The sequence below is a fragment of the Staphylococcus sp. FW104-15G4D genome, assembly GCF_058790135.1.
On record NZ_JBYTCH010000002.1, the window covers coordinates 547,384 to 605,054 of the forward strand.

At 33.5% G+C, this 57,671-nt stretch carries 47 protein-coding genes and 1 tRNA gene; 22 read left to right on the top strand and 26 right to left on the bottom strand.

Features of this window, described 5'->3' with window-relative positions:
* From AC3WQX_RS08995 to AC3WQX_RS09025, 7 genes are all read right to left on the bottom strand, one after another.
* A partial coding sequence (locus AC3WQX_RS08995) for a lectin-like domain-containing protein (RefSeq protein WP_492740070.1) occupies positions 1-5,465 on the bottom strand: 5,465 nt, incomplete at its 3' end.
* A 494-nt stretch (positions 5,466-5,959) separates the two neighbouring features.
* Complete coding sequence (locus tag AC3WQX_RS09000) at positions 5,960-7,141, bottom strand: hypothetical protein (RefSeq protein ID WP_230373824.1); 1,182 nt, start codon at positions 7,139-7,141, stop codon at positions 5,960-5,962.
* A gap of 487 nt (positions 7,142-7,628) precedes the next feature.
* On the bottom strand, positions 7,629-8,279 hold the full coding sequence (locus AC3WQX_RS09005) for an SDR family oxidoreductase (protein WP_030058899.1): 651 nt from the start codon (positions 8,277-8,279) through the stop codon (positions 7,629-7,631).
* Between the two features lie 192 nt (positions 8,280-8,471).
* Positions 8,472-9,281, bottom strand: coding sequence for a phosphonate ABC transporter, permease protein PhnE (gene phnE / locus AC3WQX_RS09010; RefSeq protein ID WP_002434989.1), 810 nt, complete (start codon positions 9,279-9,281; stop codon positions 8,472-8,474).
* Positions 9,278-10,084: a phosphonate ABC transporter, permease protein PhnE gene (gene phnE / locus AC3WQX_RS09015; RefSeq protein WP_002435050.1), complete on the bottom strand. Its 807-nt coding sequence runs from the start codon at positions 10,082-10,084 to the stop codon at positions 9,278-9,280. The genes phnE (AC3WQX_RS09010) and phnE (AC3WQX_RS09015) overlap by 4 nt, the downstream gene beginning before the upstream one ends.
* Position 10,085: 1 nt before the next feature.
* Positions 10,086-10,859, bottom strand: coding sequence for a phosphonate ABC transporter ATP-binding protein (gene phnC / locus AC3WQX_RS09020; protein ID WP_049326417.1), 774 nt, complete (start codon positions 10,857-10,859; stop codon positions 10,086-10,088).
* A 119-nt stretch (positions 10,860-10,978) separates the two neighbouring features.
* Positions 10,979-11,944, bottom strand: a complete 966-nt coding sequence (locus AC3WQX_RS09025) for a phosphate/phosphite/phosphonate ABC transporter substrate-binding protein (RefSeq protein ID WP_030058895.1) — start codon at positions 11,942-11,944, stop codon at positions 10,979-10,981.
* A 234-nt stretch (positions 11,945-12,178) separates the two neighbouring features.
* Here AC3WQX_RS09025 and AC3WQX_RS09030 point away from each other — a divergent pair, with 234 nt between their 5' ends.
* The 3 genes from AC3WQX_RS09030 to AC3WQX_RS09040 all read left to right on the top strand — a co-directional run bounded on the left by AC3WQX_RS09030 (position 12,179) and on the right by AC3WQX_RS09040 (position 15,832).
* Entirely contained in the window at positions 12,179-13,738 is a 1,560-nt protein-coding gene (locus AC3WQX_RS09030; RefSeq protein WP_049326418.1) for a motility-associated ABC transporter substrate-binding family protein, read from the top strand.
* Positions 13,739-13,906: 168 nt separating this feature from the next.
* Positions 13,907-15,442 (top strand): bifunctional metallophosphatase/5'-nucleotidase, encoded by a 1,536-nt coding sequence (locus tag AC3WQX_RS09035; protein ID WP_030058891.1) that lies wholly within the window; start codon positions 13,907-13,909, stop codon positions 15,440-15,442.
* A gap of 12 nt (positions 15,443-15,454) precedes the next feature.
* Entirely contained in the window at positions 15,455-15,832 is a 378-nt protein-coding gene (locus tag AC3WQX_RS09040; RefSeq protein ID WP_037550702.1) for an iron chaperone, read from the top strand.
* An 80-nt stretch (positions 15,833-15,912) separates the two neighbouring features.
* Here the strand turns inward: AC3WQX_RS09040 and AC3WQX_RS09045 are convergent, their stop codons facing one another.
* A complete protein-coding gene (locus AC3WQX_RS09045) occupies positions 15,913-17,082 on the bottom strand; it encodes an MFS transporter (RefSeq protein ID WP_002434998.1) in 1,170 nt (389 codons plus the stop codon).
* A gap of 382 nt (positions 17,083-17,464) precedes the next feature.
* Here AC3WQX_RS09045 and AC3WQX_RS09050 point away from each other — a divergent pair, with 382 nt between their 5' ends.
* Together AC3WQX_RS09050 and AC3WQX_RS09055 are read left to right on the top strand one after the other, a co-directional pair.
* Positions 17,465-17,596: a hypothetical protein gene (locus tag AC3WQX_RS09050; RefSeq protein ID WP_002435053.1), complete on the top strand. Its 132-nt coding sequence runs from the start codon at positions 17,465-17,467 to the stop codon at positions 17,594-17,596.
* A 100-nt stretch (positions 17,597-17,696) separates the two neighbouring features.
* Positions 17,697-17,786: transfer RNA gene (locus AC3WQX_RS09055), tRNA-Thr, on the top strand.
* A gap of 262 nt (positions 17,787-18,048) precedes the next feature.
* Here AC3WQX_RS09055 and AC3WQX_RS09060 read toward each other — a convergent pair.
* Positions 18,049-18,693 carry a hypothetical protein gene (locus AC3WQX_RS09060; RefSeq protein WP_030058887.1) on the bottom strand — a complete coding sequence of 215 codons (645 nt, stop codon included), beginning with the start codon at positions 18,691-18,693 and terminating at the stop codon, positions 18,049-18,051.
* A 537-nt stretch (positions 18,694-19,230) separates the two neighbouring features.
* On the bottom strand, positions 19,231-19,791 hold the full coding sequence (locus AC3WQX_RS09065; protein ID WP_030058885.1) for a TetR/AcrR family transcriptional regulator: 561 nt from the start codon (positions 19,789-19,791) through the stop codon (positions 19,231-19,233).
* Positions 19,792-19,956: 165 nt separating this feature from the next.
* Here AC3WQX_RS09065 and icaA point away from each other — a divergent pair, with 165 nt between their 5' ends.
* Genes icaA through icaC form a run of 4 tightly spaced genes read left to right on the top strand, consistent with a single transcriptional unit; the run spans position 19,957 to position 23,390 of the window.
* On the top strand, positions 19,957-21,195 hold the full coding sequence (gene icaA, locus AC3WQX_RS09070) for a poly-beta-1,6 N-acetyl-D-glucosamine synthase IcaA (RefSeq protein ID WP_030058883.1): 1,239 nt from the start codon (positions 19,957-19,959) through the stop codon (positions 21,193-21,195).
* Positions 21,159-21,464: an intracellular adhesion protein IcaD gene (gene icaD, locus AC3WQX_RS09075; protein ID WP_023350944.1), complete on the top strand. Its 306-nt coding sequence runs from the start codon at positions 21,159-21,161 to the stop codon at positions 21,462-21,464. Before icaA ends, icaD begins: the two co-directional genes overlap by 37 nt.
* Positions 21,461-22,324 (top strand): intercellular adhesin biosynthesis polysaccharide N-deacetylase, encoded by an 864-nt coding sequence (gene icaB / locus AC3WQX_RS09080; protein ID WP_030058879.1) that lies wholly within the window; start codon positions 21,461-21,463, stop codon positions 22,322-22,324. The genes icaD and icaB overlap by 4 nt, the downstream gene beginning before the upstream one ends.
* On the top strand, positions 22,317-23,390 hold the full coding sequence (gene icaC / locus AC3WQX_RS09085; RefSeq protein WP_002454230.1) for a polysaccharide intercellular adhesin biosynthesis/export protein IcaC: 1,074 nt from the start codon (positions 22,317-22,319) through the stop codon (positions 23,388-23,390). The genes icaB and icaC overlap by 8 nt, the downstream gene beginning before the upstream one ends.
* Positions 23,391-23,575: 185 nt before the next feature.
* Here the strand turns inward: icaC and lip are convergent, their stop codons facing one another.
* A complete protein-coding gene (lip, locus tag AC3WQX_RS09090; protein WP_037550705.1) occupies positions 23,576-25,945 on the bottom strand; it encodes a YSIRK-targeted triacylglycerol lipase in 2,370 nt (789 codons plus the stop codon).
* A gap of 408 nt (positions 25,946-26,353) precedes the next feature.
* Here lip and AC3WQX_RS09095 point away from each other — a divergent pair, with 408 nt between their 5' ends.
* The 4 genes from AC3WQX_RS09095 to AC3WQX_RS09110 all read left to right on the top strand — a co-directional run bounded on the left by AC3WQX_RS09095 (position 26,354) and on the right by AC3WQX_RS09110 (position 31,635).
* A complete protein-coding gene (locus AC3WQX_RS09095; protein ID WP_030058874.1) occupies positions 26,354-27,139 on the top strand; it encodes an arylamine N-acetyltransferase in 786 nt (261 codons plus the stop codon).
* A 49-nt stretch (positions 27,140-27,188) separates the two neighbouring features.
* Entirely contained in the window at positions 27,189-29,444 is a 2,256-nt protein-coding gene (locus tag AC3WQX_RS09100) for an ATP-binding cassette domain-containing protein (protein WP_030058872.1), read from the top strand.
* A gap of 670 nt (positions 29,445-30,114) precedes the next feature.
* Positions 30,115-30,705, top strand: coding sequence for a TetR/AcrR family transcriptional regulator (locus tag AC3WQX_RS09105; protein WP_016898499.1), 591 nt, complete (start codon positions 30,115-30,117; stop codon positions 30,703-30,705).
* A gap of 342 nt (positions 30,706-31,047) precedes the next feature.
* Positions 31,048-31,635: a TetR/AcrR family transcriptional regulator gene (locus AC3WQX_RS09110; protein ID WP_002435036.1), complete on the top strand. Its 588-nt coding sequence runs from the start codon at positions 31,048-31,050 to the stop codon at positions 31,633-31,635.
* A gap of 431 nt (positions 31,636-32,066) precedes the next feature.
* On the opposite strand, the gene pbp4 is transcribed toward AC3WQX_RS09110, so the two are convergent.
* The 3 genes from pbp4 to AC3WQX_RS09125 form a co-directional block, all read right to left on the bottom strand.
* Positions 32,067-33,233, bottom strand: coding sequence for a penicillin-binding protein PBP4 (gene pbp4 / locus AC3WQX_RS09115; RefSeq protein ID WP_030058870.1), 1,167 nt, complete (start codon positions 33,231-33,233; stop codon positions 32,067-32,069).
* 226 nt (positions 33,234-33,459) lie between these two features.
* Positions 33,460-34,593 carry a polysaccharide deacetylase family protein gene (locus AC3WQX_RS09120; RefSeq protein ID WP_030058868.1) on the bottom strand — a complete coding sequence of 378 codons (1,134 nt, stop codon included), beginning with the start codon at positions 34,591-34,593 and terminating at the stop codon, positions 33,460-33,462.
* A 253-nt stretch (positions 34,594-34,846) separates the two neighbouring features.
* Complete coding sequence (locus AC3WQX_RS09125; RefSeq protein ID WP_023350937.1) at positions 34,847-35,365, bottom strand: GNAT family N-acetyltransferase; 519 nt, start codon at positions 35,363-35,365, stop codon at positions 34,847-34,849.
* A gap of 362 nt (positions 35,366-35,727) precedes the next feature.
* On the opposite strand from AC3WQX_RS09125, the gene AC3WQX_RS09130 reads away from it, so the two are divergent.
* Entirely contained in the window at positions 35,728-36,222 is a 495-nt protein-coding gene (locus AC3WQX_RS09130; protein WP_023350936.1) for a tubby C-terminal domain-like protein, read from the top strand.
* A 320-nt stretch (positions 36,223-36,542) separates the two neighbouring features.
* Positions 36,543-38,075 (top strand): L-lactate dehydrogenase (quinone), encoded by a 1,533-nt coding sequence (gene lqo / locus AC3WQX_RS09135; protein WP_227489934.1) that lies wholly within the window; start codon positions 36,543-36,545, stop codon positions 38,073-38,075.
* A gap of 303 nt (positions 38,076-38,378) precedes the next feature.
* On the opposite strand, the gene AC3WQX_RS09140 is transcribed toward lqo, so the two are convergent.
* Positions 38,379-38,903: a VOC family protein gene (locus tag AC3WQX_RS09140; protein WP_002434905.1), complete on the bottom strand. Its 525-nt coding sequence runs from the start codon at positions 38,901-38,903 to the stop codon at positions 38,379-38,381.
* A 249-nt stretch (positions 38,904-39,152) separates the two neighbouring features.
* Here AC3WQX_RS09140 and AC3WQX_RS09145 point away from each other — a divergent pair, with 249 nt between their 5' ends.
* Complete coding sequence (locus AC3WQX_RS09145) at positions 39,153-39,668, top strand: YceI family protein (protein WP_002434930.1); 516 nt, start codon at positions 39,153-39,155, stop codon at positions 39,666-39,668.
* Positions 39,669-39,835: 167 nt separating this feature from the next.
* Here the strand turns inward: AC3WQX_RS09145 and AC3WQX_RS09150 are convergent, their stop codons facing one another.
* Entirely contained in the window at positions 39,836-40,813 is a 978-nt protein-coding gene (locus AC3WQX_RS09150) for an SMP-30/gluconolactonase/LRE family protein (protein ID WP_030058858.1), read from the bottom strand.
* A gap of 414 nt (positions 40,814-41,227) precedes the next feature.
* On the opposite strand from AC3WQX_RS09150, the gene trhO reads away from it, so the two are divergent.
* Both trhO and pcp read left to right on the top strand, forming a co-directional pair.
* Entirely contained in the window at positions 41,228-42,190 is a 963-nt protein-coding gene (gene trhO, locus AC3WQX_RS09155) for an oxygen-dependent tRNA uridine(34) hydroxylase TrhO (RefSeq protein WP_030058856.1), read from the top strand.
* Between the two features lie 125 nt (positions 42,191-42,315).
* A complete protein-coding gene (gene pcp, locus AC3WQX_RS09160; RefSeq protein WP_030058854.1) occupies positions 42,316-42,954 on the top strand; it encodes a pyroglutamyl-peptidase I in 639 nt (212 codons plus the stop codon).
* Positions 42,955-43,128: 174 nt separating this feature from the next.
* Here pcp and AC3WQX_RS09165 read toward each other — a convergent pair whose 3' ends face one another.
* Positions 43,129-43,698, bottom strand: a complete 570-nt coding sequence (locus AC3WQX_RS09165) for a tubby C-terminal domain-like protein (protein ID WP_030058852.1) — start codon at positions 43,696-43,698, stop codon at positions 43,129-43,131.
* A 155-nt stretch (positions 43,699-43,853) separates the two neighbouring features.
* Here AC3WQX_RS09165 and AC3WQX_RS09170 point away from each other — a divergent pair, with 155 nt between their 5' ends.
* A complete protein-coding gene (locus tag AC3WQX_RS09170; RefSeq protein WP_030058850.1) occupies positions 43,854-44,318 on the top strand; it encodes a bacillithiol transferase BstA in 465 nt (154 codons plus the stop codon).
* Between the two features lie 178 nt (positions 44,319-44,496).
* Positions 44,497-45,915: an anion permease gene (locus AC3WQX_RS09175; RefSeq protein ID WP_037550712.1), complete on the top strand. Its 1,419-nt coding sequence runs from the start codon at positions 44,497-44,499 to the stop codon at positions 45,913-45,915.
* Between the two features lie 75 nt (positions 45,916-45,990).
* Here AC3WQX_RS09175 and rarD read toward each other — a convergent pair whose 3' ends face one another.
* From rarD to AC3WQX_RS09200, 5 genes are all read right to left on the bottom strand, one after another.
* A complete protein-coding gene (gene rarD / locus AC3WQX_RS09180) occupies positions 45,991-46,893 on the bottom strand; it encodes an EamA family transporter RarD (RefSeq protein WP_030058846.1) in 903 nt (300 codons plus the stop codon).
* 175 nt (positions 46,894-47,068) lie between these two features.
* Positions 47,069-47,278: a zinc ribbon domain-containing protein gene (locus AC3WQX_RS09185; RefSeq protein WP_002434976.1), complete on the bottom strand. Its 210-nt coding sequence runs from the start codon at positions 47,276-47,278 to the stop codon at positions 47,069-47,071.
* 96 nt (positions 47,279-47,374) lie between these two features.
* Entirely contained in the window at positions 47,375-48,364 is a 990-nt protein-coding gene (locus AC3WQX_RS09190; protein ID WP_030058843.1) for a DUF418 domain-containing protein, read from the bottom strand.
* Positions 48,365-48,573: 209 nt separating this feature from the next.
* Complete coding sequence (locus tag AC3WQX_RS09195; protein ID WP_030058842.1) at positions 48,574-49,083, bottom strand: YfiT family bacillithiol transferase; 510 nt, start codon at positions 49,081-49,083, stop codon at positions 48,574-48,576.
* A gap of 155 nt (positions 49,084-49,238) precedes the next feature.
* The gene (locus AC3WQX_RS09200) at positions 49,239-50,054 is read right to left on the bottom strand and encodes a LysR family transcriptional regulator (RefSeq protein WP_492740071.1); all 816 of its coding nucleotides are present in this window, start codon (positions 50,052-50,054) and stop codon (positions 49,239-49,241) included.
* Positions 50,055-50,179: 125 nt separating this feature from the next.
* On the opposite strand from AC3WQX_RS09200, the gene AC3WQX_RS09205 reads away from it, so the two are divergent.
* Complete coding sequence (locus AC3WQX_RS09205; protein ID WP_037550714.1) at positions 50,180-51,328, top strand: MFS transporter; 1,149 nt, start codon at positions 50,180-50,182, stop codon at positions 51,326-51,328.
* Positions 51,329-51,330: 2 nt separating this feature from the next.
* Here the strand turns inward: AC3WQX_RS09205 and AC3WQX_RS09210 are convergent, their stop codons facing one another.
* Together AC3WQX_RS09210 and AC3WQX_RS09215 are read right to left on the bottom strand one after the other, a co-directional pair.
* Positions 51,331-51,825, bottom strand: coding sequence for a MepB family protein (locus tag AC3WQX_RS09210; RefSeq protein WP_492740072.1), 495 nt, complete (start codon positions 51,823-51,825; stop codon positions 51,331-51,333).
* A 42-nt stretch (positions 51,826-51,867) separates the two neighbouring features.
* Positions 51,868-52,290, bottom strand: a complete 423-nt coding sequence (locus AC3WQX_RS09215) for a MarR family winged helix-turn-helix transcriptional regulator (RefSeq protein WP_030058836.1) — start codon at positions 52,288-52,290, stop codon at positions 51,868-51,870.
* A 224-nt stretch (positions 52,291-52,514) separates the two neighbouring features.
* On the opposite strand from AC3WQX_RS09215, the gene AC3WQX_RS09220 reads away from it, so the two are divergent.
* A complete protein-coding gene (locus tag AC3WQX_RS09220; RefSeq protein ID WP_049326423.1) occupies positions 52,515-54,173 on the top strand; it encodes an FAD-binding dehydrogenase in 1,659 nt (552 codons plus the stop codon).
* A gap of 220 nt (positions 54,174-54,393) precedes the next feature.
* On the opposite strand, the gene AC3WQX_RS09225 is transcribed toward AC3WQX_RS09220, so the two are convergent.
* Together AC3WQX_RS09225 and glcP are read right to left on the bottom strand one after the other, a co-directional pair.
* Positions 54,394-56,103, bottom strand: a complete 1,710-nt coding sequence (locus AC3WQX_RS09225) for an ABC-ATPase domain-containing protein (protein WP_037550720.1) — start codon at positions 56,101-56,103, stop codon at positions 54,394-54,396.
* 171 nt (positions 56,104-56,274) lie between these two features.
* Positions 56,275-57,615 carry a glucose transporter GlcP gene (gene glcP, locus AC3WQX_RS09230; RefSeq protein ID WP_002434924.1) on the bottom strand — a complete coding sequence of 447 codons (1,341 nt, stop codon included), beginning with the start codon at positions 57,613-57,615 and terminating at the stop codon, positions 56,275-56,277.
* Positions 57,616-57,671 lie beyond the last annotated feature (56 nt).

The following is a 57,671-nucleotide window of genomic DNA, read 5'->3' on the forward strand; positions in this document are numbered from 1 at the left end:
AGTGATTCCGACGTACTTGCGCTAACTGAAGTACTACCTGATGTACTTGTTGAGCCACTTAGTGACTCGCTTGCACTATTTGTAGCACTCGTCGAAGTACTTGTACTGTCTGAGGTACTTAGACTTGTTGATGTTGATGTGCTTTCACTTGATGAGTCGCTTTGTGACGTACTTAAACTTTCTGATGTTGATGTACTTAGTGATTTCGACGTACTTGCACTAACTGAAGTACTACCTGATGTACTTGTTGAGCCACTTAGTGACTTGCTTTCGCTATCTGAATCACTCATCGAAATACTTGTACTATCTGAGTTACTTAAACTTGTTGATGTACTGTCGCTTGTTGACTCTGATGTACTTTCTGATAATGATGTACTCGCACTGCTTGAGTCACTTAATGATTCACTTGTACTGGCTGAATCGCTTATGCTCGTAGAAGCTGACGTACTTGCGCTTGTTGACTCTGATGCACTAGCGCTAGCAATGGATTCACTTATTGACGTGCTTGTGATATCTGAGTCACTCGTGCTCACTGATGTTGACGTGCTTGCACTTGTTGATCCACTTAGCGATTCACTTATACTACTTGAGCCACTCTCGCTTGCTGAAGTTGATGTGCTAAGGCTAGTTGAATCGCTATTGGATTCACTTGTTGAGTCTGACGTACTATCTGATAATGATGTGCTTGTACTACTTGAGTCACTTTCTGATGAACTTGTACTGCTTGAATCTCTCATGCTCGTAGATTCTGACGTACTTGCACTTGCTGATTTGCTCTCACTCGCTGAAGCCGAAGTGCTTACGCTATCTGCTTCACTCGCACTTGTTGATGTACTTTCTGACATGGATTCATTTTCCGAATCCGATGAGCTCATTGACTCTGACCTACTATTTGATAATGACGTACTCGTTGATGTGCTTAAGCTGTCTGATGTAGAAATACTTAATGAATCCGACGTGCTTGTACTTTCTGATGCACTCACTGATTCTGATGAACTTGTTGACTCTGAGGTACTGTTAGATGTTGACGTACTCTCACTCGTTGAGCCTGATGTACTCTCACTGCTAGAGCTACTTAATGATTCACTTGTACTGCTTGAATCGCTTGTGCTCACAGAGGCTGACGTACTTGTGCTATTTGAAGTACTAATACTCGTTGAAGTTGATGTGCTTGCACTAGCTGAGTCGCTCTCTTTAGTTGAGTTACTCTCACTCGTTGATACTGACTCGCTTTCTAAAATAGAATCGCTTGTTGATTCTGATATGCTCGTTGATTCTGACGTACTGCTAGATAATGATGTACTTGCACTTCTTGAGTCACTTTCTGATTCACTTGTACTACTTGAATCACTTGTGCTCGTAGAAACTGATGTACTTGCGCTTGTTGACTCTGATGCACTAGCGCTAGCAGTGGATTCACTTATTGACGTGCTTGCACTTGCTAAGTCGCTTGCACTTGTTGATACACTTAGCGATTCACTTGTACTGCTTGAGCCACTCTCACTTGCTGAAGTTGATGTGCTAAGGCTAGTTGAATCACTTTCTGATTCACTTGTACTGTTTGAATCTCTCATGCTCGTAGATTCTGACGTACTTATGCTATTTGAAATACTAGTACTCGTTGAAGTTGATGTGCTTTCACTTGATGAGTCGCTCTCTCTAGTTGAGTTACTCTCACTCGTTGATACTGACTCGCTTTCTAAAATAGAATCGCTTGTTGATTCTGATATGCTCGTTGATTCTGACGTACTGCTAGATAATGATGTACTTGCACTTCTTGAGTCACTTTCTGATTCACTTGTACTACTTGAATCACTTGTGCTCGTAGAAACTGATGTGCTTGCGTTTGTTGACTCTGATGCACTTACACTAGCAGTGGATTCACTTAATGACGTGCTTGCACTTGCTGATGTACTCTCAGAGAAAGATTTGCTTTCTGAATCTGATGTGCTTGTTGATTCTGAAGTACTATCTGATAATGATATACTCGCACTTTCTGATTCACTCGTACTTGTTGAAATTGACCTACTCTCCCTAATCGAGTCACTTAGTGATTCGCTTGCTTTACTTGAATTACTTGTACTTATTGAGACAGATTCACTGCCTGATTCTGATGTACTTAGTGAATCAGACACGCTTACGCTTGTTGAATCACTCTCACTTGTTGATAATGACGTACTAGCAGATTCTGAATCACTTATTGATGTGCTTTCACTGTCTGATGTACTAGCACTGCTTGAGCCACTTAGTGATTCACTTGTACTACTTGATTCACTTCTGCTTGTTGACTCTGATGTACTGTCAGATGTTGACGTACTGAGTGATTCAGACGTACTTGCGCTTGTTGAATCACTCTCACTTGTTGATAATGACGTACTAGCAGATTCTGATGCACTTATTGATCCTGAAGTACTGTCAGATAATGAAGTACTCGCACTTCTTGAGTTACTTAGGGAAGTACTCTCACTTAGTGAGCCTGAATCAGATATTGAGTCACTTGTTGATGTACTTGTACTGTTTGAATCACTTATACTTGTACTGTCTGAATCACTTATAAATGTAGAATAACTTTCACTTGTTGATGTACTTGTATTAGCCGATTCACTATCTGATACGCTAGTGCTTGCTGACTTACTTGTACTCTCTGATGCTTTTTGTGAATTACTCTCACTGATTGAATTTGACTCACTTTCCGACGTTGATTTGCTTTGAGAATCTGATGTGCTTGTTGATGCACTCTCTGAATCCGACTTACTCGTTGATGCACTTTCTGAATCCGACTTACTCGTTGACGCACTTTCTGAATCCGACTTACTCGTTGATGCGCTCTCTGAATTTACCTTACTTGTTGATGCACTCTCTGAATCTGCTGTACTTGTTGATGCACTCTCTGAATTCGCCTTACTTGTTGAAGCGCTTTCTGAATTAGCTATACTATTGCTTTTTGATGTTGAAAGGCTTTTACTTGAAGAAGTAGATATGGAATCACTAGTACTATTTCTAGTAACATCATACTTAAATGTAGACGTTGATGTATTTCCAGTCTCATCCTTTGAAGTAATAGTTATGGTAAAACTACCCATTTTACTTGGCGTGCCACTAATCGTATTCGTATTCGAATCAAATGTAAGACCATCAGGCAAGCCTGATACTTCGCTAACCACTTTAGTCCCACTATTATCTGTTGTACTAATCGTAATTGGATTGATTGGATTATAAACTTCTGATGATTGATTACTAATCTGTGTAATCGTTGGTCCAGTAGAATCTTTAACTGTAATGACAAAGCTGCTATCTGAAGCATTACCAGTTGAATCTTCAGAATGCACTTGTACAGTCGTTGTACCTATATGAGTAGGTGTACCTGTAATGGTATTAGTAGTACTATCAAATGATAATCCATCTGGCAATCCTGTTACAGTTGTTTTAACCGGATCTGAACTATTATCTGTAACTGTAACGCTAATTGGTGACGTAGGTTTCCCTACTTCTATAGTTGGATTACTGACACTAATCGTCGGTTTTTGTGCATCATTAAATTTGTAAATGATAGTTTGACCGGCATTAGTCAATTTAACTGTACCTGTACTGTCTGTATAATTAGGTGCGCCAGTACTATCCACACCAGAATAGTTATATCCTTTACTCTTCATTGCATCGATTTGTTTATCAATAGTCGCACTGCCATCAACTTCACCAGCATATGTTTTAGGAGGGATAATGTCTTTACCTGTTTTAGCATCCACGTATCTTACTTGTGCCGTAGCAGATTGTGTATATTCAAATTTACCGAATTGAACTTGTTGAAGATTTCTAGCCCCACCTGTAGACGCAGTCATTGATAAAGAAAACGTCGTAGAACCACTTCTTTTAATCCAGTCGGACATGTTTTTAGTCCACGTTTGACCTGCATATGTAATGGTCATAACTTTTGTGTCACCATTATAATCAATCACAAAATCTTGGAGAGAGTTATCCGTTGGTTGCACTTTTAAAGGAGATGCACTATTTTCATCAGTTGTCGCAACTCCATTTGGATCTGTTGAGACAAACGCACCGAAGGCACCTTTCCCAATCATACTACCTGGATCTTTATTAGCTTTGGCATCCCCTTTAGGTTGTGAAGTATTATGGTAAGTATCCAATTTGAAACCAAATGCATTTTTTAATCCACCTATTCCTACAGCTGCACCTTCTTTACCAATCTCACCTAGGTTACCAGGAGAAAAGGCAAAACCTATACCGTCTCCCCCAACGATAGCAGTATCACCTGTTCCTTCATTATGTCCTTCATATCTACTACCAAGGTTGACCTTACCAGTAAAACGAAAACTACGATTTGAATCTAACCGTGTATTTAAACTAATGGCACCTTTCACACTATTCACATCTGGCGTTAATGTGACAATACCTGTATTTTTATCAAAAGTCGCTGAACCTGAAACATTCATATGATCGTTAAAGTTATCTTTAGTTACTACTACTGAATTTGAAGATACGCTTGACGCAGTAGTTGTTGTAGAAGCAGCTGGTGTAGCTGCCAATGTTTTAAAGACACTCATTCGACTGAATGTTCGCAAGTTACTTACTTTAGAGGCCGTTGATTCACTTGCTGATTGAGAGTTCTTATTAATAGTCGGCTTTTCTGAAGTATGAGTGCTTGCTTGGTTATTACTAGTATCTTTTTGAGTTGCTGTTTGGCTATGTTGAGTGAGTGTAGATTGACCCTCTTTTTTATTATTTGAACTTTCTGATGTTGATTTTAATTGTTGAGATTCCTGAGAAGTTTTTTCTGATGTGGATGTATTCTTAAGTTGTTGGGAATTTTTGTCATTATTCGTGGATGATGTATTTGAAACAGTTGATTTACTTATAGAAGATTTTTCTGAAGATGATTTAGATTGTTCGCTATTTTGTGCTTTATTCGTACTTTCACTAGCTTCTTTTTTTATGCTTTCACTATTTTGATTGTTTTCTACAGCTTTTTCGCTACTAGATTCGTTTTTATTTATCACTTCTGATGATGATGTTTTAGTAGTAGAATTTTTGATTTCACTACTTTGCTGCGTGGAATTTGACGTTGTGTTATTCGTTACCTTTGCTTGCGAATTTCTTATAGTAGTAGAGTTTTGATTGGCAACTGTTCCGCTATTAGATGAAATTTCTGAAGTCATTGGCGTCTCAGAAGCAGCTAACGCATGATGATCTTGAAGCATGTTGAATGTGAACGCTCCGCCGACTAGGGCCGTTGTCTTAGCAGCATTCTTCTTGAATCTACTACCTTTATTATCTTTAGTTTGGCTTTCTTTTTTAATATTTTTACTTAAAAAAGGCACTCCCATTGTTCTTAATAATTCAAATTCACTAATACTCGCTTTAACCCAGTTTTTACCGGACTTATAGAGTTTGACCCGGGCTTTTTCTTGGCCAAGACTCTTGTTAAAATCTCTTTCTTTTTTTGACATAATCGACCTCTCACTTATCCCTAAAAATTTGTAAAAAATAGTTATTTATACCATAAATATTCATTTTCTTAAGTATATAACCCGCTATATGTAAAAAGCAACCAATTTAACACAATATTTATATAACTAAATTTTAAAAATATCGTTACGGTATCTTTATACACTTTAGCTGTAATGAGACGCTTAGATAAGCATGTTTTTTCGAAAAATAAACAAAAATTTTACCTCATAACTATTGAAATTAAATTCTTTTTATGAAAGCGTTATATTAATTTTATAGGTAAATCAATTAGGATTTAAATCGTTTTCAGCTATAAAATAAGTTTAGCTTGATGTATTAATATACATAAAAATGTATATAATAAGCCGACTTGATACATAGGGATTCAAGCCGACTTTATTGTTTTTCATTAGATTATTGGCAATTTATCTAAAGACATATACATTTATTTAAATTTCAAATTAATAAATAAATGTATATAGGACAACCTTGATTATATATTTCTTTTATCAACCTCTAAAGATTTTTTAACCATTTTATTCTTACTATCCTTATGTAAACCATCCTTGAGATAAATCCCCCAAAGAATGTAACAAAGAGCACCGATATTTATTGCGTTAAACATTACGATTTCTATGGTATTAGTCAGTAAGGTTGCTATAAAGAGCACAAACGTGAGTTTAAACATATATGTGGCTAAAAGCATAACTTTTAATACATATATCACATAACAAGTTAAACCAATTACCCCAGTAAACATCATAAGTTCAAAAACCATATTCCCTGCGACTATATCACTATTTTTAGTCAAACCGTGCAATGACATACCAAATCCATTCCCCATAAGCATATGTGTTTCTAGCACATTCTCGATATTTTTAATTTGATTATCCTTTGGCATTAAAACACTCTTAACTGAGTTACCATTTAACACAAAGCTTTTAATTAAATAATGAATTGACGGTTGAAAGATACTTAATATGATTATTGAAATTATTAAGGGAATCGTTAAATATTTATAACGCTTTTTCAAAATTAAAAGCAATAAAGAGAGAAATAAACATACTATAAATACAAACCATGCCAACTTAGAATGAGTTACATAAAGTTCAAAAATTCCCGACATCATAACAAACATGACGAAGAAGTTAAATTTATGATATTTCATAGATGAAATAATGAGAGTTAATAAACCTAATATAAGAAAGACTGCAAACGTATTTGAGTCATTGAAGAACCCTTTAAATGATTGTTCTTGAGAAAGAACTTTTATTAATGACATCACTAAAGGTATTAATGTAAAAAGAATGAATGTTACAACTTGATTCGCTAGCCATTTAATAAGTTCATCTACTTCTTTGATAAGATAAACTAAAGTAACAATAATGATTAATGGAATAAAGTAATTAATGAGTTTAGTTATTGAATAAAGAGGATCATTAGATGTAATCAAAGACATTATGATATAAATTAGCATCAAAGTGATTGAAGCTAGAGCAAAGGTAAATATCAGATAGCTTCTCACCCAACGTTTGATATGTCTAATTAAGAAAAATATTCCTATAACATAAATGAGAATGTAAATCGCATATGTAAGATCATACGCGCTATCACTCGTATCGAAAAATGAAATCATTAAATTTCTTGTAGTATAGAGGTAAATAAGTTGGATCACTCCAAGTATTCCTCTTTTTAACAAGAGAACCGATAAAATAATCGCTAAAAGTAGCAACCATTTATTATATAAACTCATTATAAAAATAAGACTTATCAATGTATTTTCTCTTAGAGTATGTTTATGTATTTTTAAAAAACGTTTCATTTAAATGTACTCCAAACCTTCTAGTTGTAAATTCTATTATGATGCTCTTGGAAAATGTAAATTGGGAACTTAAGTCTATAACTTATACGCTATAAATATTACAATCTTTTATCTATCGTTGATCTCAAACCTACTTTCACATTTAAAGATAGGTTAAACTTTATATATTCAATAATTTTATAATTATATTTTTATTAAATAGCTTTCTATAATTATATCATGAGTTGTTAGGACACGAATACTTAATAACCACTACCATGATTCAACATAAGTCTAATAACCTTAAATTAAAAACCCGTTCAAAATGTTTTATGAACTTTGAACGGGTAGTATATATCACTTATTTTATATTGTTGATTGCATCCTTAATATCAGTTTGACCTGTTTGAATGAAGATATCTTTACCTTCAACTGCTGACGCATCAAGAGCTTCGATTAATACAGTTGCTACGTCTTCGCGAGGAATTGTATAGCTATTAGGATCTCTTGCGATATCTAATTCAGCATCAATTTTACCTGTACCTTCTTCATTTTGAAGTGGACCAGGGTGGACAATGGTATAATTTAAATTTGAATTTTCAATATATAGATCTGAGAAATGTTTAGCTACAGCATATGGTTTCATTACATCAGTTTCTTTATCAGGTTCAACACTATCAGTAGCACTTAAATGAACAAATTTCTTCACTTGATGTTTAGTAGCGTAGTCCACAGCTTTTTTAGCTCCCCACAAATCTACTAATAAAGTTTTATCTGCACCAGTACTACCACCTGAACCTGCTGTAAATATGACACTATCTACGCCTTCAAAAGCACTTGAAAAATCTTCCTCTAAATCTTGGACAACGACTTTATCTGCACCTAGTTCTTTTAAATCACTTACTTGTTCCTCTTTACGTACAAGTGCTACAGAGGAATGTTCAGTGTCTTTTAATTGCGAAATAACTTTTCTGCCCACTGCACCATTTGAACCAATTACTAGTACACTCATCATTAAAAGCTCCTTCCTCGAATTTTATATGCACATGCATATTAACATGCGTGTCATTCTCACTCAACTCATGTGCTTACGCTCGTAAAACTCTTTTTCTTTAAAAAAATAAGTATACCTGACGTCTTATTATAAATCTTTATGATTCATAACTTTTTATACGGTAGGCATACTTATTTTCAGATAAAATGACTAAACAATACGCTTACGGATAGCACCGGAAATTAGGTCGACAATCGCAACCATAATCACCAATCCTATTAAGATGATCCCCACACGATCCCATGAACGTGTTTGGAGTGCAAAGATTAACGGCGTACCAATACCTCCTGCACCTATTAGACCTAGAATAGAGGCAGAACGTAGATTTAGTTCAAATCGATAAAGAATTAATGATATAAATGAAGGTAATATTTGTGGTATCACTGCAAATATTAATGTTTTAGTTTTATTAGCACCACTAGCTTTTAATGATTCAACAGCACTAAAATCTAAACTTTCAATATCTTCAACAAAAAGTTTTCCTAACATTCCAACGGAGTGAATACCTAATGCAAGTACTCCAGAGAATGAACCTGGTCCTACGGCTTTGATAAAGATAAGTGCCATTACAATTTCTGGAAATACACGAATAATACTTAAGATAAATTTACTTATGCCAGTTACTGGTCTTAACTTCACCATATTTCTTGCACCTAAGAAAGCAAATGGAATACATATAATAGAGGCAATGAATGTCCCTATTACTGCAATTGCAAATGTTTCTAATAGTCCTCTAAGTAAGTCTTCACCGGCAGGAATATATATGTAGCCTAGATCTGGATGAAATAAGCCTTTGAATATGGACTTCAATATTTCAATCGATTTACTTTTTAATTCTAAAGCTGGCATACCTGCAAATGCCCAAATAATAATCGCTGCTACAATAACTGCAATAATCCAATTTTTTATAATTCTCTCACGATATCTCTTTGAATTGAGTTTGTATTTTTGTTCATTCATGCTAATTTTTCCCTCACTTTCGAACTTACAAAATCAATAATGACAACGATGAGGAGAGTAAATAAAATAATCATTGCCGTTTTCTTGTATTGGAATAAACCTAGAGTTTGATCGTAAAATAATCCAATACCCCCTGCACCTACAAGTCCTAAAACTGCCGATGCACGAATATTAATTTCAAAAGCGAATAAAACATATGACATGAATGAAGAAATTGCTTGAGGAACAACACCAAAGACAATCCATTTAACTTTATTTGCTCCTACAGCCGTCATAGCTTCCATAGGTCCTGGTTCAATTGTTTCTAATGATTCATATAGTAACTTTCCGATGATACAGATAGTTAATATGAATAATGCTAAAACACCAGGAATTTGACCAATACCAAATACCGCAACAAACACTGCTGCTAAAAGTAAGTCTGGAATTGTACGTACAATATTGAGAATAAATCGTGCTGGAATAGCAATCCATTTAGTTTGAACGATGTTGCTTGCACATAAAAGAGCTACAGGTATTGATACAATACTCCCTAAGAATGTGCCTACAATTGCCATACGAATTGTATCTAACATTGGTTTCGTAATTTGATCTAAGTAACTCCAATCTGGTGGTACCATCTGTCCAAAGAATGCACCAATTTGTGGAATACCTATCATTAAATCTCCAATACTAAAACCTGTATAAATAAAGCTCCATATGATGAGAGCCGCTATAAGAATAATTGTAAAGCTTGTTTTAATTGACATCTTTTTATTTAAATATTGATCATATTTACTCGTTGATGATGTAGGTGTTGCCATTTTACTCCACCCCTAACTTTTCATCTTCATTAATTGATCGACCATAAATATGATTGAAAACATCATCATCCGCTTCACTTGCTGGTCCATCATAGACAAGTTCTCCAGCTCTAAGACCTATGATTCTAGATCCATATTCCTTTGCTAAATCTACAAAGTGTAAATTGATTAAGATTGTAATTCCTAATTCTTCATTAATTTTCTTTAAATCATCCATAACTTGTTTTGTTGTTAAGGGGTCTAACGATGCAACAGGCTCATCCGCAAGAATGATTGCTGATTCTTGGCACAATGCTCGCGCGATTGATATACGTTGTTGCTGTCCACCTGAGAGTTGATCTGAGCGTTGATCGTACTTATCTAAAATGTTCACTCGCTCTAAGGCGTTAATTGCTTTGATTTTATCTTCTTTAGGGAATAAACCGAGTACCATCTTCCAAGTTGGATGATATCCCACTCTGCCACTTAGTACGTTTCTTAGTACGGTTGAACGTTTTACGAGATTGAAATGTTGGAAAATCATTCCAATGTTACGTCTCATTTTTAATAACTGTTTGCCACGCGCTTTCGTAATGGATTGTCCATCAATTGTAATATCACCTGAAGAAATATCATGTAGGCGATTGACAGATCGTAGCAAAGTCGATTTCCCTGCACCTGATAAACCAACAATAACTGCAAAATCACCCTTTTCAATGTTTAAATTAATATTTTTTAACCCCACGTGCCCGTTAGGATATACTTTATTAACATCCTTGAATTCAATTTGACTCATAACAAACACCCTTCTTTTATAAAGAAAAGCTAAGAAGCTGAATAGTTGATATCATCATCTTTCATTCAGTCTCCTAGCTTTTCTATTTTTTGACTCTATTCAATTTATCGTATGGTTGATTACTTCATGTCTTGAACTTCTTTTTCATATTTTCTTACGATATCGAAGTTAGAATCCTTTGTATCTGTGTATCCTTCGTGTGAATATACTTCACTAATGATTTTGTGACCTTTTTTAGATTTAGCGATGTCTTTAAATGCTTTTTTAAGTTTCTCTTGGAATTTTTTATCCATATCCGGACGTACTGAAATTGTATCGTTAGGAATAGATTCAGTTAGTTTTAAAATCTTAGTATCTTTAAAGACATTTGGTTGGTCTTTTTTAACTATAGTACGTGCATCTTGGAATACTGCAGCTGCATCAACGTCACCATTTAATAAAGAAATAACAGCTTGATCGTGACCTTTAACATTTACAATCTTCATATCTTTTGTAGCATTGATACCTGTTTCTTTTTTAAGTGTAGCTAATGGGAATGTGTACCCAGCTGTAGAAGTTACATCTTGTAGTGCGATTTTCTTGCCTTTTAAATCTTTTAAGCTTTTAATTCCTGAGTTTTTCTTAACTAAGATTTCAGATTTGTAATCATCCACTAATTTTTTATTAGATGAACCGTCTTTATTAACACCGTAACGTTGTGCTTGAAGTAATAAGTCTGCTGCTTTTTGATCATGAGCTAAAGTATAAGCAGTTGGTGGTAAGAAACCAACGTCTACTTTTTTAGACTTCATTGCCTCAACAATTGTGTTGTAATTCGTTGATACTGATACTTTTACAGGAATACCTAATTTATCAGATAATAACTTTTCTAAAGGCTTGGCTTTCGCTTCGAGTTTATCTGCATTTTGAGATGGTACGAACTGTACAGTTAATTCTTTAGGTTTATAATCTCCCGAACTTGAACCAGAATCTGATCCACTATCTGAACTTTTCTTATTGTTATCTAATGAACTAGAGTTCCCACACGCTGCCGCAAAGATAACTACCGATAATACAAGTACAACTAAAAACTTCAAATTCTTCATTCTCATAACTGTCCCCTTCACAATATAAGTTAGTGTAATATGTATATTTTAGAAACCATATTTATAGATTAGCACATCTAATAAGTAATGAGTATTTAATTTTAATTAAATTTATAAAAACTTTATATTAATTACTAAGGCTTTGTAAAAATATCGTTAAGTCTCTACTTACCCTCCAATTTTTATACTATAATTTTGAAAGGTATACATTTTTAATGAGGAGTAAATAAAGAGATGAAATTATTTAAAGTGTTAAGTTCAACTGTTTTAGCTACTGCCATTTCTGTAACTACGATTCAATCAGCTCATGCAACGACACAATCTACATCTTCAAGTTCGGGACAATCTGACCAAACCGTGCTTTTCGATAACTCTCATGCACAAACAGCTGGTGCCGCTGACTGGGTAACTGACGGTGCATTTTCAGATTATGCAGATTCTATGAAGAACAAAGGATATAACGTTAAAGAATTAGATGGAGAAGCAAATATTAGTAATGAAACACTTAAAAATGCTCATATTTTAGTAATTCCGGAAGCTAATAATCCATTTAAAGAGAAAGAACAACAAGCTATTGTTAACTTTGTAAAACGTGGGGGTAGTGTCATATTTATTTCAGACCACTACAATGCAGATAGAAATTTAAATAGAATCGATTCATCCGAATCTATGAATGGATATCGTCGTGGTGCTTACCAAGATATGACAAAAGATATGAATAGTGGAGAGAAAAACTCTAAAGCAATGCAAGGTGTGAAAAGCTCAGATTGGCTTTCTAATCAATTCGGCGTTCGCTTTAGATACAATGCATTAGGCGATTTAAATACTCAGAATATTGTATCTAGTAAAGAGAGCTTTGGAATTACTAAAGATGTGAAATCAGTATCTATGCATTCTGGTTCAACTCTAGCTATTACTGATCCTGATAAAGCTAAAGGTATCGTATATATGCCTGAAAACTTATCTAATAAACAAAAATGGTCTCACGCCGTAGACCAAGGTATTTATAGTGGTGGCGGTACTAAAGAAGGACCTTACATAGCTATTTCAAAAGTTGGTAAAGGTAAAGCTGCATTTATTGGAGATACTTCACTTGTAGAAGACAGTTCTCCTAAATATCAACGTGAAGATAATGGCAAATCGAAAAAAACATATGATGGCTTTAAAGAACAGGATAATGGAACACTTTTAAAAAATCTCACAACTTGGTTAGGAAAATCAGATAGCCATGAATCAATGAAGGATACAGGTGTCAAAATTGATAATAAAACCCCATTATTAAACTTTGAAAAACCTGAAAATTCCACTGAACCTCAACATGAACCTTGGTCACAGCCAGAAAAAGGCTATAAATGGTATGACCGTTCAACTTTTAAACCTGGTAGTTACGGTAGTTCGCAAAGTGGTTCTGATAATAATGATGAAAGTAGCTCTAATGACAATAGCAACTCACATCATGGCCAAACTGGTAACGCTGAATTCAACCTACCTCAAAGTATTCAGCCCAACCATCCATTTAAAGTAACAGTAAAACTTAAAGGTTATGATGCAAATAGTACAATTAATAATTTAACAGTTGGTATTTATAAAGATGGAGGTAAACAAATCGGTAGCTTCTCATCAGATGGGTCCCAATTTAGTCAACCAGGCTATAGTAAAGATCAAACTGTTAAAACGGATAGTAATGGAGAAGCAACATTAACACTTACTGCTAAAGTTTCTGAAGATATTAATGGTGCTCATATTCGACTCAAACAAGGTAAAAAAGTAGTTACAACTACAGACATTCATTAACACTATAGATATAATATTTAAAAAGAGGTCGGGACGAAAGTTTTAGGATTGAAGCAGAACCATAAGTTTTACTGCTAAAATCCCGCTTTGGGACATCATAAATTAGTTTCCCAAAGCTTAAACTTTTAAAGTCCCAACCTTTTCTTTATCAAAGGAGGTTCTAGGTGGATGACTCAATTAGCATTTTATGTTGTAAGTGATGTGCATGGATTTATCTTTCCAACTGACTTCTCACATCGTGATGTTGAATTACCCATGGGATTATTAAAAGCTAATCATATCATTGAACAAGACTGCTCTCACTATGACGGCAGTATAAAAATAGATAACGGCGATTTTTTACAAGGTTCCCCTTTGTGTAACTATTTAGTTTCTGAATTAGCTACTAGTCGTCCATTAACCGATATTTATAATCGTTTAAATTTTAATTTCGGTACAATTGGAAATCATGAGTTTAATTACGGTCTAAAGTATCTTAAACAAACCATACATCAGCTTGATTATCCTATGCTATGTGCGAATATTTTAGAAAATGGAGAACCGTTTACAGGGCAAGGTATCACTTACATAAAAAGTCAGGGGTTAACTATAGGTGTAATTGGCTTAACAACGCAGTTTATTCCACATTGGGAACAGCCTGAATACATTGAAACTTTGACATTTCAAAGTGCTGTTGAAACTCTTTCTTCCCAATTACCTGAATTGCGAAAACAAAGTGATGTAGTAGTCGTAAGTTATCATGGTGGGTTTGAACGTGATTTAGAAACTGGTGAGCCTACGGAAGCTCTGACTGGAGAAAATGAAGCTTCTGAAATTTTGCGTTTATTCAGTGATGACATTGATGTATTAATTACTGGTCATCAACATCGTGATATTGCTACCATTTACAATCAAACTGCCGTCATACAGCCTGGTACAAGAGGGACTAAAGTTGGAAAAATCGTCTTAAATATTGAACATGACAATGACGTTCAAATAGAGAATTGTCACTTATTAGATGTCGAGGATTGTTCAAGTTTTGAAATAAATCAACAAGATCAAAATTTAAGAGTTCATTTAGAAGATTGGCTAGATAAGAAAGTTGCAACTTTACCTACTTCAATGCGAGTTGAGAATGCTTTTGATGCTAGAGTTAAGCCTCATCCGTTTATTAATTTACTAAACTACATTTTACTTGAAAGTAGTGGCGCTGATATTACCTGTACTGCCCTTTTCGATTCTGCTAAAGGCTTCGATAAAGATGTGACTATGCGTGATATCATCAACAACTATCCATTTCCTAACACATTTAAAGTAATCGAACTTACAGGTCGTGATATTAAATTAGCTATTGAACGGTCAGCTGCTTATTTCGATTTACATGATGAGGAAATAAGTGTGAGCGCAGACTTCCTTGAGCCAAAACCTCAACATTTTAATTATGATATCTTTGCGGGAATAGATTATACGATTCATGTAGGTCGTGCTCTAGGAGAACGAGTGAGTGATTTATTTGTGAATGGGAAGCCTTTAGATGAACATAAAAGCTACACTATTTGCGTCAATAATTATCGTGCTGTTGGTGGTGGTAATTATAATATGTATGAAAATAAACCAATCATTAAAGACATCCAAATTGAAGGCGCACAACTATTAATCAATTACTTATCAACTAACGACTTAAGTCATATACCTAAAGTTGTAAATTTCAAAGTCGTAAAATGAGAGGTGCAAGTTATGTCAGAATTTAACCTTTTTATAAATGACATCGAGAATGAAGCGCATCGTGAAAAATTGAGACACTTATTTGAATGGATTGAAACACAATATTCAGATTTAACACCAGTAGTGAAATGGAATCAACCAATGTACACGTACAACGAAACGTTTATAATTGCCTTCAGCAAAGCCAAACAACATTTCTCAATTATGCCTGAAGCAGCTTGTTTGAAACAATTTAAGCAACGTGTAACTAACGCTGGTTACACACAAACTGAAAATTTATTTAGAATCAAATGGAACCAAGAGATTGATTATGATTTAATCGGTGACATGATTAAACTAAATATGGAAGAGAAAAAAGATTATACGAAATTTTGGAGAGATCATAAGTAAAGAGTGATTTATGATGTGAGTTTATTTATATTAAATCAATTATGCCTGCTCGCTAAGGATAGCGAACAGGCATTTTTTAATTAATCATTGAATGTAATGTGTTTCTTTTCATAAATATTATTAAGAAAGTTAAGAATGATACCTAGAATAATGATACCACCTGAAATAAATGTAATTTGAATATATGGTAAACCTATAGATAATAGAATCGAACCAATGATTGCGCCTAAGAAATTCGCTACATTGAATACTGATGCAGCCAATGTACTTGCAAGTAGTGGCGCTTCATGAGCACTTAATATAATTTTACTATTGAGTAATGGTGTCGTACCAAAAGTTCCAAAACCAAACATGAAACATACAATTAACGCTAAAACTGCGTTATGCACAACAGTAACAAATAAAATAATTGTGATGAATAATAATAAAAACGTAAGATAGAGATTTTTAGTTAATTTATGTTCTGGAATACTTCCAGTAACTAAATTACCGATAACGCCACCAAGACCAAACATAAATAGACACACTGTAAGGCCTACCACTTTATAAGGTGAGAAATCTCTAATCATTGGTTCCATAAAAGTATAAGTTGTAAATACGCCACTATATCCAAATACAATGATAGAAATAACTATAAGGATATGTGGATTTTTAAATACTTTTAATTCTTTAGCAATATTGGCTTCTGCACTTAATGATACTTTTGGAACAAATTTAATCATACCTAACATTGTAATGATAGCTAATAGGATCATTACACCAAATACTGTTCTCCAATTTGCGAATCCACCAAGAAATGAACCAAACGGCACACCAATCATTACCGCGATAGTTAACCCAGCTTGAACTAAGGCAATTGCTTGTGGTTTCTTAGCGGGAGGAGCAACCGCAGCCGCTACACTCATACATACACCAAAGAATGGCGCGTGCATTGCTGCTGACATCAATCTAGATAATAGCAGTATATTAAAATTAGGAGCTAACATACCCACTAAATTACTGACAATGAATATAGCCACTAGAATAGGCAATAATCGATGTCCATGCACTTTTAAAGTGAATATTCTCATGAATGGACCAATCACAGCTACACTAATTGCATAGACACTTATTAGTAAGCCAGCGCTTGAAATAGAGACTTTCATGTCGTCAGCAATTTGTGTTAACAAACCGGTCACTACATATTCTGCCATACCTACTGTGAAAGTTCCTAACATGAATATGAAGAACATCATTTTGTTTTCTCTCATTTTTGCTTCCTCCCTTATTATTTTTTCTCAAAAAATCAACATGAGTGATATACTATAAAAAATTATGGTACTTGTGAAGAGGTATTTAGAAATTAATTTTTGAGTTTAAACTCAAGTATCATAAGCTTTCATTTTGTTTTCATTATAATAAAATTAAGACAATTTTAGATAACGTGGTATTAAGCCAATTGTAAAATGATTAATTAAAATACTTTTTAATATAGATAAATTGAAATGCATATTCATAATTTTTGTCGATTTTGTGACAGCACATTCCAATTATATATTTATCTTCCCTATTGAAATAAATATTAACGACGACTTTTGAAAAATCACACTGTAACTGTTATGTTTATTTCAGTATTAAAATAGGAGGAGAATAATGAGTTCAACACCCACAGAGAAAAAGAAAAAACGAAAATTTGAATGGTTTTGGTGGTTCGTGGATATTATTATAGATCTTATTTACTATTTAATTATTGGTCTAGTTAAGGTATTTAAACAATGGAATTAATGAGTGTATGAAATTGGTATTTACATAAATTTAAAGAAAATAACATTTTTCTCTTTACAAAAGAATATGAGCGTTTTATAATAGTTAATGTTCTGATTTTGGAGGGATACTCAAGTCTGGCTTAAGAGGCCAATCATTCGTGATTGGTAGGAGCTTTTAGCTCGCGTTGGTTCAAATCCTTCTCCCTCCGCTACTTTATTAAAGGGCAAGTTCTTATTACAAGAACCTGCCCTTTTTTGTTTGCAATTTGATTTTGCAAAACCAAATTGAACGTGTTTCTTCTATTATATGGTATATATTTTAAGATTAGTTTTCTATTATATAAAAAGCCATAGCATGTTTTTAGAATTGGGTCAGAAACATAATTTTGAAAATTATCTTCATGGTCCTTATCTAAATGTTACACACTATGGCTTACTTAATTAAATCACATTGTTTACTTTTGTGATTATTTATTTATGTGGTTTGAACGTCTTTTGAGGTGCATAAATCGTTGTTTTGTATTTATCTGCAATTTTTTGTGTTTCTTGGTCTACTTTTTTCGCAAATGCTTTTTTAGACATTTGTGATGCATTTCCTACTTTTTTCTCTAATTCTGCATATTGAGCGCTTGTCATTCCTTTAGGTGCTACACCACCGTATGGACGGTCCCCTTGTTTAGTTTGTTGAGTATGAGGTTTGAACGTCTTTTGAGGTGCATAAATCGTTGTTTTGTATTTATCTGCAATTTTTTGTGTTTCACGATCGATTCTCTTGTTAAATACTGAGTTAGGCATCTCATTAGCATTACCAACATTATATTCTAATTCACTGTATTGCTCACTAGTCATACCTTTAGGAGGCATACCACCATATGGTCTAGATCCCATATTCGTACGTCCTTGTTTATCAAACTCTTTTAAAGCTTCCATTTTACCTTTATATTCTTTATTACTAATAGCTCCATCTTTTTTTAATTTTTTTAGTGATTCAACTTTTTCCTTATAAGTAGCGAAGTTGCCATGATGATAGTCGCTCGCATTTGCTACTCCTGTTACGCCTGATAAAGCAATCGTACCTGCTAATACTGCACTACTTAATAAAGTGACTTTCTTCATTAAACTGTAACCCCTTTCAGAAATTTTGAATTTTACATATTCTACGTTATCACAGATTTTTAATTATTTCATTTATGTTACATAATTTTTACCATATTTTTACATCATTGACTTGTAATTAAATTGCTTAATTAACTTTTATTTTTAAAAATTAAAAAAAAAGAGCACCCACAATGACGATTGTAGATGCTCAAATATATTATAAATTTTATTAACTAAATGTCTATGACTCATGTTTATAGGCTGTTTTCGATTATATATGAATTTAACAATCTTAATTAAGCCTCTATAATTTTAACTTAACTATAACTAGGTTCACGATCAAATTTTGAAATACTAAAATCACACTTATGAACAACTCTTATTAAATTTGAATTATTCAAATCTCCAAGTAATTGTATAAAATTCGAATTTTATTAGCTATAACTTTAGAGTCTCAATTTTTATATATATTGTCAACTATTTTTTGGTTTCAAAAAAATATGCAATGCAATTCCTTATAAAAATAAGAGATTTATTACATACTAGTTACCAAAATTATTTTTTTATAAACACATTTAATAAAGAATATACTTGGTCTTTATAGCAATTCTTATTTTCTTCAGTAACCCCGAATCTTTGTGAAAAGGACGCTCTCAGATACCAACTCTCTAAAAAAAGGAGTATCAAATTTTGAAAATCTTCTTTACCCATAGATATATTGGAGGAATCATAATATTTTATAATTTCACTATCTAGCACTTCATTAACTCCTAAGAGATGATTATGGATCTCTGAAGATAACTCTTCTGGTGCACTGGATAATTGGACGTATAACCTGATATACCTTTCATCAATATCAAATATAAATTCAAATAAAAACTGGTAAAGCCCATCTATAGAGTAGTTAGAATCGTTGTTGCTCTCAAGAATGAAAGTTTTAAAGTAATTAAAACAGTTTTCTACGCTTTTACGGTAAATTTCTTCTTTGTTGTCATAATGATAGTATAAACTCGCTTTCTTGATGTTTACACTTTTAGCGATATCATCAAGTGTAGTACCGTAATACCCCTTTTCAGAAAATAAGGTTATTGCATTATCAATAATCTTATTCTTCAATTCTAAAATCTCCCCCTTATTTAATTTAAATTCGTTATATTACAGGAAAATTAAGTTAAAATTACAAATATTACTGTTCAAGTATAACAACATTCTATTGCAAATTGAAACACTTTCGATTAGTATATGCGATACAGCCTAACTAACGAAAGGTAGGTAGATAAGTTGCAATTTTTTAACTTTTTACTTTTTTACCCCATTTTTATGTCCATTTACTGGATTGTTGGGGCGTTTTATTACTTTTTCACTAAAGAATTTCCTTTTAGTAAGAAGAAAGTAATCTCTAAAAACAAGGACCAGATTGAAGGTATCTCTTTCTTGCTGGCCTGTTACAACGAGAGCGAAACTGTTAGAGATACACTCTCAAATGTGTTGGCTCTCAACTATCCAAAAAAAGAAATCATCATCATAAATGATGGTAGTTCAGATAATACCGCTGAAATTATTTATGAGATGAAGCAACATCACGACTTTAAATTTGTTGATTTACAGGTAAATAGAGGAAAAGCTAACGCTTTAAACGAAGGCGTCAAACATTCTTCATATGATTACGTCATGTGTTTGGATGCAGACACAATCGTTAATCAAGATGCGCCATATTATATGATGGATAACTTTAAACAAGATCCTAAACTAGGTGCTGTTACAGGTAATCCACGTATACGTAATAAAAGTTCTATATTGGGGAAAATTCAGACGATAGAATACGCAAGCTTAATTGGATGTATCAAACGTAGTCAATCACTTGCTGGTGCCATTAATACTATTTCTGGAGTGTTTACATTATTTAAAAAAAGTGCACTTAAAGAAGTTGGTTATTGGGATACTGATATGATTACTGAGGATATTGCTGTTTCGTGGAAACTGCATCTTGCAGATTTTCGTATTAATTATGAACCACGTGCCATGTGTTGGATGTTAGTACCTGAAACGGTTGGGGGGCTATGGAAACAACGTTTGCGATGGGCTCAAGGTGGACATGAAGTTCTATTAAGAGATTTTTGGGCAACAATGAAATCTAAAAAATTATCGCTCTATATCCTCATGTTTGAACAAATAGTTTCAATTATTTGGGTTTATATGATTTTGCTGTACTTAGCATTTCTATTAATGACAGCAAACTTCTTAGATTACACATATTTGAAGTATAGTTTTTCAATATTTTTCCTATCATCATTTACGATGACCTTTATCAATATTATTCAATTTACAGTTGCTTTGTTTATAGACAGTCGCTACGAAAAGAAAAATATCGCTGGTTTAATATTTGTGAGTTGGTATCCGACAATCTATTGGATTATCAATGCCGCCGTTGTCATTTTCGCATTTCCTAAAGCATTAAAAAGAAAGAAAGGTGGCTATGCTACATGGTCAAGCCCAGACAGAGGAAATATCCAACGGTAAAATCGTCGTTGAATATAGTTAGGGAGAGCTTATTCATTGCGATATCTTGTGCATTTTGGATTTATTGCGTAGTCGTTATGATTGTATATATCGGAACGCTAATCAATTCTCAAGTGGAAAGTGTGATAACAATACGTATCGCTCTTAACGTGGAGAATATTGAAATTTATAAGATCTTTGAATTAATGGGATTATTTTCAATTATCATTTTCCTATTCTTCACATTTAGTTTGATTTTCCAAAAAATTAAGAAAGGTCGTGAAGTATGAAACCTTTCAAATTCATCTTCATTAGCTTAGTAGTGATGTTAGTAATGACGAATGTAACACCTAGCTTTCATCATTATGCACAAGCCGATGAAGACCACAAGAAGTTAAAGTATAAGAAGAATAGCGCTTTAGCGTTAAACTATCACAGAGTGAGAAAAAATGACCCGTTAAATGACTTTATTACGATTTTCTCTAGTAGTAAGGAAATTAAAAATTATAGTGTGACAGATAAAGAATTTGAATCACAAATCAAGTGGCTTAAGAAACATGATGCAAAGTTTCTTACTTTGAAAGAGTTTTTGAAGTATAAACAGAAAGGGAAGTTTCCAAAACGTAGCGTATGGATAAATTTCGATGATATGGATAAGACAATTTATCAAAATGCTTATCCAGTACTAAAAAAATATAAAATTCCTGCAACTGGCTTCGTGATTACAGGACACGTTGGAGAGAAGAATTTTCATAATTTGGATATGATCACGCAGCCTCAATTATCAAAAATGTATCGTTCAGGACTTTGGGACTTTGAAACACACACGAATGATTTACATTCTCTTAAGAAAGGAAATAAATCTAAATTTCTAGAGGCGTCTAATGTGTCTGCTATTAAAGACATTGAAGTAAGTGAAGATGAACTAAAATCGAAGTTTGGTAAAACACAACATGCCATTGCTTACCCCTACGGTCTAATCAATAATAGTAAAATTCAAGCTTCTAAAGATGCAGGTATGAAATACGGATTTACATTGAAGGAGCAAGCAGTCACTCCTCATGATAATAATTATAAAATTCCACGTATTTTAGTAAGTAACGACGCATTCGAAACTTTAATTAAGAAATGGGACGGTTTCCATGAATAAAAATAGACTTGAATTAGTATATTTACGTACTTTTATTTGCATCATTATTATAGTGACACACTTATTAACTCAAATCACACTAGAACATGAACATTTGTCAGGGAGTTCTCTTGTTCTACAATATTATATTCGGAATATAGTTATCTTTGGAACTCCAAGTTTTATTGTATTATCACAGTTGCTAACAACATTAAATTATAAATCTGTAAGCGTACAATATTTGATTTCTCGGTTCAAATATATCTTTATTCCATATTTATTAGTGGGATTATTCTATAGTTATAGTGAATCATTATTGACTGCTTCTTCTTTCAAAAAGCAATTTTTTGAAAATGTAATATTAGGGCAATGGTACGGTTATTTCATCATTATCATCATGCAATTCTTCATATTATCTTACTTAATTTATAAAATTAATTATAAACTGTTTAACAGTAAGATATTATTAGTATTAGCATTTGTAGTACAACAAACATTTTTATACTACTTTAATCATAGTGATGCTTTCCATACATTTGTAAAACATTACTATCCTTTAAGTGAAAATACGATGATATTAGGATGGATTTTTTATTTCTTTTTAGGTGGTTTCATAGGATATAACTATCAACGTGTCCTATCATTCTTAGAAAAATATCTCGTTATCATGATTATGTTAGCTTTAGGTTCATATGTATTATTTATAGCACTTTCAGGTGATGATTATTGGAATGTAACAAGCTTCACTTATTCACTTACGTTATACAATAGTATTATGTTCTTTGTGCTTATTGGCATTTGTGCGCATTTTAAAACGATGCTATTAAACACGGTTCAAATGATAAGCGCATTTTCGTTTTTCATCTATTTATTACATCCAATTATCTTAGATTCACTATTTGCTTATACCAATATCTTTGAAGATAACACGGTCGTCTTCTTAGCGGTTTCCTTGTTAATGATTATCGGAATATGTATTGGTGTTGGCATGATGTTAAGAGAATTTTATATTTTTAGATTTGTTATTGGCAAACAACCGTATAAGCTACAATTTAATAACTATCAACCTAGTTGGAAATCACACTAATGTTGAAAAAGCCTCCCACAGAGATATAATAACTGGATCTCTGTGGGAGGCTTTATGTAAAGCTGTTATCTCATTATGAGAATAATGTTTTTAAGACTTTGAAAAATGAGCCGATTAATTGAAATACATCACCTGTCATTGGATTCACTCCTTTTTAAATAATTTTTAAAATTCATGTTTCATCGTTATGCTTTTTTAGTTGATGTCAGTTTTTCACTTTGAACTAAATCATCTGCAAGTCCATGCCAGAATTGTTGTAGTTCCTCTCTTGAGCGTACTGTATCTGAGCTATCTTGTCCAACAAAGTCCACATGATCCCAGTCATGTTTAGTTGGTGTCACTTGCCATACACCTTTTTGATTTTGGTCTGTAGCTTCAACATATTTTTGATTGAATGGATGTTGAGAAGAAATAACTGATACTAAACCGTCATTTTCTCTCCATTCTTTCTCTTTAGCTTTACCAATAACATTGGCAGTTACCGTGAATGGGAAGAAAAGATTTAAATCTGCTTTTTGTCTACCAAATAGACCTTTATGCGTAGATTCACCTGTATATGTTTTATAAACAATATTAGGATTTAATGATGTTTTACGGTTAAGGTCAGTCGCACCATCACGAGTTAAATCATTGAAACCATTATCTTTAGATTTCCATAATTTAGATTTTTGAACTCTCTTCACATAATCAATACGTGATTCGTTTGGTTTTTGTTTAAGACCCCATTGTGATAATCCAAAGTCTACGCGAGAGTTTTTATTACCGAATGCTCTTCCTAAATCATACACAACTTGACGTACTAGCGCTTCATTACCCAATTCATCTGATGCGTGCGTACCATTATGTGGTGTACCTAAAGTTGTGATTGAAGAAACCATATTGTCATTATTACCTTTATATAATGGAGAAATTTCGCCACCATGTTCTTTTTGATATTTAACTTCTTCAGGATTTCCGTTTCTTAGTAACTCTTCTAATTGACGGATTGTTTGACCACCCATACTATGTCCGACAAGATGAACTTTTTGGCCTGGTTTCCAATCTTTGTATACACCTTCATATGTTTTACCGTAACGTTTATGACCATATTTCGCAGCATGTGCGGCACCATAATCTACACGGCCACCTTTAATATAGTAATATAGTTCAACTGCGCGATCGTAGTTACTACCAAATGCACTAATACTTGCTTCATAAGATTTATAACCATTCTCTTCTAAATCTTGACGGATATTCATTTTATCGCCGCCCCAATAATGTGCAAGCACTGAAGGATTGATATCATCAGTGAAACCATTGAAACCGTGAACTAAGATGATTGGATCATGATTTTTATATTGGCTTTGTTTAGCCGCTTTATTTGTTTGATCTTTCTGTTGTTTCGTTGTTTGTTGCTTAGATTTTTTATTTGTAGTAGCTACAGCATTACTCTTAAGCGTACCTAATCCATCTTTAGAATCTTTATCATTGTTAGATGATTCATCTTTCTCAGATTTAGGATTTGCTTTGTCACTTACACTCAATGCTTGCGTTTTGTGGTTATCTGTTTCAGCTGGAGTCTCTTCTGAAGTTGCTTCGTCTTGCGCTGACACTTTTTGCTGTTCTTCTGCATCATTTTCTTTATCTTGTTGTGATGCTTTTGGTTTTGTTGCAGTTGCAGTCGCAGTTTGAGTTTGAGTTTGATCTTTATCAGTTTGAGAAGCTTCAGTTTCATCTTTAGCTTGATTTTTTACTGCTCTGTCTGATTGAGTTGTCTCTTTATCTGAAGATAAGTCGTCTTTTTGTTGGTTATTTTGAGTGACTTTTTGTGAATCTTTTTGTGAATCTGATACTTCTTCTGTTTTATCTTCAGTTTTTGGATTGTCTTGTTTTAGATTATCTTGAGTCTCAGATGAATCTTTTTCACTTTCTTGATTTTGATTCACTTCTGGTTTAGATTGAGTTGATTTATCTTCATCAGATTTTTCTGTTGGTTGTGTTTGAACATCCGTTTGTTCTTCTGTTTGTTCAGATTTTGAGTCCGCTTGGTTAGCATCCTCTTGCTTTGCGTCCTTTTTACTATTATCTACTTGTGAATCCTCACTAGATTCCACTTGTTCATCTGATGACTTAGTTGAATTTTGAGTTGCATCTTGTGCAGAAGTTTGTTCCTCTTTACCTTGTTCTTCAGTAGACTTCGTTTGTTCTGTATTTTGTGCTGAATTTTGTTCTTCAGTTTCTGAATCTTGTTGTTCAGTGTTTTGATTATTTTCATTATGTAAGCTTGTTTGATTATCATTAGCATTTTCGCTATTATCTTTTTCAACATTTGGCTGTTCAGACGTAGTTTCTTTAGCTGATTGAGACGCGTCATCCTCTGTCGCCTGTTGCCCATTTGAATCTTCATTTTCATCCCCAATAGATTGTGCTGTTGCCTTCTCAGGATTTCCCTGTTCCTGATTTTGTTCGGCCGCTTGTGCTGAGCCTCCACCCATAAATAATAAAGCTGCGATTAAGATGGATGATGCCCCCACACTAAATTTACGAATACTATACTTGTTTTGTCTTGTTTTCATAGTAAGCACCTCTCTATTTGTTTATTTTTGAAAAATGAACTCCACAATAGCGTATTTCTAAATAAATAGATTTACGATTGCGCGTGGTAATAATTCAAAGATCTTGCTAAATATCGCTTTAATAGCTTCCATAATGACCATCCTTTCCATCGTTCAGAAAGCGTTTTCAATTATTATGAAAAATTTTTCTCACACACTCTTTATATAAAAAGTATATAAGAATCAAAACACTATTCTTTTCGATTTAATTTAAAACAAATATTACGAGATAATTGCAGTTTTGTCAATAATTATACACAATTAAATCAAGCATTATAAAGCCGATTAAACCTATAAACTTACATATTAATGGGTGTCTTTTTTAAAATAGAGATGAGTGTGAAAATAAAAATTGTAGGAGGATGAAATATGGAACTATCGCAGTTTGAAAGCTATTTAAATATTGATTCTTCTCGTTATAACAATATTGATAAAGCCTCGCTAGATTATTATATGGAACGTTATATGATGACTGTTCCGTTTGAAAATATTAACGTTCAAAATCAAGTTCCTATCTCTGTTAATATTAATGATTTATTGGACAAAGTTATAAACCAACATCGCGGTGGGTTCTGTTATGAAATGAACCACTTGTTCGGAACGTACTTAGAGAAAAAAGGTTTTGATGTCCATCGAGCTTCTGGAACAGTTCATACTCCAGATGGCGGTGTTGCTTTAGAAGGCTCACATATGTCTTTATACACAATTTTAAATGATACTTATTATGTGACAGACGTTGGGTTTGGTGACTTACCTCTACATGCAATCCCGATTTCACATCCGTCTCAACCAGTGAGTATTTCTGATATCAATGGAGAATTTCGCGCAATTTTTGACAAAGAAGACTGCTATCATGTTCAAAAATTGAAAAATAATAAATGGACTACTCTATATCACGCCTACTTAGAGCGTCAATCAATTCAAGATTTCAGCGATAAAATCATTTATAACGAGAGTAATCCAAACTCTATCTTTGTTAAGCAGCTATTAATCACACAACCACAGTCATTTGGACGTGCGACGATGACACATCAAAGTCTTACGTTAACTTCACAAAGTTCTAAAGAAAAATGTGAGGTATCGTCCGACAATTATAAGTATTTTCTAAAGAAATATTTTAATCTTAATATCACGATTGATAGACTTGAACAGTAGTAATATTTTAGTGTACCTGGGGTATGTATTAAGTAATGAGGTGAATTCCATGTCACAAATTGAAATCATAGGCGCTAGACAAAATAATTTAAAAAATATCGATGTTAATATACCGAAACATCAATTAATTGTATTTACAGGGCGGTCAGGCTCAGGTAAGTCTTCACTAGTATTTAATACCATTGCTGCTGAATCTGAACGTCTATTAAATGAAACATACTCAAGTTATGTTCAACATCAACTCACACAATATGAAAAACCAGACGTCGATCAAATCAATCACCTTCCCGTTGCAATGATTATTAATCAGAAACGCCTAGGTGGTAATTCACGTTCGACGGTAGGAACTATTTCTGATATTTATGCTTCTGTGAGATTGTTATGGTCAAGAATAGGAGAACCTTTTGTTGGTTATTCTGATATTTTCTCATTTAATAATCCGAAAGGTATGTGTGAAACATGTTCAGGATTAGGTTATGTTGAAGACATTGATTTAAATGAGTTACTTGATTTTGATAAATCGCTCAATGAAGATGCCATTAAATTCCCGTCGTTTAGACCCGATAGTTGGCGAGGTAAAAGATATCTTTATACAGGTCTATTTGATAATGATAAAAAGTTAAAAGATTATACAAAAGAAGAATTGGATACTTTTTTATATACAGAACCTACAAAGTTGAAGAATCCGCCATCAAATTGGCCTAGAACAGCTAAATTTGAAGGTCTAATTCATCGTTTCAGACGCTCTTTCTTACTAAATGATAACTTTGAGAAGAAACGCTTCAAAGCTGATATTGATCGAGTCGTTACTAAGCATGATTGCCCTTCATGTCATGGTAAAAGGCTTAATGATAAAGTGTTGAGTTGTAAAATCAATGGCTTAAACATTGCTGAATTTACAGATTTACCCATTGATGAGGCTGTTCATTTTCTAGAAAAAATAGATTCAAACACAGCAAAAGTGATTATCGAACCTTTAAAACAACAACTACAAGCATTAAGCTATATAGGTTTGAATTACCTAACGTTATCTCGTGAAACGACAACGCTTTCCGGTGGCGAATCTCAACGGATAAAACTTATTCGCCATTTAAATAGTCCATTAAGTGATTTAGTTTACATCATCGATGAACCGAGTGTAGGACTTCACCCAGAAGATATTCAGAGAATTAATGACATGATTGAATCACTTAAACAAAAAGGTAATACGGTGATCGTTGTTGAACACGACCCTGATGTTATTCAAACGGCTGACCACATTATTGATATAGGTCCGAATGCAGGCAAAGATGGTGGAGAGATTATGTTTGAAGGAAGTTATCAAGACCTTCTCACATCTCAGACGAGCACAGGTCAAGCTTTAAACAGAACACATCAACTTAAAGACCATCCTAGAGCAACTCATGACATGTTTAATATTGAGAATATTTCACGTAACAATTTAAATCATATTTCAACTCAATTACCAAAACATGCGATGACCGTAGTTACTGGTGTGGCTGGCTCAGGTAAGAGTTCCCTTATCTCAGCAGCCTTTGAACAAGAGCAACGTGCTATCTTCATCGATCAGAAACCGCCTCACGCATCGAATCGCTCTAATTTACTCACATACTTAGATATCTTCGATGAGGTAAGAAGTTTCTTTAGTCAACATACTGGTATGAAGAAAAGTATGTTTAGCTATAATTCTGAGGGCGCTTGCCCTGAATGTAATGGTAAAGGCGTACTTAAGACCGAACTCGCATTTATGCCAGACTTTTCTCAAGTGTGTGAGATGTGTGGTGGCACAAGATATCGCCCTGAAGTATTACAGGCGAAGGTAGAGGGATATTCTATCGCAGATATACTTGCCCTTACTGTAAGTGAAGCCATCTCTCAATTTGAAGGTCAAGACAGTATCACTCGTCCGCTTCAAGCGTTGGCTAACACAGGACTTCAATATATGACATTAGGACAATCTTTAGATACATTGTCAGGCGGTGAAATTCAACGCGTTAAACTAAGTCGCTATTTAACTGAAGATGTACACGATTATATTTTTATTTTTGATGAACCAACGACGGGGCTTCATGAAGATGATTTACCTGTACTGATTGATTGCTTCAATCATTTAATTGACGATCATAACACGGTTATTCTTATCGAACATAATTTAACGATGATGACACAAGCTGACTGGTTTATCGATATAGGCCCTTATGCTGGAGATAAAGGTGGACAACTATTGTATAGTGGTCAGCCTGCGGGACTTTTAAATATTAAAAATTCAGTAACCGCTAAACACTTAAAAAGATATATCCTTTAACTGAAAAAGCTCGGCGATGATTTATCATCTAATCAACGTCGAGCTAAAATTTTATTCTATATCTAAATTTTTCAAATTTACTATTGTTTAATATATTGTCGTTCATCAAGTGAACATTTTTATAATGATGTATTCCTTCTGCACTTGAGTAAAATATTAATTTTAAAAAAACCTGTGAAATATGTGGTCAAAGGGACGATTCGCCTTGTTTGAATCTACTGGATATATTATTCTAAAAGTAGTTATACATATATTTATTAAATACTTATAAATATTAAAACTTTCACCGATACATTTTTTAAAAATCCACAAAAAAAGCAAAATACCAATCGATAACGATCAGCATTTTGCTTTACACACGCAATAACTAGAGATACTTGACTACATTAATACACAAAAATTTAGGGATACAGCAATTAAGCTGTTTAAGTGATTTTGAGAAAAATAAAAAAGTATACTCTAATTACCACACAAAACATACTAACCCACAAAGCCCAATTAAATGAGTTAGTATGGCTTACATAGTAATACCATTGCTTTGAACATGTTAATTAAATTATTATTACAAAAGTTATTATACCAACTTAAATTCAAACAATGTATATCCAAATTAAGCTATCTGATACTTATGTGACATTTAATCAAAAATGTCTCTTTTTAGAGGTGTATAATGAAGAGTAAAGATTTGCGTGTAGAAAAAACAGAAAAAGCTCTATTAGATGCTTTATTTGAAACTTTAAGAACAAAAGAGTTCAATCAAATAACAGTGCAAGATTTGTGCGATAAAGCTCTCGTAAGACGTTCAACGTTTTACCGACGTTTTGATGATAAATACGATTTGCTTAAGTTATTAATACGAAAATTAATTTTCAGAGTAAGAGAGAAGCATTTCTCAACATTAAACCCTGAGAATCCTAGAGCTCATTTCGAAAAGGTCATTCACGAATCATTACAATATCTATATAATCATAAGTCTATTGTTCAAAATGTATTAACATTAGCGCTTTATGATGAAGTGACCGATATTATATTCAAACAATTATATGAAGGGATGAAAGCACAAATACAGTTTGAAATACAGCACGGCGTTGAGTTCGATGTCGATATAGAAATACTTGCTGAATTTATAACCGGGGGAATATTGAGAACAATGTATGCTTGGATTCAAGATGGTCAAGAACGTTCGATCAATGAGTTAACTAAAGAAATGGTGACCCTACTTGATGGCGTGCATAACTATCATACTAAAGGTGAAAATTAAGAGGAAATCATGATGAATAATTATGTTCGTCATGATTCCCTCTCGATTAAATGCTTTCCCATAAAAGCCAAGTGAATACTGACTTGATCATTTAAAATCTCCTTCTTATATTTTAACAACCCTTCTCTAATTACGAATAAATATTTGTATAACTAAATTATATATTTTGTTATCACATATAATAGTAGTAAACTATAACTATACTTTAGTTAATTAATAAGTCAGAGACTTTAACTAACAATAATTATACATCGGCTTCAATTTTATTGAGTAGCCAAAATACAAAAAATGTCGCTTAAGTCACACAGATTTTGAAGTGTCCGATTAATGAGGTGAACAATAATGAATAGCAATGATTTACGTGTTAAGAAGACACAACGTGCTCTAATGGATTCATTTTTAGAATTACTTAAAACTAAAAATTTTAGTCAGATTACAGTTCAAGATTTGTGTGATCGTGCTATGGTACGACGCTCTACTTTTTATCGTCACTATAGTGATAAATACGATTTATTAAACCAAGTCTTAGCCAACTTTTCCAATAGTTTGCATGAATCTCATTCAGAGAGTTTATTAGTCAAACAGCCTAAATCATATTTTGAAAATATCGTTAGAGATACGCTTTATTTTTTAATTGAAAATCGAGAAACGATTCAAAGTATCTTTACTATATCGTATTATGATGAAGTGACACGTATCGTCTATACGCAACTTTATAAAGGTGTAGAGAGACAAGTTAATTTCGACATAAGGCACGGTATACGTTTCACTATTGATTTAGAAGTTTATAAAGAATTTATAGCAGGTGGTATATTACGTATCATTTATGCTTGGCTTAAAGAAGGTCAAGAACGATCTGTTGATGAGTTAACTATAGAGGTAGTTAAAATAATCAATGGTATCAGAGAAACAAATATAAAGAAGTTCTAAACTATATTCATAAAAGAGAGGGATTGAAAACACATCTATATAAAGATAGTTTTGCAATCCCTCATCTATTTATCAAGAATGATTATGAATCTTCAGAAGAAACTATAATAGAGGTTTCAATCATTAATGTCTAGCCATCCAAGGTCTTCCTTGTATGGCTTTTTTACGTCTAGTTTTGGGTGAATTTGTTTTAGGAACAACCCGAGGTTCATGCCCTCTTTCAATACGTTTCTTTAACTTGCTATCCTTTTATTAAGTTTAAAAGGCATTAAAGACACGTATTGCTATTTTCATTATAGTGCGGACACTATGCGTAATCATGTTGAACGTTCATCGAGTGTCTTATAGTCAATGCACCACACTTTTGGCAATCATAAGTAATAAATAAAATATAGCGCTTTTGTAGATCAATAAAAAAGTTATCGCATTATTCAATGCGATAACCATCCAAATAAGCCACTACTTTTCTTTTCAGCTTTTACCGATGGATAAGAAGCGCCATCTAGAAAATGTCGTTGATAGTGAACGTAAGCATTCCCTTTATCATTAATCGCAATATACCATTTTTTATGTTTAGGTACGACGTCATATAAGTCTTTTTTTACTGTGTATTTTTTGCCATCAATTTGATGTTCACCTTTAGATAACACCTTTTTATATTCATATTGCTTCCGATAATATTTCATCATATCATTCGCAATTTCATTACGATTTAATTTAGCTGTTTCACTAGGATATGGTGTAACATCTAAAATCGTCTCATTTAATCTCAAACCATGTTGCTTATTGGTTAAAGCTAAACTATATCCGGAATCACTCGTACCAGTCTTGAGTCCGTCAGTCCCTTTATAATATTTCGGCTGACCTTTCAAAGATAAATTCGTAGATTCAAATGATTGTCCTTTTTGTGTATCTGATTTATTTTGTGTGGTTTTAAGTATTTCAGGGTGCTCTTTGATCATGTGATACATCATGATATTCATATCTTTAGACGTACTGGAAGTCTTCCCTTGTTTCTTATACTTTTGAGGTGCGCTAGATCCTAACAACTCAGTATCTGCTCCAGCTGGACTTGTAAAGTGTGTGTCTTTCATGTGAAATGTTTTAGCCTGCTGATTCATTTTATCTGTAAAAGTAGAAGTCGAACCTGATACCTTTTCGCCTAGAATTAAAGCAGCAGCATTACTTGAAGCTAAAGCTGTTTGGCTCAATATATCTTTAACAGTATATGTTTGTCCTGCTTTTAACGGTACCGAAGAAAGGTTAGACTTTTGAGATAATTGCGCTTGTTTAGATGTGATTTTTATTTTATCTTTCATATGTATTTTTCCTGATTTAACTGCATCCAATGTTAAATACATTGTCATCATTTTAGTTAAAGAGGCAGGATCTACTTTTTTATTTTCGTTGTAATTGTATAAAATTTGACCTTGCTTTGTAGTGAGCGTGAGTGATTGAGGTTCATATTGAGTTGAAATATTAGCATTTTCTTCTTTATTGACTAGAGGTGTGGGCTTTTCTACTGCATAACTTTGAGAAGTTAAAAGTAATGATGTTAATCCTATCGTGCCTGTTATATATAGTATTCTTCGAAACATCGTATCACCTGATTTCATTTTTCTAATATTCTTGTTAGTTTATGTACTTTACATATACTTATATCAAGTTTTACTCAACTTTTCAAAAATACCGAATACACGCGCATATGTAAAACAGGCTAGGACATAACGTTAATGTCTTAGCCTGTTTACTTGTTATGAGTAATTATCTGAATGAAATTATGAAAGTAAATAATTCGCATAACTTCATCTTATTAACGAATATTTATTCTTGTTGATAATCTTTATTCCCTTTAAAGTAACTGCGATCTTGTTTATCATAAACCTTCTCAGGATTCATAAAAGGCTTTAATTTATCTTTAAAATCGTATAAGTTCAGACCATCTACTGCAACTCTATCTTGATATACATTATCTGGTTCAACATCGGTAAAGTTATTAGGTCCTACTCCAGCCAAATATTTAAAGTGACCTTCTTTAATCAGATAGTTATATGCTGGCGTATCTCTATCTTGTGCACCATGGGGGAAAATAAATAAATCAGTTTTACCTATAATTGGTGTCACTTCTTTCTCCCAACGTTTTGTATCTTTAACAATTCCTTCATAAGATGATTGTTCAAAATTAATATGTCCATATGAATGACTGGCAAATGTCCAACCATCTCTTTTCATAGCATCAGCTACTTCTGTTGCTTTAGCTTTACGGTCCTTATAATGCTTACTATCTGTTTCATTTGTACGATATCCTAAAACGCCATTATATCCTGTTAATGCAACTACACCTTTTTGTCCATTTAAAGAGAAATCAGGGTGTTTTTTAACAAAGTCATTTAATATTGGAACGATATCATCGTCTTTAGAATGTGTTACTTTGCCATTCTTTTGCTTCGTTTCTGATACAACATGTTTGTTTTTATCTAAAACTAATCTGTCGGCATACCCTTTTCCACGCATGTACTCATAATAGTTCATGTCGTCGATAGATAGTATTAATGGTTTTTTACCTTTAGGTAATTTTAACTTCTTCTTATTTATCGTTTTTGCTTTTAAATCATAAGCATCGTGTGGATCAATTAAAATATAATTTCTTTTATGTAACTCTTCTAGAGATTTTTTAAATTCGTTAGCTGTAATCATCCAGTCGTTATTACCTTTGGCTTCTTGTGGGCTCCCCGAAAATGCCACTTTAGCGTCAGTAATAAGTGGATGATAAAAGATATGGTATATTTCACCATCGTATGTTTGCCAATCTTTAGTCATTTTTGATTGATGACTTGCATACATATTTTCATTTTCACTATCTTCAGTGTGAGAATCTTTCTGTTTTGAGCATCCTTCTAAAATGAATACCATCAACACAATAGAAACAAAAAATAAATATAAAGTCTTTCTCATTATCTCATCCCTCAAATTAATATCATCATACAATAATCAATATAACATTAATGAGGTGTACAATATTATTAAATATATCTTAATTTTATTTTGATTTAATGTTAATATAAAAAACTATCGCTTTATATTCACTTTAAGAGTTCAAACGAATAATGAGTTTAAACATATATCTATGTATCAGGCTGACTAAACAATGATTTGAATACGCATAAAAAAAGAGCGAGATAAAAATTATCTCACTCAATAACGTAAATATTTACAAAGGAACATTTAACTGTTGCTTAAAATAACAACGATCCCCATCATTTATAATATTATTCCACGTATCATTTAATTCATATCCTAAACGTTCGGCAAGCTTAATAGAAGATTCATTGACTTGATTCGTTCGTATAAGTTTTGGTGTTACTGCATCAAATTGTTTCATCCATCGTGATATCATTTCGATTGCTTCAGTAGCTAATCCTTCACCTGTATATTTTGGAAAAAGTCTATAATACAAGTTTAAGAATAATTGATAATTAATGGTGCGGTATTCAAAACCACTCATCCCTACTAATTCTCCAGTATCTTTGGCTATTAACATAAAGTATCCAAAGTCATTTTCTTCCCAATGTCTTCTCCAACCTTTTATAAATCCTTTAGTAATATCTTTGTTCTCGTGTATACCTTTAGGAGTGTATTTTGTTGATTCATTATTCGTATGTAGTTGGAAAAGCGCATCAAGATGCTCAATATCTGGTTTTAATAAGTAAAGTCTATCGGTTTCTAACATATACTCACCACCTCAATTTGTTTATTACTGACTTTTTAGCATATACCCTTTTTTCTACCTTTTATTTAAAACTAGTCATAAATTCAACGTTGAGCTAGCATGCAGGATGTCTTACCTCAGACAAACCTAAGCCTCACACCCTCACCTACAAATGTATGACTTAATGAGAAATTTTTAGCTAACTCATTTACACATTAAAACTCTATGCGACGACATAGCCACGCTCGTTAAACTATCTCGTATAGTGTTTTATTTTATTTAGATCTATTTAATTTAAAAAAATTTATGATTTTAGTTTTTATTTTCCTAAAAATAGGGAATGTATTTATAATGAAAATTTACAAATCGAAGGTTGATGAAGGATGATTACTTATACACTCAGCAATTACTTTGATACGAGATGGAAAACGATGTATGACGATGGGAATCCCTATTTATACATACGTAAATCGTACCCTAACCCCTTTATTAAAGGATTAGACATTATTATTCCTCAAGCAGGAATATATACCTCTTATGTCGTTAGGGATTTAGAGAAAAATGTAATATTTACTTCTAAATGTATTCCAAATTTTAGAAACTTTAGAGAGATTCATTGTAATTACAGAGGTACTCATATTGAGATGAAAGAGTTCACATTGGTGAACAAACCGGTTAAATTCACTTATGATAATGAAGATTATTTTATTAAAAAGACGAGCCCAGAAACATGTACTATTACGAATTATGAGAATGAAAAACTATCTCATTGGGCTAAAAATGAAGGACAAGTGAGCTTCCATATTTTAGATGAAAGTAGTAAACCAATAGAAGAGTTATTAATCATACTCTCTCATGCATTAATGAATAAAATTTGAGGCTGTGCATAAATGATTGTCGCAGTCTTATTTTTTAATATATATGCTGTAGATGGTTGTACTGAAAATGTGCTTATATCAAGCTTCTTTCAATTCTAGCCCTTCTTGCTGACGGGGCTCCAACTTATGGTAGCCATCTTCTCATTTATTAGGAGTAGGACATATGATTAAATTCAAGTTCTACTCCTAATTTGTGTCTAATCAATGAGCATATTATGTCTAAATTATTACAAAATGGAATAGGTATTATTGAAAATATGTATTTTTGTTATAGATTGTTAGCAATTATAATAAGACTCAGCGCAATAATTTAATTATTTTTGCACGAGTTCTGTTTTAAGAAAGGTGAGCAAAAAATGGCTAACAATGAGTCAAAAAACATAGTTATTATTGGCGCTGGTGTCTTAAGTACGACATTCGGTTCTATGATTAAAGAATTAGAACCTAATTGGAACATCAAACTCTATGAACGTTTAGATCGTCCAGGTATTGAAAGTTCTAACGAAAGAAACAATGCCGGTACTGGACATGCTGCGTTATGCGAACTGAACTATACAGTTCAACAACCGGATGGTTCAATTGATATAGAAAAAGCGAAAGAAATCAATGAACAATTTGAGATTTCTAAGCAATTCTGGGGACACCTTGTGAAAAGTGGCAACATTGATAACCCTAGAGAATTTATTAATCCACTTCCTCACATTAGTTTCGTAAGAGGTAAGAATAACGTTGAATTCTTAAAAGACCGTTACGAAGCGATGCGTAACTTCCCTATGTTTGACAACATCGAATATACGGAAGATATCGAAGAAATGAGAAAATGGATGCCATTGATGATGAAAGGTCGTACTGGCAATGAAATCATGGCAGCTAGCAAAATTGACGAAGGTACCGATGTTAACTATGGTGAGTTAACACGTAAAATGGCTAAAAATATTGAGCAACATCCTAATGCCGATGTTCAATATAATCATGAAGTCATTGATTTCAACCGACGTCAAGACGGCATCTGGGAAGTGAAAGTAAGAAACCGTAACAATGGTTCAGAGGAAACTGTATTCGCGGATTACGTCTTTATAGGTGCTGGTGGTGGCGCTATTCCACTATTACAAAAAACTGGTATCCCTGAAAGCAAACACCTTGGTGGATTCCCTATTAGCGGTCAGTTCTTAATTTGTACTAACCCTGAAGTCATTAATGAACACGACGTTAAAGTATATGGTAAAGAACCACCAGGCACACCACCAATGACTGTACCTCATCTTGATACGCGTTATATTGATGGTGAAAGAACATTATTATTTGGTCCGTTTGCGAATATCGGTCCTAAATTCTTAAAAAATGGTTCTAACTTAGATTTATTTAAATCTGTAAAACCATACAACATTACAACACTACTTGCATCTGCAGTTAAAAATTTACCTTTAATCAAGTATTCAATCGACCAAGTATTGATGACAAAAGAAGGTTGTATGAACCACTTACGCACGTTCTACCCTGAAGCTCGTGACGAAGATTGGCAATTATACACTGCAGGTAAACGTGTTCAAGTTATCAAAGATACGCCTGAGCACGGTAAAGGATTCATTCAATTCGGTACAGAAGTTGTGAACTCTGAAGATCACTCAGTTATTGCATTATTAGGAGAATCACCAGGAGCATCAACTTCAGTTTCTGTAGCGTTAGAAGTTCTAGAACGAAACTTCGCTGACTACGAAAATGAATGGAAACCTAAATTACAAAATATGATTCCTTCATATGGTCAATCACTTATAAATGATGTTCAATTAATGAGAGAAACTCGTAAACAAACATCAAAAGATTTAGAATTAAATTATTATGAATCTAAATAATTAACCCTTTCCCTGTAAAATATAAAATATTAAAGTCCTTACTTGGGGCTCTCCCCTGACCCCAAAACCCTTAATAAATATTGTAAAAGTTAGAAGTAACAAAAAGTTGAAACTAAATTAACCTTATTTCCCCTACCCCCTTCAAAGAGAGCCACTTTGAAGGGGGTTTTTATGTATAGTTTGATAATCACTAGTTATACACACTCATTCTTTTACTATCTATAAAATTATTTTTTATAAAAATAAACTGAGACAGATGAACTATCTCAGTTTCACATAATAAAAAGTTAAAATTAATACATATTATTCACTTGGCGTAAAGAGTTCCGCTTCATTATCTGGAGGATAATAAAATCCATTTGGAACGGTTTGTAATTCAATGAGACTTCCCCATGGTGTTTTAACATATACTGTTTGATTCCCTTCGGTGTCTTCATATCTCGTATTACTATGAGGCTCAGAAATAAGTTCTCCACCGGCTGATCTTACTTTGGCTACAGCCACTTCAAAGTCATCTACATAAAACGATAAATGTGTATAACCAATATCTTGAAGTGCTTCAGGTTTTCGTTGCTTTGCATTTTGGAATTCAAACATCTCAATATTTGGACCATTCCCAAATACCATCATCCGTTTATGTACGATTTGAGCACCTTTACTCATGCCCAATATTTTTTCTACATCTTTACCACCACGTGGTTTCTCATCTTTTCTTTGACTATCATAGGCAATCTTTCCGTCTAAACCCTTTTTGAAGAATTCAGTGGCTTCCTCTATATCCGGTACAGTTAAACCAATATGATTGATACCTCTTGAGATATCTTTCATATTTCTTCACCTCTTTAGAAATTGTTTATCACAACGAATATTCCCTAGATAATAAAGTTTTACACATCTCTTTTTATAAAAATAACAGCTAACAATGACTCAAAATGGGTAAATGTTTAATAGAAGTTATTTTTCAAAAATGAGTATATTGAGAACTTATTGATTGCAACTTGAGCAAACGATGTTATAATAATTATATCAGGTATAATTATTATACTTAAAAACTTATGAAAAAGGGGTAATGTAATAATGACTCAATTCACATTTGATCAAGCACATAGTGATATTCAATTCCAAATCAAACATTTAATGGTATCTAAAGTGAAAGGTACTTTCTCCCAATATGATGTTCAATTAGATGGAGATATTAACGACTTAAGTTCACTTAAAGCAACTGCAACTATCATTCCAAGCTCAGTCGACACGCAAAATGAAGATAGAGATAATCACTTGAAATCTGGTGACTTCTTCGCAACAGATGAAAACGACAAATGGACATTTGAAACAAAAGAAATTTCAGAGAACAAAGTAACGGGCGATTTAACTATTAAAGGTGAAACACACGAAGAAACTTTCGATGTTGAATTTAATGGTATTAGTAAAAATCCAATGAACGGTTCACAAGTAACAGGATTTATTGTTACAGGTACAATTGACCGTGAAAAATATGGCATGAGCTTCAACCAAGCATTAGAAACTGGTGGCGTAATGTTAGGTAAAGAAGTAAAATTTGAAGCATCAGCTGAATTCAGTTTAGAAGATTAACAAAATGAACATATCCATCATTTTATCTCTTAAATAGTAAAACACAATTATAAATGAGTTAAACCCCTCACTATCATCGCTTATAGTGAGGGGTTGTTTATTGAAAGGCTATCACCCGACTTCTTATTTATATCTTTAATCATTAACTTGTTCTTAAAAATTTGCATCTATTGAAACTGATAACTTTGATGACCTTTTGCAAATCCATTGACCGTATAAATCATTGAACCGCCTTCAGAGTTATTCTCAATATCATTTGTACAAATTAACAATTGATTTGTACCTGGAATAAATTGTGGATGCGTTGAACGTAGCATTTTACCTTCATCACGGCCTGGCATTAGGATCTGACCAATTGGGTAACCCTTTTTATTAAAGACTAAGACACGACCTTGACCATACATTGCCACATAAAGGTTATCATCACTATCGATACAACATGAATCTGGCCCTTCATGACCTGTGAAGTAATATGGAATCGTTGCGCCAAATGGTGCAATAGTCACACCATCTTCTTCTAATTCAATACGATGAAGACGATTTGTAGTTGTTTCAGTCACCCACAATACGCGTTCATCAGTACTTAATGCGACACCGTTTGCAACTGAGATATTCTGTATCACTGGTGTAATTGTCTTGAAGTCTGGTGATACATAATAAACACCGCCTAGAGGATTTGTTGAGTATCCTCTGAAATCAGTGAAGTAGAAACCACCCTTACTATCAAATACCATATCGTCAATACAGTATTCTGTGCTTAATTCAGAAACAATTTCTTCAAATTGTTCGCCTTCTTCAGTAGTTGAGAAAATACCACCTGTCGTCTTAAAGTCGCCTAAATAACATATAAATAAACGTCCATCTTTATGAACTTTAATAGCTGCTGGATTCGCTTTTTCAGACACGAATGGTCGAGTCACTTCTTTGGTAGATGTATTCACTTTAAAAATATTACCTTCAAAGACATCTAATAAGAATAAATTGCCTTCGCGATTGAAATTTAAGCCTTCTAATTGTAATCCTCTATCCGAAATTTTAACCCAAGGTTCTGCAGTCACTGTTTGCAACTCATTTTCAGACACTATTGGTGCAACACTTGCCGATTTCCCTGTATATTTTAAAGTTGGTAAATCTTGAATAGCCATCGTCTAATCCCCTCTTTCTCTCATTTAAACTTTGATACCATTTTATAAGAACTCAACTTAATTGTCATTAGAGCGGTATTATAACGGTTATTTTTATATTTTATTTTCTTAAAAAATGTCGCGATATTTGATTGCATTTTCAAAAAATATCAACTTTAATAATGATTTATAAGCTAGCATATTGAAACTATTTATCATTTTGGTACAATATTATAATGGAAAAAATGTAAACAGTATTAATATCAGACTTTAGACAAGCCCTTTTACCACTCATCAACGTTTTATGCATTTCGACTTCTCGATTGAGAAGGATTTTCTAACAGTTTGTTTATGTCATGTTAGTTTGTCTACAAAATAATATTTATAAATCATCGCCCCATATATAGAGAAGAAATAAAAGAGGAGAATGTAAGAATGGATTATAGAGTACTTTTATACTATAAATACGTAACAATTGATGACCCAGAAACATTTGCGTCAGAGCACTTAGAATTCTGTAAAGAAAATAATTTAAAAGGTAGAATCTTAGTTTCTACAGAAGGCATTAATGGTACTTTATCTGGTACAAAAGAAGACACAGATAAATATATCGAACATATGCATGCGGATGAACGTTTCGCTGATTTAACATTCAAAATTGATGAAGCTGAAGGTCATGCATTCAAGAAAATGCACGTTCGACCTAGAACAGAAATCGTTGCTTTAGGTTTAGAAGATGATGTAGATCCACGCGTAACTACAGGTAAATATTATTCACCTAAAGAATTTAAAGAAGCTTTAGAAGATAAAGATACTGTTATTTTAGATGCACGTAACGACTACGAATTCGACTTAGGACACTTCCGTGGTGCAATTCGTCCTGATATTACACGTTTCCGTGATTTACCAGATTGGATTCGCAACAATAAAGATCAATTAGATGGTAAAAATATCGTGACATATTGTACTGGTGGTATCCGTTGTGAGAAATTCTCTGGCTGGTTAGTTAAAGAAGGCTTCGAAAATGTAGGCCAACTACATGGCGGCATTGCGACTTACGGTAAAGACCCTGAAACTAAGGGTGAATACTGGGATGGTAAAATGTACGTTTTCGATGAACGTATAAGTGTAGATGTTAACCAAGTTGAGAAAACAGTTATTGGTAAAGAGCATTTCGATGGTACACCATGTGAACGTTACATCAACTGTGCTAACCCAGAATGTAATAAACAAATCCTTGTATCTGAAGAAAATGAAGAAAAATACTTAGGCGCATGCTCATACGACTGTGCGAAACATGAACGTAATCGTTATGTTGCAAAACATGATATCAGTAATGAAGAATGGAATCGTCGCCTAGAGAACTTTAAAGACGTTCCTGAGCATGCCCACGCTTAAGTCATCATTGAAGTGTTTATATGCCAACTTCGCTATCCTTACATAGGTGTAGCGGAGTTGTTTTTATGTGAAAAATCATTTTAAAATGGAACTAAATGATTGAATTTGAGAGTGAGGCGTTGAGTTTGAAAATATTAGTAACTGCGTTTGATGCATTTGATGGCGAATCCACAAATCCTGCTTTAGAAGCCGTACATCGTCTTGATACGCACATCGGCGAACATGTCATCACTAAATTAGAAATTCCCACCGTCTTTCATGAATCTAAAAACGTAATCTGTAAAGCGTTAAAAGAAGACACTTATGACGTTGTTCTAGCAATTGGTCAAGCTGGAGGTCGTTTCGAAATTACACCTGAGCGCGTAGGGATAAACATTGATGATGCTCGTATTCCAGATAATAAAGGCAACCAACCTATTGATAAAGTAATAAAAGAAGACGGCGCGCCGGCTTATTTCTCAAATTTACCTGTTAAAAAAATGGTAGAAGCTATTAAAAGAGCAGGAGTACCTGCCAGATTATCAAATACTGCGGGTACGTTTGTATGTAATCATATATTATATCAACTAGGTTATTTAGCAGATATGTCTTATCCAGACTTACTGTTTGGTTTTATTCATGTACCTTACATTCCAGAACAAGTTACTGATAAACCTGAGAAACCATCAATGTCTATCGATACAATCACGAAAGGATTAACCTCTGCTATCAAGGCGATATCACGAGAAGAAGATATTAAAGTTGCTATGGGTGAGACGCACTAATTGTATTTATGATATTAAAATAAGCGATGAATGCCTATTTTTATGATGGCCTTCATCGCTATTTACATTTTAGATTATCTTTAAGCGGTAGGTACGTTCCACTCTACAACCAAGCCTGAATAGGCTAAGCCCCCACCAAAATCAAACTACTCATGGTACTAATTTTCACCCATCCTATATAATTGGGGAGCCAGTAGTATCTGGATTAAATGGATTCAGAATACTGTGCGATACATGAACATTCGCGAAAGAATGCAAAATTAATATAAATAATAAATGATTCTTTTCATATAACTCACTTTTCCCCTCAACATATGCATAGTCACCATTTTGTTTCCAACTTGCGATTTCTTTATCTTGTTTAGAATCTTTTATCACTGTATATTTATTCACGTCTGAATGAATATTGAGGATTCTACCATCAAATTTCAATATTCCATAAGTTTCTCCACGACCATTACTTTGCTTATCAAATAAAACTTGTGATTCCCCGTTATTTGAAACATATGTAACATCAAAACGCTTTTGCGCCATTATCGTTTTTACTTTGACACTCGCTTTTACATCACCATTATGATCATAAATTACGAATCGATTAAATTTAAAACCTAATGTAAAAAAACTAACCAACCGTTGAAAAATATTATTAAATTTTTTCTGAATGGTACCGACTATTTTTCCAGAATCATCTTTAATATCAGAACTTTTCGTTGAGAAACGATTTCTCTTAAAGTATTTATACATCATTTCACCTATATTCCTTTTGTTTACTTTTATAATAAACAAAGTCTACATATGAATTCAAATAGCTTCGTTATTATATGCGTAGTCATTTTTAAAAGCGGGTAGATACATGTTGCAAGCAATTTTTTTAGAAATCACTTGAAAGGGTGTATAAAATGACTAAAACTGTTTATGACGTTATAGACTTTGGTGTAAGTTATATTAGAGATGTTTATGATAAATGGGATGTTATGAAAGTATTAGATAAAGATGACAGTGTCTTCCCAAATACACTACATTGGCAATATGGTCACGTACTAACTGTGTTTGAAGAAGCACTCGCAATGGGTAATCAAGAAGTTATTGATGTTGATAAATATAGTAAATTGTTCGGAACTGGAACTAAGCCATCAGATTGGGGATATGATGAAGTTCCTTCAATCGAAAGCATTTTAAATGACATTAAAACGTTACCTGAAAGAGCTACACATTTAACTGATAAAGAGCTCAAAAAAGAAATTGACCAGCCTATCGCAGGTTGTAAAACATTAGAAGAACTTTTAGTGCTTAATGCATTACACATCCCATTACATGCAGGTAAAATTGAAGAAATGACTCGTGTTTTAAAAGCTGAACAATAATGGTATTCATCCGATAGCTAAATAATTAAGCTATCGGATTTTTTGATTTTCACAAGTATAGTGATTTTATTGATAATCTTTCTCATTAATATTCTTTTAGGTCTGTACATCTCATTTACAGAAGACTATGATTGAAATGTAAAAAGTTTAATTTGAGATAGAAAGAAGGAAAGTGACGATGGAGAATACGGTTAAATATCGTAAATTCATACTTCCAATTGTTGTAGGATTGATTATTTGGGCACTCACCCCTTTTAAACCTGATGCTTTAAATGACCAAGCTTGGTATATGTTTGCAATTTTTGTGGCTACAATTATCGCATGTATCACGCAACCTATGACAATCGGTGCTGTATCTATCATTGGCTTTACGATTATGGTACTCGTTGGCATCATGGATACAAAATCAGCTGTTGAAGGTTTTGGTAATAGTAGTATCTGGCTTATCGCTATGGCCTTTTTCATTTCAAGAGGGTTTGTTAAAACAGGACTCGGCCGACGTATTGCGCTTCAATTCGTAAAATTATTTGGTAAGAAGACGCTAGGTCTTGCTTATTCCCTTGTAGGTGTAGATTTAATTTTAGCACCAGCAACACCTAGTAACACTGCTCGTGCAGGTGGAATAATGTTCCCTATCATTAAATCTCTCTCAGAATCATTTGGTTCAACACCTAAAGACGGCACTGAGAGAAAGATGGGTGCATTTTTAATATTTACAGAGTTCCAAGGTAACCTTATTACGGCAGCTATGTTCTTAACTGCAATGGCAGGTAACCCTATCGCTCAAAGTTTAGCTGAGAAGACCGCTCATGTTCATATTACCTGGATGAATTGGTTTGTTGCAGCTATCGTTCCTGGTCTTATTTCACTAATAGTTGTCCCATTCATTATTTATAAAATGTACCCTCCAACTGTTAAAGAAACACCTAACGCTAAAAAGTGGGCTACTGATCAATTAGAAGAAATGGGCAAAATTTCATTAGCTGAGAAATTTATGATTGGGATTTTTATCGTAGCGTTAATACTTTGGATAACTGGTAGCTTTATCAATATTGATGCGACGTTAACAGCCTTTATCGCGTTATCTCTTCTCTTACTTACAGGCGTATTAAATTGGAAAGATATATTAAATGAAACAGGTGCCTGGAATACACTTGTTTGGTTCTCGGTACTCGTATTAATGGCAGATCAATTAAATAAATTAGGATTTATTCCTTGGTTAAGTAAACTCATCGCACATAGTTTAGGTGGCTTTAGTTGGCCAATCGTGTTAGTTTTACTCATTCTATTTTTCTTCTACTCACACTATTTATTTGCGAGTGCAACTGCACATGTCAGTGCCATGTATGCCGCGTTACTTGGCGTTGCAGTAGCAGCTGGTGCGCCACAGTTATTCAGTGCATTGATGTTAGGTTTCTTCGGTAATTTACTAGCCTCAACTACGCACTATAGTAGTGGTCCAGCACCAATTCTTTATGCTTCTGGCTATGTATCACAGAAACGTTGGTGGCTTATGAACCTTGTACTCGGTATCGTTTACTTTATTATTTGGATTGGATTAGGTTCATTATGGATGAAATTAATTGGAATGATGTAATTTTTGAACATGATAAAAAAGAATCGCTCAAATGAGCGATTCTTTTCTTATTTAATATACTTTTTAACGAAGCGTTTATTTCGCAATTGGATTTCTCTTAATATTCATATATTGCGAAATACTATATAGAATAATTCCAATCCATATAAATATAAATGTAATTAATTGATGGACATCAAACTTTTCTTTAAAGACGAAAATGCCGAGAATAAACATAATTGTTGGTCCTACATACTGAATAAAACCTGTAAGTGATAATGGTATACGTTTCGCTCCTGCTGAGAACAATATTAGTGGGATTGCTGTTACTGCCCCTGAGAAGACAAGCCAAAATGACGACATATTAAATCCAAACGTCATGTGATGTTGTTGCCATAAGTAGATAACATAAATTATTCCCGCTGGCGCAGTGACAATACATTCTATCGCTATACTGCTAATCGCATCGATATGTACAATCTTTTTAAGGAGTCCATACAAACCAAATGATAAGGCGAGCATGATAGATACGAATGGAAATTCCCCTATTTTAATAGTCATATAGAGTACACCGATTAATGCAAAGATGATGGCTAACCATTCAAATTTGTTAAATCTCTCTTTTAAGAAAATGAGCGCTAGCACGATACTGACAAGTGGATTAATATAATAACCTAAACTTGATTGAAGTACATGCCCATTTGTTACTGCCCAAATAAAAGTTCCCCAATTTATCGTGATTACATATCCCGCTACAATAATTGCTACAAGTTGTACAGGATGTGTAAATAATTGATTCACATCTCTAAGGAACGCCTCTCGTTGTTTGCGCCCTACTACAAGCAGAAGAATCATAAATATCATTGAGAAAATAATTCTAAAAGCAAGAATTTCAAATGCACCAATATGATCTATAAGTTCCCAATAAATAGGGAGTATCCCCCATAAAACGTAAGCACCTAACGCAAAAAATATTCCCTTTTTATACTCAGATGTCATTAGAAGCCCCCTCACTTTATGTAAAATAAAAAATGAGCGTTATTTCAGCTCATTTTATAGTATGCTTATTTAGTTTACTAATTCTTTACTATGAATGATACAAATCTGTTTAAAGATATTTGGTAAAAAATGAATTTTAATTAATAACGCATGAGATTTGGATTCAAAAAAATGATTATCCCCCAAAGAATAAGTCTATGAAGTCACTTGCACGGTTAGCACTTTCTTTGTAAAACTCGGTATAACCACAATTCGTACATGTGATTGTTTTAAAGTTATTGTGCTGAACATCAAACATTTTCGATAAACCTGATCCTGTAGCAGATAGTGTTCCTTCTTCTATTTCCGTATGACCACACTTCACGCAACCTTTTTCTTCAGTCATTTTTATTCCCCCTTAATTCTCTTATTAATTAACCTATTACACATTGAAAGGTTTATGAAACACTATTCTTCATAGGGACTGTATGAATTAGTTTTTTTAGCGACTTTTTACTTTCTTAGGTACATTTTTATAGGTCCATTTACGCCACAACGCTTCAAGAGGGCCTTGACGATAACGTTTAAGCCACCAATGTGTCACTAACATACTTATTATGAGGATAGGTAGCGCAATACAGATTGATTGAATTGGTGTTGGATGATTATATGGGAACACAAATCTTATAAAGAAATATAGTAATAACATTTGAGCCATAAAATTCGTAAACGCTGTTTTACCTAACTTTTCAAAAGGTACTAAAAGACGTTGAACACTCTCTTTATCAGTAATGAATAATAGTATTATGAAGTAAATGAGCGTTTGGAATGGTGTGACTAAGTCTTCTATATTCATCCATGATAAATTAGAACCAATATACTTTATTCCGATTAAAACAATAATAGCTGCTAAGCAAATAAGGAATGTATTTAAGAAAAACTTACGATGGTGCTTAAATCTATAAATCATACCACTTTGTGACATGTACATCCCAAATAGCATCACTGCCATTGCATCAATTAAATATAAGTTGGAATTCGTATCTACAAATGTCATGATATTGATGCTTAATAGTGTAAGAATTGAAATCCATAAATTATAGCGTGCTTGAGGTAACAAGAATAACCACATGATGACAGCGCCACATATTGCATATTCTGCGTATGGTAATGATAAAATCATACCAAAGATACCTACAACAAATAGAAAGAGTAAACGTCTAAACATCAGCTTTAACGGTGAAAGTGATTTTTTACGCGCATTATTCATAAATATGCCCATTCCGATACCAAATAATAAAGTAAACAACATAATAAAACGTCCATCTATAAATAGTGAGAAAAATTGTTTAATCATATAATCTAGACTTGTAAAATGAGGTTTCTTTTCATCTTCGAAAATGGGCAATACTTCTGAAACATTTGCAAAAAGAACGACTGAAATCGCTATGCCTCGAATAATATCTAACTCAACTATACGCTTCTTATCCATAACATAACCTCCTTATCTTTATGATAGGAGGCTGAAAAATTTCGTGCATTTACCTAATCTTACATTTTGCAGTTAGTTTCTTTCATAGATGAAAGGTTTGTTCAAAGTGCGTCTAAACAAGAGTAATATTAATACATCATTGTAATAAGGATAAGACAATATTGTCCCATCCTTTTGACTCTCGTTATATTATTAGACAACCCTCTGTCTTAATTTGAAAGTGCAATTTTAATGTGTTCTAGATGATGACGCTCATGCCATGATAATTTAGCCAATAAGAATGCTACGGTTAAGTCATCTGTTCCCTCTAAATTAACTTTCCTTTCAAGGTCCGAGTTTGATACGTTTTCACCAATAGCAACAACACGTTGATTTAGGGCATCTAGTAATTGTATAGAAATTTCGATAGGTAAACTTGAGTCTGCTAAATCCACCCACTGATTTTGGTCAAACTCAGGTGCTGATGGGTGTTCCTCAGTTAAAGCTAACTTTAAGCGGCTAAATAATTGCATTTGAGAGTCTGCAATATGATGTACAAGTTGTCTGACTGTCCAACTACCTTCTCGATATTTTTTAGTTAGTTGCTCATCTGATAGGTCATCAACAACATTTTTTAGTTGATCAATATATGTTTCTACTTCACTCATCCATTGTTTCACATCAACTAAAGTTACTTTGTTCGGTAACTCTAATTCTCCTATAGGAAATCTAACATCCATATCCTCCACCCCTTTTCATAATTACACATCTAGTATAAGGAATAATTTGAGCGAAAGAAAGATTACACTTTACCGAATAAGGCATTTATCATAGATATAATTTTCATTAAAACTTTTGTATAATGTTTGCTTTTACGCTGAAATCTTTGTATAAACTAATTGCTTAATATCTCATTTACATACGCGTTTAACGATTCACTAGATGATATGAGACCTATTTCACGTACGTATTCTTCAAGCTTTATATAATTAAGGTTATCACTTATCTTATCCAAGTATGATTCTGGTAAAAGAGTTATACCTTTATTTGCAGAGACATTGGCTAAAATTGTCTCAAAATAATCGTTGTAAACTAATAGATCTTCTTTAATTTTTAAAACTTTGTTTAAAAAATGCAGTGTGTCACATGGTGGTGTTTGAATGTAAATTCTTTCATTACCAAGATTTAACAAAGAATTATTCAACTTTTCTCGTCTTTCAGAATAGACTATGAAGTAATCTTCTTCATAAAACTTTTGAGCATAAAAGTTCTTTATCGACATGTTACCGATATCGCCAATAGCTACATCTATTTCTTTAATTTTTAATGATTCTATCAAGCTAGCTGTATTATCATTAATTATATATTGAAAATTCAAATCCTCAGTTTCTTCAATTTTTTTAATATTATGTGGGTTAATACTCGGAAGTAATCCTACTTTTATGTCTCTTTTGTTTATCTGTGAGTTACTAATTTTTACTTTTTCAACTTCTTCATAAATTTTATTTAGTTTCTCTAGTATTGATTGACCTTCTTTAGTTAAGAACACACCTTTTCTGTTTCTTATGAATATTTGTTGATTTAATTCATTTTCGACTGAAGTAACTCTTTTTCGTATTGCAGGCGTGCTGATATTCATTACCTCTGATGCTTTGTTAAAGCTATTATATTTAGCCACTTCCAATATATCTCTAATATAATCTGTCTCCATATTAATCCCCTTGAAACTTTTAGTTAATACACCATGAAACTCTTTTATTATTCCAAGTTTTATATTTAAATACTAACCTTAATTTACATTATTAAAAACTATTTAGTTTTGCACAGGAGGTTATTATGAAGAAAATACTAATATTAGCCTTGGGAATGTTTTCATTAGGTATGGATACTTATATCGTCGCAGGCTTAATCCCTGAAATGAGTAGAAGTTTAAATCAATCAAGTACTGCAATCGGACAAGGTGTAACAATATTTACACTTGTATTTGCAATTTCTGCGCCATTATTTTCTATCTTTTTAGCTAAAATTAATGTTAAGCAAACACTTATATTCGCTCTAATCATCTTTATTTTTGCGAACATCATGACATCTTTGGCAGTTAATTTACCTATTTATCTCTTGGCAAGAGCAATTGCTGGATTAGGTGCAGGCATCTTTTCTCCAATGGCAGTTAGTACAGGCAGTCAATTAGTAGAGAATAAAAATAGAGGGAAAGCTCTTGCGACTGTGGTTGGAGGCTTGAGTATAGGTACTGTCATCGGGGTACCTTTAGGTATCCAAATATCAAATTTAAGCTCTTGGAGAGTCACTTTATTATTTATTGTCTTAATAAGTACCCTAACGTGTGTACTTATAGCTATTCACTTTAGAGCAATATTTGCCCCGACTCCACCAAGTATCAAAGAAAGATTTAAGCTATTTATACATCCTCATATTATTCGAATAATGACAGTTACAGTGTGTGCAGCAATCGCTAGTTTAGGTTTATATACCTATTTAAGTAAAATTGTTGAACATTATCAAAGTATCTATTCTCTTACTACTTATTTGATGTTGTGGGGTATTGGAGGCTTGATAGGAAGCTTTAGTATCGGGTTTATTATAGATATGTTTAAGTTTACTAACCTAATTGTGCTAAGTATAATGATACTTCTTTTATTTAGCTTCATACTTCTACCTATCTCAATCCACACACCTATCGCGAGCTGCCTCCCTTTTTTACTTTGGGGCGCTATGGGTTGGGCTACACAGGCTCCTCAACAACATATACTTATTAAAAATTATAAAAGTTATGGTGAGACTGCAGTAGCATTAAATAGCTCAGTTAATTACTTGGGAAGTAGTATTGGATCAGCTTTATGTGGTTCATTATTATTTATCACTCACAATATAAACATGCTAGTTTATCTATCTATTTTTATTTGTGGTATTGGTTTATTAGTCCAACTAACAAATATATTAATAGATAAAAAGCAGTCATTTTAAATTCATATCTCCACATATAACCTTAATATAGTCTGTTTATCAATGTTTTCCGTTAAGTCTATAAAATATTTACTCTGCCATGCTTGCGTTTTTAGGGCAGTAGAATTTAAGTGTGTAACCCAACTAGGATAAACTCTAAAGGCCATTTTACCTTTCTTAAAATGATTACTTAATATCTCTCGTTTTAATAATTCATCTTTTGGAAAGATAAATTGGCCAAGTTTGTCCTTATCAATCACATTTACTATTAATTTCTCAGGAAAATTAGCATACTCAAATGGTTGATTAACTGACATCGAATCTTTAGTCCATAATGTTACGAAATATCCCTGTTTTTTATTCGTTTTCTTAGCTAATCTGCTTTTACATTTTATATGATTAATACTCAAATCAAGTGCTTCATATTCTTTATTCCATTTTTCATTAGCATATATTTCAAAGTTTATATTTAAATTTCTCACTAAATCTTCCATCAATTGAACAGACTTAAATGTCATTTACAGTCGCACCTTTTGTTTAATAATTAACGCTATTATGACTTAAGATAAATTAGCACGTTTAGCTCTTTGTATTTGTCGTTCAATACTTTCGATATCGACTTTGCTAATTAACTTTCTATAATCTTTCATGAGTTGTTGAACAATAGAATTGCCTTTGCCTGTAAGATAAATATACGTCGCACGTTGATCTTCATCACTTATATCCTTACATATTAATGCTTTCTTCGGAGATCGCAGTCGATCTATGAGACGCGACATCGCACTCTGACTCAATTTCACTTCTTTTATTAAATCATTAATTTTATACTTTTTGTCTTTCGCTTTATATAATTCATGAAGTACATAGAACTCTCTTAAACTAACACCATAGTTTTGTTTGAAATTACGCTCAATCATGTCCTCGATGTATCGAAAATATTCTGTAACTTCAACCCACTCGTCTATTCCGTTGATTTGTGTCATTCTTGCACCTCCATTGATGTCTTTAGTTGGTTAATTCTTATTATACATTGTTGCTTCTTTTGTAGAAATAAACATGGATTATTTTATTCATTTGAAAATGAAGTTCACAATAGTGGTGTTCATTTTCATATAAAGGTTATACGTCAAGGGAACTTAATGATAAAATATGTGTTAACTTGTGCATATTACATATAAAAATTGAAAATTTATAAAGGAGTATATTCATGACTAAAACTGTACATATCATCGGTGCCGGTTTAAGTGGTCTCGTAGCTGCAACGGAACTTCTTAAGAAGGGATACCATGTGACTTTAATCGACCAAGAACCTAGACAAGCTATTGGTGGCCAAGCATACTGGTCATTCGGAGGCTTATTCTTAGTCAATTCAAAAGTGCAACGTCGTTATGGTGTCAAAGATTCTTATGAATTAGCACTCAATGACTGGTTAGGCTCAGCACAGTTTGACCGTCTTGATGGAGAGGACTATTGGGCTGAACAATGGGCAAAAGCTTATGTTAAATTCGCAACATATGAAAAGGAAGACTACTTAAATCGTATGGGCGTTAAATTAACTCCAATTCTAGGTTGGGCTGAACGTGGTGGCGCTTCAGCATCGGGTCACGGTAATTCAGTTCCTCGTTTCCATATTACATGGGGAACAGGCCCTGGACTTGTAGAACCATTTAGTAATTATGTCCTTCAACAAGAGCAAGAAGGTCGCGTCACTTTCTTACCTAGACATCAAGTCACATCTATCGACATTGAAGATAATCAAGTACGCCATATCTCTGGGAATATTCTCGAAGATAGTGATGTTGAACGTGGCACCCCTTCCTCTCGACAAGTGATTGATACATTTTCATATGATGTCGAACATCTTGTTATTACATCAGGCGGTATTGGGGCAAATATCGAATTAATTAAGAAGTATTGGCCTAAACGTCTAGGCCAAGCCCCTGAACATATGATTCAAGGTGTGCCAGACTCTACTGATGGACGTTTGATTGGTATTTCTGAAAATGCAGGCGTCAACATCGTTAATAAAGATCGTATGTGGCATTATACAGAAGGCGTTAAAAACCATAGTCCAATTTGGACTCAACATGGGATTCGTATCATTCCTGGTCCTTCATCAATGTGGTTTGATGCTGAAGGACATCGTATGTCTGCACCAGATTATCCTGGTTTTGATACTTTACACACGTTGGAAACTATTATGAAAACAGGATATGACTATTCATGGTTTATTTTGACTGAAGATATCATTAAAAAAGAGTTTGTGTTATCAGGTTCAGAACAAAATCCAGATTTAACTAACAAAGACATTCAGTTGTTAATTAAAGAGCGATTAAGCAAACAAGCGACTTCACCAGTGAATGCATTTATGGAAAAAGGTGAAGACTTTGTGGTTGCCGATGATTTAGGCACGCTCGTTAAGAAAATGAATGAACTCGTAGATGATGATCTTTTAAAATACGAAGATATTAAAGCTGAAATTAAATCACGTGATTTGCAAATTACCAATTCATTTAGTAAAGACCCTCAAGTAGCATTTATTCATAATGCACGACAGTTTTTAGGAGATAAAATTGTACGAACTGCAAAACCTAAACCTTTCCTAAGTAATCAAAGTGGTAAATTAATTGCAGTAAAACTTAACATTATTAGTCGTAAAACACTAGGTGGTATTCAAACCGATTTAGATGGACGTGCTATCAACCAACAACGTGAACCTATACAAGGATTATATGCTGCTGGTGAAGCATCTGGCTTTGGTGGCGGTGGTCTTCACGGTTATCGTGCACTTGAAGGTACCTTCTTAGGTGGTTGTATCTTTAGTGGTATTAGAGCTGCTGAAGGTATCGATAAACATAACTTATAATATTTTGAAATCAAGGTTACTCATTTAGGATATGGGTAACCTTTTTTTAGGTTTTATACTCCTCGAATTTTTACTCGCAATTTTATTTCTAATTTAAGATAATAGTGAAATCAACGATGCGAAAAACCGAGCGATAAATAGCATACATAATGGACCATAAAAAGCGTATTGTTAATTTACTCAACAAAGTGAGATTTAACAATACGCTTAATCATTATCTCTATTCAGTTTTATCGCTACGAATGTGTAATCCTCTATATCTATTAATTGTACCTATCAACTCTTGTTTACGTGGTAAGGCTAAATTACCTGGGTGACCTTGATGATGTGAAATAACTTCTAAACCTTCTGCTTCAATACGTTGATATAAACGATCTGTTGCTTCAATCAATGTATCATTATCATTGAGTAATTCGTTGTTAAGATAATCTAACATCACTGCTAAACTATTAGTCTGGCTATCATCGACAAGTTGCTCTAAACCAGAGATTTGGATAGGTTCTTTACCATAAGTAACTGCATGAAGCCCTTTAGCTTTAAAACGACCATCTTTGCCTTTCTTATTGAAGCTAGATTTAAGAGGGACTCTAGACGGAATGCTACCAAATTCACTGTTGGACATATCAAGTCTTTCATATCCTGTAGATTGTGCGATGTCTTTTGCCTCAACTGTCACATCTTTCAAATGATATTCATCCATCATTAATACTTGGTCAGCCACATCAAAGTAATCTCCTGAGCCACCAACAATAAGAATTGTTGAGACATCGTAATCCTCGTATAATGGTTTAACTTTATTTGAAAATGGTGTAATCGGTTCTTTCTCACGAGCAATCAACTTTTGCATACGTCCGTCTCGAATCATAAAATTCGTCGCAGATGTATCTTCATCGATAAGTAAAAGCGATGTCTGAGCTTCTAAAGCCTCCATCACATTTGCTGCTTGAGACGTACTGCCACTTGCATTTTCTGTTGAGAATTCCGTAGTATCTTTCTTACCTGGCAAGTGATCGATAAATGGTTGAATATTGACTTTCTCAATACTTCTGCCATCTTCAGCACGAATCTTCATCGCATCATGTTGTGTGATGACATACTCTCTACCATCTCCGTCAATGTGATTATATACACCACGCTCAAGTGCTTCGAGTAATGTGGATTTACCATGATAACCGCCACCTACGATTAAAGTAATTCCTTTAGGTATGCCCATACCTTTAATAGATTTTCCACTAGGCAAGTCTAATTGAATCTCAAATTTTTCTGGACTTTGAAACTGAATAGCGTGGTGCATAGGACGGTCAGATACTCCACTTTGTCGAGGTAAGATTGCGCCGTTAGCAACAAACGAAACAAGGTTGCGTTTGTCTAATTCTTCTCGAATATACATCTGATCTTTAATGAGATTGACTTGATCTTGAAGTTTAGAATGGTCAAGATGTTGATAGTGTAATGCTTGATCAACAATTTCTGGTAAGGTATCGATAATTGTATGTGCAGCTGCTTTACCAAGAATTTTACGACCTGCTGCAGGTAATCCCACTTCGATACGCGCTTCAATGTCAGTATCATTAATCACCACAGAGGTCCGCTCTAACATCTCTTGTCCACAGCGATCGATTTGTATCTTCCCAGATTTTTTATCCTTTTTTGTTAGCTCTCTCACCTTATTGTGCACTGCTCGCGTTAAGAAATCACTCACAGCAATACGTTTATATTTGTCATCTAATAATTGATCAGGTATGCCTGCCTCATCCCTAGCTACGATACATCTCATTTTAGAAGGTGGTGCAAACGGATCGACTTGTACATGGTCTATAGCAAGTCTAAATTGATCGAATTCATACACACCTTTCGTACGTTTATAGGCACCATATTTTTGCCCATCTAATGACTTTAAAGTGCGTTCTAGCGCTTGAGCACTTTTCAAGATAGACACCTCCATTCAATATATTTCCAACTTTCATTTTTTACCCTGAACATGAAAACTATTAAACGTTCTTTTCATTAATAATAATTAAACTATGCGCGCATACTTAAAATTAAAAAAACACTCCAAGTTCTCAATCATAAATTGAAAACGGAGTGTAATTTAGATGTTTTAATGTGTTTTAGCGCCTGTACGTTCGCGTAAATCATGTTCAATTTCTTCAAGACTACGTCCACGTGTTTCAGGTAAGAATTTAATAACAAATAGCATTGCAAGTATACCAATTACAGCGAAGATTAAGAAGACCCATTCGGTACTTAACGCATCACTTAAAATTGGGAATAGTAATGACACAATTAATGTACCAATATTAAGCACTAATGCTGAGATACCAGTTGCTGCACCACGAGCGCGCATAGGGAAAAGCTCTGGTAACATGACCCATAACACAGGTCCCCATGAAATACCGAAGAAAACGATAAATAGAGATAAACATAAGATAATAATCCACGCTGACGATGCTATACCTATTGTCCAAATCAATACTGCCATGATGATAAGTGATGCAATCATCCCAATATTACCAATGACTAATAATTTCTTACGGTCAATTTTATCAACTACAAATAATGCTGCAATTGTAACAAGAACATTAATTATACCTATACCAACTGAACCTAAAATAGATGCCGCTTCACCTAAACCAGCCTTAGCGAAGATAGATGAAGAATAGAAGATAACCGCATTAATACCGATAAATTGTTGGAATATCGCAAAGATACAACCTACAATAAGTGTTCTACCTAACCAAGGCGATTTTATTACTGACCATGATGATTCAGCAATAGCTGAGATTTCTTTCATTTCTTTAAGCTCTTTTTCAATTTCGCTATCGTCATAAGTAATCTTCATAACTTTACGAGCCGCTTCTTCGCTTCTATTTTCAAGTAACCATCTTGGACTTTCAGGCATAAAGTAAATTCCAATAAGTAGAATCACTGATGGTACAACTGCTAAACCAAGCATCCAACGCCAACCTTCAATATTAGCGAATGCATAGTTCACAAGATATGCTGCTAAAATACCAATAGTAATCATTAATTGGTTTAATGAACCGAGTGAGCCACGATATTCTGTAGGGGCCATTTCAGTTAGATACACTGGTACTGTAGACATAGAACCACCGACTGCTAAACCAATAATCAATCGTCCCACAATTAGAAGTGCAAGATTTGTAGAGAATGCAAGTGTTAATGCACCAATAATGAAGACGACGGCAATTAACATTACAAGACGACGACGTCCTAGTTTATCGGCTAATGGACCACTACTTCCTGCCCCGATAATAGCACCAATTAACATGGATGATACGACAATCCCTTCTGTCGTACTGTTTAGAGGTATATCTTTATGTATAAAAAGTAATGCACCAGAGATTACACCGTTGTCATAACCGTATAATAAACCTCCCAATGCTCCCAATATGAATATTAAATACTTATTCACTTTCATGTAAATCATCCCTTTTTTAAAAACTAAAGCAATTATACGCCTAAAATGAAAGCGTT

Bases quoted from the DNA above. Each gene is read 5' to 3' on its own strand.
- AC3WQX_RS09205 (WP_037550714.1), top strand. From the start codon at position 50,180: ATGAAGAAAATACTAATATTAGCCTTGGGAATGTTTTCATTAGGTATG.
- AC3WQX_RS09200 (WP_492740071.1), bottom strand. From the start codon at position 50,054: ATGGAGACAGATTATATTAGAGATATATTGGAAGTGGCTAAATATAAT.
- AC3WQX_RS09175 (WP_037550712.1), top strand. From the start codon at position 44,497: ATGGAGAATACGGTTAAATATCGTAAATTCATACTTCCAATTGTTGTA.
- icaD (WP_023350944.1), top strand. From the start codon at position 21,159: ATGGTCAAGCCCAGACAGAGGAAATATCCAACGGTAAAATCGTCGTTG.
- AC3WQX_RS09095 (WP_030058874.1), top strand. From the start codon at position 26,354: ATGGAACTATCGCAGTTTGAAAGCTATTTAAATATTGATTCTTCTCGT.
- AC3WQX_RS09030 (WP_049326418.1), top strand. From the start codon at position 12,179: ATGAAATTATTTAAAGTGTTAAGTTCAACTGTTTTAGCTACTGCCATT.
- AC3WQX_RS09045 (WP_002434998.1), bottom strand. From the start codon at position 17,082: ATGAGAGAAAACAAAATGATGTTCTTCATATTCATGTTAGGAACTTTC.
- AC3WQX_RS09060 (WP_030058887.1), bottom strand. From the start codon at position 18,693: ATGAAGAAAGTCACTTTATTAAGTAGTGCAGTATTAGCAGGTACGATT.
- AC3WQX_RS09170 (WP_030058850.1), top strand. From the start codon at position 43,854: ATGACTAAAACTGTTTATGACGTTATAGACTTTGGTGTAAGTTATATT.
- AC3WQX_RS09025 (WP_030058895.1), bottom strand. From the start codon at position 11,944: ATGAAGAATTTGAAGTTTTTAGTTGTACTTGTATTATCGGTAGTTATC.
- pbp4 (WP_030058870.1), bottom strand. From the start codon at position 33,233: ATGTTTCGAAGAATACTATATATAACAGGCACGATAGGATTAACATCA.
- AC3WQX_RS09215 (WP_030058836.1), bottom strand. From the start codon at position 52,290: ATGACACAAATCAACGGAATAGACGAGTGGGTTGAAGTTACAGAATAT.
- AC3WQX_RS09165 (WP_030058852.1), bottom strand. From the start codon at position 43,698: ATGTATAAATACTTTAAGAGAAATCGTTTCTCAACGAAAAGTTCTGAT.
- phnE (WP_002435050.1), bottom strand. From the start codon at position 10,084: ATGGCAACACCTACATCATCAACGAGTAAATATGATCAATATTTAAAT.
- lip (WP_037550705.1), bottom strand. From the start codon at position 25,945: ATGAAAACAAGACAAAACAAGTATAGTATTCGTAAATTTAGTGTGGGG.
- AC3WQX_RS09130 (WP_023350936.1), top strand. From the start codon at position 35,728: ATGATTACTTATACACTCAGCAATTACTTTGATACGAGATGGAAAACG.
- AC3WQX_RS09100 (WP_030058872.1), top strand. From the start codon at position 27,189: ATGTCACAAATTGAAATCATAGGCGCTAGACAAAATAATTTAAAAAAT.
- AC3WQX_RS09195 (WP_030058842.1), bottom strand. From the start codon at position 49,083: ATGGATGTTAGATTTCCTATAGGAGAATTAGAGTTACCGAACAAAGTA.
- AC3WQX_RS09190 (WP_030058843.1), bottom strand. From the start codon at position 48,364: ATGGATAAGAAGCGTATAGTTGAGTTAGATATTATTCGAGGCATAGCG.
- icaB (WP_030058879.1), top strand. From the start codon at position 21,461: ATGAAACCTTTCAAATTCATCTTCATTAGCTTAGTAGTGATGTTAGTA.
- AC3WQX_RS09210 (WP_492740072.1), bottom strand. From the start codon at position 51,825: ATGACATTTAAGTCTGTTCAATTGATGGAAGATTTAGTGAGAAATTTA.
- phnE (WP_002434989.1), bottom strand. From the start codon at position 9,281: ATGAATGAACAAAAATACAAACTCAATTCAAAGAGATATCGTGAGAGA.
- AC3WQX_RS09005 (WP_030058899.1), bottom strand. From the start codon at position 8,279: ATGAGTGTACTAGTAATTGGTTCAAATGGTGCAGTGGGCAGAAAAGTT.
- glcP (WP_002434924.1), bottom strand. From the start codon at position 57,615: ATGAAAGTGAATAAGTATTTAATATTCATATTGGGAGCATTGGGAGGT.
- AC3WQX_RS09125 (WP_023350937.1), bottom strand. From the start codon at position 35,365: ATGTTAGAAACCGATAGACTTTACTTATTAAAACCAGATATTGAGCAT.
- AC3WQX_RS09110 (WP_002435036.1), top strand. From the start codon at position 31,048: ATGAATAGCAATGATTTACGTGTTAAGAAGACACAACGTGCTCTAATG.
- AC3WQX_RS09050 (WP_002435053.1), top strand. From the start codon at position 17,465: ATGAGTTCAACACCCACAGAGAAAAAGAAAAAACGAAAATTTGAATGG.
- icaC (WP_002454230.1), top strand. From the start codon at position 22,317: ATGAATAAAAATAGACTTGAATTAGTATATTTACGTACTTTTATTTGC.
- AC3WQX_RS09150 (WP_030058858.1), bottom strand. From the start codon at position 40,813: ATGGCTATTCAAGATTTACCAACTTTAAAATATACAGGGAAATCGGCA.
- AC3WQX_RS09040 (WP_037550702.1), top strand. From the start codon at position 15,455: ATGTCAGAATTTAACCTTTTTATAAATGACATCGAGAATGAAGCGCAT.
- AC3WQX_RS09035 (WP_030058891.1), top strand. From the start codon at position 13,907: ATGACTCAATTAGCATTTTATGTTGTAAGTGATGTGCATGGATTTATC.
- AC3WQX_RS09105 (WP_016898499.1), top strand. From the start codon at position 30,115: ATGAAGAGTAAAGATTTGCGTGTAGAAAAAACAGAAAAAGCTCTATTA.
- phnC (WP_049326417.1), bottom strand. From the start codon at position 10,859: ATGAGTCAAATTGAATTCAAGGATGTTAATAAAGTATATCCTAACGGG.
- AC3WQX_RS09145 (WP_002434930.1), top strand. From the start codon at position 39,153: ATGACTCAATTCACATTTGATCAAGCACATAGTGATATTCAATTCCAA.
- trhO (WP_030058856.1), top strand. From the start codon at position 41,228: ATGGATTATAGAGTACTTTTATACTATAAATACGTAACAATTGATGAC.
- rarD (WP_030058846.1), bottom strand. From the start codon at position 46,893: ATGACATCTGAGTATAAAAAGGGAATATTTTTTGCGTTAGGTGCTTAC.
- AC3WQX_RS09220 (WP_049326423.1), top strand. From the start codon at position 52,515: ATGACTAAAACTGTACATATCATCGGTGCCGGTTTAAGTGGTCTCGTA.
- AC3WQX_RS09185 (WP_002434976.1), bottom strand. From the start codon at position 47,278: ATGACTGAAGAAAAAGGTTGCGTGAAGTGTGGTCATACGGAAATAGAA.
- AC3WQX_RS09140 (WP_002434905.1), bottom strand. From the start codon at position 38,903: ATGAAAGATATCTCAAGAGGTATCAATCATATTGGTTTAACTGTACCG.